Source organism: Comamonas kerstersii, from assembly GCF_008801935.1.
GTDB lineage: Bacteria > Pseudomonadota > Gammaproteobacteria > Burkholderiales > Burkholderiaceae_C > Comamonas > Comamonas kerstersii.
In genome coordinates this window covers 1-54,716 of sequence record NZ_VZOT01000006.1, presented here as the reverse complement: position 1 = coordinate 54,716, position 54,716 = coordinate 1, and the positions used below count along the sequence as shown (strand labels likewise).

General features: G+C 61.5%; 57 protein-coding genes (1 of these 57 running past the window's edge). 32 read left to right on the top strand and 25 right to left on the bottom strand.

Annotation, left to right across the window (positions count from 1 at the left end; translation table 11 throughout):
- The 4 genes in view from F7P80_RS10545 to F7P80_RS10530 are tightly spaced (at most 11 nt apart) and all read left to right on the top strand, a layout consistent with a single transcriptional unit that may run on beyond the window.
- Nucleotides 1–331, top strand: partial view of an ABC transporter substrate-binding protein gene (locus F7P80_RS10545; RefSeq protein WP_151044629.1) — the end only. The gene continues 1,268 nt to the left of window position 1, outside the view; 331 of the gene's 1,599 nt are visible here — the last part of the coding sequence; its start codon lies off the left edge, out of view; the stop codon is at nt 329–331.
- Nucleotides 332–335: 4 nt separating this feature from the next.
- Nucleotides 336–1,301, top strand: a complete 966-nt coding sequence (locus F7P80_RS10540; protein ID WP_054065201.1) for an ABC transporter permease — start codon at nt 336–338, stop codon at nt 1,299–1,301.
- 11 nt (nt 1,302–1,312) lie between these two features.
- Nucleotides 1,313–2,239 (top strand): ABC transporter permease, encoded by a 927-nt coding sequence (locus F7P80_RS10535; RefSeq protein ID WP_151044628.1) that lies wholly within the window; start codon nt 1,313–1,315, stop codon nt 2,237–2,239.
- Nucleotides 2,240–2,241: 2 nt separating this feature from the next.
- On the top strand, nt 2,242–3,987 hold the full coding sequence (locus tag F7P80_RS10530; protein WP_151044626.1) for an ABC transporter ATP-binding protein: 1,746 nt from the start codon (nt 2,242–2,244) through the stop codon (nt 3,985–3,987).
- A gap of 846 nt (nt 3,988–4,833) precedes the next feature.
- Here the strand turns inward: F7P80_RS10530 and F7P80_RS10525 are convergent.
- Entirely contained in the window at nt 4,834–5,538 is a 705-nt protein-coding gene (locus tag F7P80_RS10525) for a hypothetical protein (RefSeq protein WP_151044624.1), read from the bottom strand.
- 261 nt (nt 5,539–5,799) lie between these two features.
- Between F7P80_RS10525 and F7P80_RS10520 the strand changes: the two genes are divergently transcribed.
- From F7P80_RS10520 to bla, 5 genes are all read left to right on the top strand, one after another.
- Nucleotides 5,800–6,303, top strand: coding sequence for a methyltransferase family protein (locus tag F7P80_RS10520; RefSeq protein ID WP_151044622.1), 504 nt, complete (start codon nt 5,800–5,802; stop codon nt 6,301–6,303).
- A gap of 137 nt (nt 6,304–6,440) precedes the next feature.
- Nucleotides 6,441–7,193, top strand: coding sequence for a sulfite exporter TauE/SafE family protein (locus tag F7P80_RS10515; RefSeq protein WP_058879464.1), 753 nt, complete (start codon nt 6,441–6,443; stop codon nt 7,191–7,193).
- A gap of 227 nt (nt 7,194–7,420) precedes the next feature.
- Entirely contained in the window at nt 7,421–8,608 is a 1,188-nt protein-coding gene (locus F7P80_RS10510) for an amidohydrolase family protein (protein WP_151044620.1), read from the top strand.
- Nucleotides 8,609–8,645: 37 nt separating this feature from the next.
- A complete protein-coding gene (locus F7P80_RS10505) occupies nt 8,646–9,323 on the top strand; it encodes an ankyrin repeat domain-containing protein (protein ID WP_151044619.1) in 678 nt (225 codons plus the stop codon).
- A 95-nt stretch (nt 9,324–9,418) separates the two neighbouring features.
- A complete protein-coding gene (bla, locus tag F7P80_RS10500; RefSeq protein WP_151044617.1) occupies nt 9,419–10,291 on the top strand; it encodes a class A beta-lactamase in 873 nt (290 codons plus the stop codon).
- Between the two features lie 122 nt (nt 10,292–10,413).
- On the opposite strand, the gene F7P80_RS10495 is transcribed toward bla, so the two are convergent.
- The 4 genes from F7P80_RS10495 to F7P80_RS10480 are packed head-to-tail and all read right to left on the bottom strand — an operon-like array spanning nt 10,414 to nt 14,418.
- Nucleotides 10,414–11,766, bottom strand: a complete 1,353-nt coding sequence (locus F7P80_RS10495) for an LLM class flavin-dependent oxidoreductase (protein WP_151044615.1) — start codon at nt 11,764–11,766, stop codon at nt 10,414–10,416.
- 13 nt (nt 11,767–11,779) lie between these two features.
- Nucleotides 11,780–12,520, bottom strand: a complete 741-nt coding sequence (locus F7P80_RS10490) for an ABC transporter ATP-binding protein (protein WP_151044614.1) — start codon at nt 12,518–12,520, stop codon at nt 11,780–11,782.
- The gene (locus F7P80_RS10485) at nt 12,517–13,401 is read right to left on the bottom strand and encodes an ABC transporter permease (protein WP_151044612.1); all 885 of its coding nucleotides are present in this window, start codon (nt 13,399–13,401) and stop codon (nt 12,517–12,519) included. The genes F7P80_RS10490 and F7P80_RS10485 overlap by 4 nt, the downstream gene beginning before the upstream one ends.
- A 12-nt stretch (nt 13,402–13,413) precedes the next feature.
- Nucleotides 13,414–14,418 (bottom strand): ABC transporter substrate-binding protein, encoded by a 1,005-nt coding sequence (locus F7P80_RS10480; protein ID WP_151044610.1) that lies wholly within the window; start codon nt 14,416–14,418, stop codon nt 13,414–13,416.
- A gap of 338 nt (nt 14,419–14,756) precedes the next feature.
- On the opposite strand from F7P80_RS10480, the gene msuE reads away from it, so the two are divergent.
- Nucleotides 14,757–15,329: an FMN reductase gene (gene msuE, locus F7P80_RS10475; protein WP_151044609.1), complete on the top strand. Its 573-nt coding sequence runs from the start codon at nt 14,757–14,759 to the stop codon at nt 15,327–15,329.
- A gap of 79 nt (nt 15,330–15,408) precedes the next feature.
- Here msuE and F7P80_RS10470 read toward each other — a convergent pair whose 3' ends face one another.
- On the bottom strand, nt 15,409–15,912 hold the full coding sequence (locus F7P80_RS10470) for an EamA family transporter (protein WP_346265188.1): 504 nt from the start codon (nt 15,910–15,912) through the stop codon (nt 15,409–15,411).
- 257 nt (nt 15,913–16,169) lie between these two features.
- Here F7P80_RS10470 and F7P80_RS10465 point away from each other — a divergent pair, with 257 nt between their 5' ends.
- Complete coding sequence (locus tag F7P80_RS10465) at nt 16,170–16,364, top strand: heavy-metal-associated domain-containing protein (protein ID WP_042420287.1); 195 nt, start codon at nt 16,170–16,172, stop codon at nt 16,362–16,364.
- A 112-nt stretch (nt 16,365–16,476) separates the two neighbouring features.
- On the opposite strand, the gene cueR is transcribed toward F7P80_RS10465, so the two are convergent.
- The 8 genes from cueR to F7P80_RS10425 form a co-directional block, all read right to left on the bottom strand.
- Nucleotides 16,477–16,935, bottom strand: coding sequence for a Cu(I)-responsive transcriptional regulator (gene cueR, locus F7P80_RS10460; RefSeq protein WP_151044607.1), 459 nt, complete (start codon nt 16,933–16,935; stop codon nt 16,477–16,479).
- Nucleotides 16,936–17,219: 284 nt separating this feature from the next.
- Nucleotides 17,220–19,724 carry a heavy metal translocating P-type ATPase gene (locus F7P80_RS10455; RefSeq protein ID WP_151044605.1) on the bottom strand — a complete coding sequence of 835 codons (2,505 nt, stop codon included), beginning with the start codon at nt 19,722–19,724 and terminating at the stop codon, nt 17,220–17,222.
- Nucleotides 19,725–19,900: 176 nt separating this feature from the next.
- The gene (locus F7P80_RS10450) at nt 19,901–20,398 is read right to left on the bottom strand and encodes a YjjA family protein (protein WP_151044603.1); all 498 of its coding nucleotides are present in this window, start codon (nt 20,396–20,398) and stop codon (nt 19,901–19,903) included.
- Between the two features lie 126 nt (nt 20,399–20,524).
- Nucleotides 20,525–21,196 (bottom strand): DUF4136 domain-containing protein, encoded by a 672-nt coding sequence (locus F7P80_RS10445; protein WP_054067793.1) that lies wholly within the window; start codon nt 21,194–21,196, stop codon nt 20,525–20,527.
- A gap of 100 nt (nt 21,197–21,296) precedes the next feature.
- Complete coding sequence (locus F7P80_RS10440) at nt 21,297–22,004, bottom strand: DUF4136 domain-containing protein (protein WP_077345305.1); 708 nt, start codon at nt 22,002–22,004, stop codon at nt 21,297–21,299.
- A 97-nt stretch (nt 22,005–22,101) separates the two neighbouring features.
- Nucleotides 22,102–23,088, bottom strand: coding sequence for a tRNA 2-thiocytidine(32) synthetase TtcA (gene ttcA / locus F7P80_RS10435; protein ID WP_077345304.1), 987 nt, complete (start codon nt 23,086–23,088; stop codon nt 22,102–22,104).
- Nucleotides 23,082–23,453, bottom strand: a complete 372-nt coding sequence (locus tag F7P80_RS10430) for a dihydroneopterin aldolase (protein ID WP_151044602.1) — start codon at nt 23,451–23,453, stop codon at nt 23,082–23,084. Before F7P80_RS10430 ends, ttcA begins: the two co-directional genes overlap by 7 nt.
- A 27-nt stretch (nt 23,454–23,480) precedes the next feature.
- The gene (locus tag F7P80_RS10425; protein ID WP_077345303.1) at nt 23,481–24,269 is read right to left on the bottom strand and encodes an SDR family oxidoreductase; all 789 of its coding nucleotides are present in this window, start codon (nt 24,267–24,269) and stop codon (nt 23,481–23,483) included.
- Nucleotides 24,270–24,385: 116 nt separating this feature from the next.
- On the opposite strand from F7P80_RS10425, the gene F7P80_RS10420 reads away from it, so the two are divergent.
- From F7P80_RS10420 to trxC, 3 genes are all read left to right on the top strand, one after another.
- Nucleotides 24,386–25,396, top strand: coding sequence for a class I SAM-dependent methyltransferase (locus F7P80_RS10420; protein WP_151044704.1), 1,011 nt, complete (start codon nt 24,386–24,388; stop codon nt 25,394–25,396).
- A gap of 9 nt (nt 25,397–25,405) precedes the next feature.
- Entirely contained in the window at nt 25,406–25,612 is a 207-nt protein-coding gene (locus F7P80_RS10415) for a DUF2905 family protein (protein ID WP_151044600.1), read from the top strand.
- 188 nt (nt 25,613–25,800) lie between these two features.
- Complete coding sequence (trxC, locus tag F7P80_RS10410) at nt 25,801–26,244, top strand: thioredoxin TrxC (RefSeq protein WP_058879450.1); 444 nt, start codon at nt 25,801–25,803, stop codon at nt 26,242–26,244.
- Here the strand turns inward: trxC and F7P80_RS10405 are convergent.
- The 5 genes from F7P80_RS10405 to F7P80_RS10385 all read right to left on the bottom strand — a co-directional run bounded on the left by F7P80_RS10405 (nt 26,197) and on the right by F7P80_RS10385 (nt 31,509).
- Nucleotides 26,197–26,622: a DUF779 domain-containing protein gene (locus tag F7P80_RS10405; protein WP_080025158.1), complete on the bottom strand. Its 426-nt coding sequence runs from the start codon at nt 26,620–26,622 to the stop codon at nt 26,197–26,199. The two genes, trxC and F7P80_RS10405, sit on opposite strands and share 48 nt — an antisense overlap.
- 175 nt (nt 26,623–26,797) lie before the next feature.
- Nucleotides 26,798–28,318 carry an acetaldehyde dehydrogenase ExaC gene (gene exaC, locus F7P80_RS10400; protein WP_151044598.1) on the bottom strand — a complete coding sequence of 507 codons (1,521 nt, stop codon included), beginning with the start codon at nt 28,316–28,318 and terminating at the stop codon, nt 26,798–26,800.
- A 158-nt stretch (nt 28,319–28,476) separates the two neighbouring features.
- Nucleotides 28,477–29,196 carry a hypothetical protein gene (locus tag F7P80_RS10395; protein WP_151044596.1) on the bottom strand — a complete coding sequence of 240 codons (720 nt, stop codon included), beginning with the start codon at nt 29,194–29,196 and terminating at the stop codon, nt 28,477–28,479.
- Entirely contained in the window at nt 29,169–30,251 is a 1,083-nt protein-coding gene (locus F7P80_RS10390; protein WP_151044593.1) for an SWIM zinc finger family protein, read from the bottom strand. The genes F7P80_RS10395 and F7P80_RS10390 overlap by 28 nt, the downstream gene beginning before the upstream one ends.
- Before the next feature lie 13 nt (nt 30,252–30,264).
- On the bottom strand, nt 30,265–31,509 hold the full coding sequence (locus F7P80_RS10385; protein WP_151044591.1) for a multifunctional CCA addition/repair protein: 1,245 nt from the start codon (nt 31,507–31,509) through the stop codon (nt 30,265–30,267).
- Nucleotides 31,510–31,617: 108 nt separating this feature from the next.
- Between F7P80_RS10385 and F7P80_RS10380 the strand changes: the two genes are divergently transcribed.
- Nucleotides 31,618–32,073: a hypothetical protein gene (locus F7P80_RS10380; protein ID WP_151044589.1), complete on the top strand. Its 456-nt coding sequence runs from the start codon at nt 31,618–31,620 to the stop codon at nt 32,071–32,073.
- Nucleotides 32,074–32,138: 65 nt separating this feature from the next.
- Nucleotides 32,139–32,843 carry a 7-cyano-7-deazaguanine synthase QueC gene (gene queC / locus F7P80_RS10375; protein WP_151044587.1) on the top strand — a complete coding sequence of 235 codons (705 nt, stop codon included), beginning with the start codon at nt 32,139–32,141 and terminating at the stop codon, nt 32,841–32,843.
- Between the two features lie 80 nt (nt 32,844–32,923).
- Here the strand turns inward: queC and F7P80_RS10370 are convergent, their stop codons facing one another.
- Together F7P80_RS10370 and F7P80_RS10365 are read right to left on the bottom strand one after the other, a co-directional pair.
- Nucleotides 32,924–33,199 (bottom strand): hypothetical protein, encoded by a 276-nt coding sequence (locus F7P80_RS10370; protein WP_054067782.1) that lies wholly within the window; start codon nt 33,197–33,199, stop codon nt 32,924–32,926.
- Nucleotides 33,200–33,224: 25 nt separating this feature from the next.
- Nucleotides 33,225–33,797 (bottom strand): 5-formyltetrahydrofolate cyclo-ligase, encoded by a 573-nt coding sequence (locus tag F7P80_RS10365; protein WP_151044585.1) that lies wholly within the window; start codon nt 33,795–33,797, stop codon nt 33,225–33,227.
- Between the two features lie 15 nt (nt 33,798–33,812).
- On the opposite strand from F7P80_RS10365, the gene F7P80_RS10360 reads away from it, so the two are divergent.
- The gene (locus tag F7P80_RS10360; RefSeq protein WP_151044584.1) at nt 33,813–35,798 is read left to right on the top strand and encodes a lytic transglycosylase domain-containing protein; all 1,986 of its coding nucleotides are present in this window, start codon (nt 33,813–33,815) and stop codon (nt 35,796–35,798) included.
- Between the two features lie 396 nt (nt 35,799–36,194).
- Here F7P80_RS10360 and F7P80_RS10355 read toward each other — a convergent pair whose 3' ends face one another.
- Complete coding sequence (locus tag F7P80_RS10355) at nt 36,195–37,127, bottom strand: MBL fold metallo-hydrolase (protein ID WP_249041439.1); 933 nt, start codon at nt 37,125–37,127, stop codon at nt 36,195–36,197.
- Nucleotides 37,128–37,141: 14 nt separating this feature from the next.
- Nucleotides 37,142–38,848 (bottom strand): AMP-binding protein, encoded by a 1,707-nt coding sequence (locus tag F7P80_RS10350; protein WP_054067778.1) that lies wholly within the window; start codon nt 38,846–38,848, stop codon nt 37,142–37,144.
- A gap of 185 nt (nt 38,849–39,033) precedes the next feature.
- Between F7P80_RS10350 and F7P80_RS10345 the strand changes: the two genes are divergently transcribed.
- From F7P80_RS10345 to F7P80_RS10300, 10 genes are all read left to right on the top strand, one after another.
- Entirely contained in the window at nt 39,034–39,516 is a 483-nt protein-coding gene (locus F7P80_RS10345; RefSeq protein ID WP_151044582.1) for an Lrp/AsnC family transcriptional regulator, read from the top strand.
- Between the two features lie 331 nt (nt 39,517–39,847).
- On the top strand, nt 39,848–40,558 hold the full coding sequence (locus tag F7P80_RS10340; protein WP_151044580.1) for a GNAT family N-acetyltransferase: 711 nt from the start codon (nt 39,848–39,850) through the stop codon (nt 40,556–40,558).
- A gap of 117 nt (nt 40,559–40,675) precedes the next feature.
- Nucleotides 40,676–41,554 (top strand): CorC family transporter, encoded by an 879-nt coding sequence (locus tag F7P80_RS10335; RefSeq protein ID WP_151044578.1) that lies wholly within the window; start codon nt 40,676–40,678, stop codon nt 41,552–41,554.
- 23 nt (nt 41,555–41,577) lie between these two features.
- A complete protein-coding gene (gene lnt / locus F7P80_RS10330) occupies nt 41,578–43,116 on the top strand; it encodes an apolipoprotein N-acyltransferase (protein ID WP_242603910.1) in 1,539 nt (512 codons plus the stop codon).
- A 170-nt stretch (nt 43,117–43,286) separates the two neighbouring features.
- Nucleotides 43,287–43,811, top strand: a complete 525-nt coding sequence (fabA, locus tag F7P80_RS10325) for a bifunctional 3-hydroxydecanoyl-ACP dehydratase/trans-2-decenoyl-ACP isomerase (RefSeq protein WP_054067773.1) — start codon at nt 43,287–43,289, stop codon at nt 43,809–43,811.
- Nucleotides 43,808–45,028: a beta-ketoacyl-ACP synthase I gene (gene fabB, locus F7P80_RS10320; RefSeq protein WP_151044576.1), complete on the top strand. Its 1,221-nt coding sequence runs from the start codon at nt 43,808–43,810 to the stop codon at nt 45,026–45,028. The genes fabA and fabB overlap by 4 nt, the downstream gene beginning before the upstream one ends.
- Before the next feature lie 100 nt (nt 45,029–45,128).
- The gene (locus F7P80_RS10315) at nt 45,129–45,686 is read left to right on the top strand and encodes a D-glycero-alpha-D-manno-heptose-1,7-bisphosphate 7-phosphatase (protein ID WP_151044574.1); all 558 of its coding nucleotides are present in this window, start codon (nt 45,129–45,131) and stop codon (nt 45,684–45,686) included.
- Nucleotides 45,687–45,725: 39 nt separating this feature from the next.
- Nucleotides 45,726–46,487: a lysophospholipid acyltransferase family protein gene (locus tag F7P80_RS10310; RefSeq protein ID WP_151044572.1), complete on the top strand. Its 762-nt coding sequence runs from the start codon at nt 45,726–45,728 to the stop codon at nt 46,485–46,487.
- A 38-nt stretch (nt 46,488–46,525) separates the two neighbouring features.
- Nucleotides 46,526–47,233: a M48 family metallopeptidase gene (locus F7P80_RS10305; RefSeq protein ID WP_151044569.1), complete on the top strand. Its 708-nt coding sequence runs from the start codon at nt 46,526–46,528 to the stop codon at nt 47,231–47,233.
- Between the two features lie 140 nt (nt 47,234–47,373).
- Nucleotides 47,374–47,799 carry a rhodanese-like domain-containing protein gene (locus tag F7P80_RS10300; protein WP_058879445.1) on the top strand — a complete coding sequence of 142 codons (426 nt, stop codon included), beginning with the start codon at nt 47,374–47,376 and terminating at the stop codon, nt 47,797–47,799.
- A gap of 243 nt (nt 47,800–48,042) precedes the next feature.
- On the opposite strand, the gene galE is transcribed toward F7P80_RS10300, so the two are convergent.
- Together galE and lysM are read right to left on the bottom strand one after the other, a co-directional pair.
- Complete coding sequence (gene galE / locus F7P80_RS10295) at nt 48,043–49,062, bottom strand: UDP-glucose 4-epimerase GalE (RefSeq protein WP_151044567.1); 1,020 nt, start codon at nt 49,060–49,062, stop codon at nt 48,043–48,045.
- A gap of 71 nt (nt 49,063–49,133) precedes the next feature.
- Nucleotides 49,134–49,613: a peptidoglycan-binding protein LysM gene (lysM, locus tag F7P80_RS10290; RefSeq protein WP_151044565.1), complete on the bottom strand. Its 480-nt coding sequence runs from the start codon at nt 49,611–49,613 to the stop codon at nt 49,134–49,136.
- Between the two features lie 218 nt (nt 49,614–49,831).
- Between lysM and F7P80_RS10285 the strand changes: the two genes are divergently transcribed.
- The 5 genes from F7P80_RS10285 to rfbC all read left to right on the top strand — a co-directional run bounded on the left by F7P80_RS10285 (nt 49,832) and on the right by rfbC (nt 54,118).
- Nucleotides 49,832–50,605 (top strand): type III pantothenate kinase, encoded by a 774-nt coding sequence (locus F7P80_RS10285; RefSeq protein WP_058879462.1) that lies wholly within the window; start codon nt 49,832–49,834, stop codon nt 50,603–50,605.
- 74 nt (nt 50,606–50,679) lie between these two features.
- Nucleotides 50,680–51,738, top strand: a complete 1,059-nt coding sequence (gene rfbB / locus F7P80_RS10280; RefSeq protein WP_151044563.1) for a dTDP-glucose 4,6-dehydratase — start codon at nt 50,680–50,682, stop codon at nt 51,736–51,738.
- Entirely contained in the window at nt 51,735–52,625 is an 891-nt protein-coding gene (gene rfbD, locus F7P80_RS10275; RefSeq protein WP_151044561.1) for a dTDP-4-dehydrorhamnose reductase, read from the top strand. Before rfbB ends, rfbD begins: the two co-directional genes overlap by 4 nt.
- Before the next feature lie 60 nt (nt 52,626–52,685).
- Entirely contained in the window at nt 52,686–53,573 is an 888-nt protein-coding gene (gene rfbA, locus F7P80_RS10270) for a glucose-1-phosphate thymidylyltransferase RfbA (RefSeq protein WP_054067763.1), read from the top strand.
- On the top strand, nt 53,570–54,118 hold the full coding sequence (gene rfbC / locus F7P80_RS10265; RefSeq protein ID WP_151044559.1) for a dTDP-4-dehydrorhamnose 3,5-epimerase: 549 nt from the start codon (nt 53,570–53,572) through the stop codon (nt 54,116–54,118). Before rfbA ends, rfbC begins: the two co-directional genes overlap by 4 nt.
- The last annotated feature ends 598 nt before the right edge of the window (nt 54,119–54,716 follow it).

Genomic DNA, 54,716 nt, shown 5'->3' with positions numbered 1-54,716 from the left:
CGGCTGGGGCGTGCCCACCTATGACTCGGCCTATATCTTTGACTTCCTGGTGGCCACCCGTGGCAAGGAAGGCCGTGGGGCGCTGAACGCTACTGGCTACAGCAATCCTGAGGTGGATGCCAAGATCATCTCGCTGTCTTCCGAGAGCGATGTGGCCAAGCGCAATGACACCATCAAGCAGATCTGGGATGTGGTGCAGAAAGAGCGCTTCTACATTCCGCTGCATGACCAGGTCATCCACTTCGCTTCGGTCAAGTCCATCGACGTTCCCGTGCACCCTGACAACACGCTGCACTTCAAGGACGTAAAGATCAACAAGAACGCCAAGTAAGCCCATGCTGGTCCATCTGCTGCGCAGACTGGGCCAGTCAGTATTGGTACTGCTGGCCGTCTCGTTCATTTCCTTCATGGTGTTTCGCCACATTGGCGATCCCACCATCAGTTTGCTGGGCGAAGATGCCACGCTGCAAGAGCGTGAAGCCCTGGTCGAAGAGCTGGGGTTTAACAAGCCCGTTCCGCTGCAATACCTGTCCTATGTGGGCAAGGTGTTGCATGGGGATCTGGGCATTTCCTACCGCCTCAAGCGCCCTGTGGCCGAGGTGATTGCCGAGCGCCTGCCCGCCACGCTGGAGCTGGCGCTGACGGCTTCGGTGCTGGCACTGCTGGTGGGCATTGTGCTGGGCGTGTACACCGCCATCCGCAAGGATGGCTGGCTCTCGCGCACCATCATGACCGTCTCGCTCGTGGGTGTGTCGCTGCCCACGTTTCTGATTGGCATTGGCCTGATCTATGTGTTTGCCGTAGAGTTGCGCTGGCTGCCGTCCTTCGGGCGGGGGCAGACCGTCAATATTGGCGGCTGGGAAACCGGCTTTCTCACGGCGTCGGGCTGGGCGGCGTTGATCCTGCCTGCCATCACGCTGGGCTTTTACAACATGACGCTGATCATGCGGCTGGTGCGTGCCGAGATGCTGGAAGTGCTGCGCTCGGACTACATCCGCTTTGGCCGTGCGCGCGGCCTGCATGACAAAAGCCTGTACTTTGGCCATGCGCTGCGCAATACGCTGATTCCCGTCATCACCATTGCAGGCTTGCAGATTGGCTCGCTGATTGCCTTTGCCATCGTTACGGAAACCGTGTTCCAGTGGCCGGGCGTGGGCTTGCTGTTCATCTCGTCCGTACAGGGCGTGGATGTGCCTTTGATTGCGGCCTATCTGATGTTCATCGCCCTGCTGTACGTGGTGATCAACCTGTTCGTGGATTTTCTGTATGTGCTGGTGGACCCCCGCCTGCGTAAGAAATAAGGGGCCCGCAAATGACTGATACCGTAAAACCTACGGGCTGGAAAGCCAGTGACTCGCCCGTCAAGCGCGCCTTTGCACGATCGCGTCTGGTGCAGGTAGCCGCTGGCGTGATGGCTCTGCTGGTGCTGGCCACTGTATTTGCACCGCTGCTGGCGCTGCACAACCCGTTTGAACCTGCCAATCTGGACTTGATGGATGCCTTCACGCCCCCCTGGAGCCAGGGCATGGGTGAGATGTTCTACCCGCTGGGTGCCGATGACCAGGGGCGTGACGTGTACTCCGCCATCCTCTACGGCCTGCGCATGTCGGTGATTGTGGGTGTGGCCGCTGTGGCGCTGTCGCTCATCATTGGCGTGCCACTGGGCCTGATTGCGGGCTATGCCGGTGGCTGGTTTGACACCATGCTCATGCGCATTGCCGATGTGCAGCTCACCTTCCCCGTGATTCTGGTGGCGCTGCTGATCTTCGGTATTGCACGCGGCATGCTGCCCGAGGGCTACCGCGACGACATGGCCGTGTACGTCATCATCATTGCCATCGGCCTGTCTGACTGGGTGCAGTACGCGCGCACCGTGCGTGGCGCGGTCATGGTGGAAAAGCAGAAAGACTATGTGCTGGCTGCCCAGCTCATCGGGCGCAGCCGCACGGCCATTCTGGCCAGGCACATCCTGCCCAATCTGCTGGCCCCCATTCTGGTCATTGCCACTATCAGCTTTGCGCAGGCCATCGTGGCGGAGTCCACGCTGTCCTATCTGGGCGTGGGCCTGCCCCCCACGGCCCCCTCGCTGGGTACGCTAATCCGCATTGGTCAGGGCTTTCTGTTCTCGGGCGAGTGGTGGATTCTGATGTTCCCCGGGCTGGTGCTGCTGGCGCTGGCCCTGTCGGTCAACCTGGTGGGTGATTGGCTGCGTGACGCTCTCAACCCCAAGCTGCAATGAAGATGCACACAGACACTCCATCCCCCGTGCCTGCTGATGGTGCAGCAGGCGGCACGCCCGTGCTACGGGTGCGCAATCTGAGCGTGACGTTTGACACCCACAAAGGCCCGGTGCATGTGCTGCACGATGTGTCGTTTGACATCTGGCCAGGAGAAATCCTGGGCGTGGTGGGCGAGTCCGGCGCGGGCAAGTCCATGACGGGCTCTGCCATCACCGGCCTGATCGAGCACCCGGGCCGCATTTCCGGCGGTACGGTCGAACTGCAAGGCCAGCGCATTGACCAGCTGCGTGGTGAAGATCTGCGCCGCATTCGTGGCAAGCGCATCGGCACCATCTTCCAGGACCCGCTCACCAGCCTGAACCCGGTCTATACCGTGGGCGGGCACTTGGTGGAAACCATTCGCACCCACCTGCCCGTGAGCGAAAAAGAAGCCGAGGCACGTGCGCTGGCGCTGCTGGAAGAAGTGGAAATTCCGCATGCCAAGGAACGCATGGGGCAGTACCCGCACCAGTTCTCCGGCGGCATGCGCCAGCGCGTGGCAATTGCGCTGGCCCTGTGCGCAGAGCCGGAACTCATCATTGCGGACGAGCCCACCACGGCGCTGGATGTCTCCGTGCAGGCGCAGATCATCCAGCTGCTGCGCAAGGTCTGCAAGGAGCGCGGCGCTGCCGCCATGCTGATCACCCACGACATGGGCGTGATTGCCGAGACAGCCGACCGCGTCATGGTCATGTACCACGGCCGCGTGCTGGAGACCGGCCATGTACGCCAGGTGCTGGACGCCCCGCGTGACCCGTACACCCAGGTGCTCATGGCCGCCATTCCCAGCGTGCACCAGCGCGTGGAACGCCTGCCTGTGCCTGAAGTGGGCGGTGGGCCCGTGGTCAAAGCGGTGCCGTGGACGCCCAAGCCCGCAGACCCTGCGGCTGCCGCTGCACGCCCGCTGGTCGAGGTCAAAGACCTGTGCAAGGAATACGACCTCTCTGGCGGCTGGCTGGCCCGTGTGCTCGCACGCCAGGACAAAAAAATCCTCAAGGCCGCAGACCATGTGAGCTTCAACATCCGCAAAGGCACGACCTTTGGGCTGGTGGGCGAATCTGGCTCCGGCAAATCCACCGTGGCACGCATGATTGCGGGGCTGACCCGCCCCACCAGCGGCACTATCCTGTTTGACGGTGTAGACAAGTGGAGCGCCGCCGCACAGACCGTGGCCATGCGCCGCCGCTTTCAGATGATTTTTCAGGACCCGTACGCCAGCCTCAACCCGCGCTGGACGGTGGAGCAGCTGATTGCCGAGCCCTTGGTAGTGCTGGGCATTACGCAGTCCAAGGAAGAAACCGCCGAACGTGTGCAGCAAGCCCTGCACCGCGTGCGCATGAAGCCGGACGACGCCAAAAAGTACCCGCACCAGTTCTCCGGCGGCCAACGCCAGCGCATCGCCGTGGCGCGCGCACTGGCCAGCAGGCCGGAGTTCATCATCTGTGACGAGCCCACCTCGGCGCTGGACGTATCCGTGCAGGCCCAGGTGCTTAACCTGATGCGTGATCTGCAGGAAGAGTTTGGCCTGACTTATCTGCTCATCAGCCACAACCTGGCCGTGATTCGCCATATGTGCGACGACATCGGCGTCATGCAGCGCGGCCAGCTGGTGGAAGTGGGTGATGCGCAGGCCGTGCTGGATGATCCGCAGCACCAGTACACCAAGGACTTGATGGCAGCGATCCCTGATATCGCGCACGTGCATTGAAGCACGGTAGCAGCTTGCCCCAAGCTGCTGACAATGCGCTGCATAGCTCCCTCTCCCGCTTGCGGGAGAGGGTTGGGGAGAGGGCCGCATTCACTCCTTCCCCCGCTGGGGGAAGGCGGGGATGGGGGCCGTTGCTGCTTCTTGTTTGGGCGGTGTGCTTGGTTTGAGGCAGGAGGTCGGGTCTCGGCCCGACAGCCGACCCCATTTCTTTTGCGTCGCCAAAAGAAATGGGGGAAAGAAAAGGCGAGCCTTGCAGGCGGCTTGTCCGGCTGAACTCCCGTCGCTCCTGCGTCGCTCTGGTCAAACAGGCAGCCGGAAATCAGATTTTTTATGTCCAAGCACGCCAGTCTTACCGCTGGCGTGCGGGGTGGCACAAGCGCTATGCCTAGCCCTCCCTCGCCTGCTTGCGGGAGAGGGCAGGGGTGAGGGCTGTATTTCACTCCTTCCCCGCTGGGGGAAGGCGGGGATGGGGGCAGTTGCTGCTTCTTGTTTGGGCGGTGTGCTTGGTTTGAGGTGGGGAGTCGGGTCTCGGCCCGACAGCCGACCCCATTTCTTTTGCGTCGCCAAAAGAAATGGGGGAAAGAAAAGGCGAGCCTTGCAGGCGGCTTGTCCGGCTGAACTCCCGTCGCTCCTGCGTCGCTCTGGTCAAACAGGCAGCCGGAAATCAGATTTTTTATGTCCAAGCACGCCTGTCTTACAGCTGGCGTGCGGGGTGGCACAAGCGCTGTGCCTAGCACTCCCTCGCCTGCTTGCGGGAGAGGGTGCGGTACAGGGAAAGATGAACCATTGCAGCCGTTCAGAGTCAACTATCCATAGCCTCCAGACGGTCTGATTCGCGATGAAAGTTCATGTACAAAGACGAGTCTCGCAATACGTCACGGTTTCACGCAACAAACTGATTGCATCACCAATCGGATCGCTTTTCACGAGCATGAGTGCGCGTTCAATCTGTGATTTATGGGCAGTAAAGATCTGGCGAGCGAAGGCAGGCACCATCACCGAATCCAAAGATTTCTCTATATCTTCAATGCCCGTTCTAGGAACTTCTATGGGTCCGAGTGAGCGAAGACGTAGCAAGAGAAAATTGCTGAAATCTTTTGCGAACTCAAGACAAAATTGGGCTACGTCAACAGTCGGTGCAGGAATCTCAATCAGCTTGCCAGAAGAATCAAACCTATGAATGTCTTTGGGCACAAAGTATCGCCCGTCAGCCCACCCGCTTATCACTGGATTGCCATCATGAGTAGCTGCATTTCTGCTGAGCCATATAAACGTTCCATGTCGCAATCCTTCGATATCGCTCCAAACAATCTTTGGTTTGAGGAATGTCGATCCTGAGTCTTTAAGAGATTGAACCGTATTGCTAAAGGCTGAGAACGTATAGACGATTCTGCTTTCCGTTTGTTCGTTGCCTTGCTGCCCTTTGTGGAACCTATCCATTGATTGATCGCAGCACTCCACGACGGAGCGCAAGAAAAAATCAAATTCTTTGACCTTGGATTTGAAGAAGCTGGACACCCAGAGGCGATGCTGATCTTGCGTAAGTCTCATGTCCATGCATTCTTTTTAAGGAATCTCAATTGTAGGAGTCGAAATCCAGACTCTCTGGAGGCTTAGCTATCGAAGCGCCAATTCGAGGCGCCTCTGAAGGTCGGCTGTTGGCCGAAAGCAGCCACCCCCCAAAAAAATCCCGAAGTCCTGCTTTAAAAACTGCTCACCCCAACCAAAGCACCCTGCCTCACAAAAGTCCCCTTGACCTTCCACCCACTTCCATCTTTACCCTCCAGCCATCACATCACAAGGAGGGGAAACATGAACCATTCGGACCAGAAAGCGGCATGGGATCAGCGCTGGCTGGCACTCAAGCTGCCGCCGCTGTTGCTCGTGGCATTGGTGGCTGCGGGTATCTGGAGCACATCGGCGTTGCTGCCCATGCAGTGGGTGACGCCGTTGCGTTGGGCTGTGGCTGCGGTATTTGGTGCTGCCGGGCTGACGGTGTGCGTGGCCGGGGTCTGGGCCTTCCGGCAGGCGCGGACGACGGTAAGCCCGGTGGCGCCGGAAAACGCTTCGGCGCTGGTGGTGCGTGGCATTTACCGCTGGACGCGCAATCCCATGTATCTGGGTTTTGTGCTGGGTTTGCTGGGATGGTCGCTGGCGCTGGGTACGTGGAGCGGGGTGCTGTGGTGCGCCGCCTTGGTGTGCTATCTGCAGCGCTACCAGATTCGCCCGGAGGAAGCGGTACTGCGCCAGAAGTTTGGGGCGGACTATGTGGCTTACTGCGCGCAGGTGGGGCGCTGGTGGGGGTGCGGAATTTAAGCATTTTTGGCCTCTAACGAAGTCCCATCGAGCGCTGGCAGCTATCACTTTTATAAGTTCCATCACTTTGTCATTGTCTGAATCACCATGGCTCACTGACAATCAACACGCTTATAAAAATCAGAGCAGGAGTGGTGGTGGAGACAACGCTGATCGTGGTGGTCGCCGGGGCCATGTGCGCCGGTTTTGTGCAGGGCGTTTCAGGCTTTGCGTTTGGCATGGTGGCCATGTCGTTCTGGGCCTGGGTGCTGGAGCCGCAGGTGGCTGCCGCGCTGGCCGTGTGCTGTTCGCTGGCGGGGCAAATCCTCGCGGCCTTTAGCGTGCGCCGGGGTGCGCACTGGCCGCAGCTGCTGCCGTTTGTGCTCGGTGGGCTGGCAGGCATTCCCGTGGGCTTGTGGCTGCTGCCGCAGCTGAACATGCTCTGGTTCAAGGCCGGGCTGGGCGCGCTGCTGCTGATCTGGTGCCCCACCATGCTGCTGATGCAGCGCCTGCCCCCCATTACGCATGGCGGGCGCGTGGCCGATGCAGTGGCGGGCTGGGCGGGTGGTGTGCTGGGTGGTCTGGGTGGCTTTACGGGCACGATTCCCACGCTGTGGTGCAGCCTGCGCCGCTTTCCCAAAGACACACAGCGTGCGGTGATTCAGAACTTCAACCTGTCCATGCTGTGCGTGGTGGCTCTGCTGTATGTGGAGCGCGGCCTGATTACCGGCCCGGTGCTGCACTGGCTGGCATGGCTGCTTCCCGCCATGCTGGTGCCAGCCTGGCTGGGCATGCATACCTACAAGGGCATGAGTGAGGCCGCCTTTCGCCAGCTGATTCTGGTGATGCTCACGCTCTCGGGTCTGGCCATGCTGGGCAGTTCTGTGCCCCAGCTGTGGGACAGCATCTGAAAGAAATTTGCATCAAATTGGGTTCTAGCGCTTATGTAGTAAGCGCTGGTAGCTCTGTTTTTTGATTGCTTGGTATTTGCGCCAGTATGTGCTTGCTGGCTCGCTCACCTACCTGTGAACGCGTCAACCCCGCATGGGCAGCACAATGCGGTTTCGCGTATGGTCAATGCATAAGGCGCAAGCAGCGCGTGCTGCGCGGTGTGCCGCTACTGTTGGGGAGTGAGTGCATGAACGATCGCATTTTTATCAACGCCGTAGATATGGATGGCGCACCTGTGCATGTGGCGGTGCAGCAGGGGCGTATTACCAGCATGGCCAGCGAGTGCCCAGTGCTGCCGCATGCAGAGGTGGTGGATGTGGCAGGCCATGTGCTGCTGCCGGGGTTTGTGGATGGCCATATCCATCTGGACAAAAGCTTTGTGGGCGACCGCTGGCATTCCCACCAGCCCGTGAGCAGCCTGCGTGAGCGTCTGGCGGTGGAAAAACAGGCGCTGGCCTCCGCCCGGCCCATGGTGGCGCGTGCTGAGGCCTTGATGGCGCAGGCCGCAGGGTTTGGCACCATGGCCATGCGCTGCCATGTGGATGTGGACGCGACCACACAGCTCACGCATCTGGAAGCCGTGCTGCAGGCACATGCCAAGTGGGAACAGTGGCTGGAGATAGAGCTGGTGGCCTTTCCGCAGGCTGGCGTGGTGAGCTGCCCGGGCACGGCGCAGGTGCTGGATCAGGCCATGCGTGCCGGGGCGCAGGTGGTGGGCGGCATTGACCCCACTACTTTCGATGGTGACCCCGATGGGCAGCTGGACGTGGTGTTTGATCTGGCCGAGCGGCATGCCGCCAAGGTAGACATCCACCTGCACGAGCCCGGTGAGATTTGCATGGCCGATCTGCAGCGCATTGCTGCGCGCACCGAGGCACTGGGCATGCAGGGGCGTGTGGCCGTCAGCCATGCCTATGGCCTGGGGGATCTGGACGATGCCGCATTGCAGCGCATTGCGGAGGTGCTGGCCCGGGCGGGCATTGCCATCATGACGAATGCACCGGGCAACCATGGCTTTCCGCCAGTGCTCAAGCTGCGCGAGGCCGGGGTACGGGTGTTCAGCGGCAATGACAATATTCAGGATGCCTGGTGGCCCTTTGGCAATGGCGACATGTTGCAGCGCGCCATGCTGGTGGCCTATCGCTCAGGCTTTTACACCGATGCCGATCTGCGCGTGGCGCTGGACATGGCAACGCATGCCAGCGCAGCGGTGATGGGCAAGGCCGGCTACGGCCTGCAGCCCGGCCATGCGGCAGATTTTGTGCTGGTGCAGGCGCCCAATGCAGCCGCTGCCGTAGCGACTGCGCCGTATGCACGCAAGGTGGTGCGCAAGGGTGAGATCTGGCAGCTGCCAGAAGCGGTGGCTGCCCGCTGAGCAGCATGCGGTTCAAAGTTTGACGAGGAGCGTGGCAATGTTCTGGAAACGCAGGGGAATGGCCTTGGGGGTGCTGCTGGCCATGTGGATGTCTGCCACCGCCAGTGCCAGCGGCGGTGCGCCGCAGCAGCCACTGCACGAGGCAGCGCAGCGTGGCGATGTGGTGCAGCTGCGCACAGCACTGGAGCAAGGTGCGCCGGTGGATGCACGCAACCGCCGTGGCGAAACACCGCTGCTGGTTGCCACCCACCACAACCAGGTGGAAGCTGCGCGGCTGCTCATGGCCGCCGGGGCTGATGTGAACGCCAAGGACCAGATGCAGGACAGCCCCTACCTCTATGCGGGGGCACGCGGGCACAACGAAATTCTCAAGATGACGCTGCAGCACGGTGCAGACCTGCAAAGCCTGAACCGCTATGGCGGCACGGCCCTGATTCCTGCCGCGGAGCGTGGCCATGTGGAAACGGTGCGCCTGCTGATTGCCGCAGGGGTAGATGTGAACCACATCAACCGCTTGCACTGGACGGCGCTGATGGAAGCCATTGTGCTGGGCCAGGGCGGCCCGCAGCATGTGCAGATCGTGCAGGATCTGCTGGCGGCCGGGGCAGACCCGCATATTGCAGATGCCGAAGGTATCACCCCCTTGCAGCATGCCCGCCAGCGTGGCTATGGGCAGATCGAGGCTTTGCTGCTGCAGGCGGGGGCGAAGCGTTAAAGCGCCAGCGTGTAGGGCCAACACAGGGCAGGGCATAGCGCGAATCGCCAACAATAGCGCTGCTTTTTGCTGCGTTTTTTGGTTGGAAAAACTTCATGCTCTCTCGCCGCCTGTTTACGACTTCTGCTTGTTTGACCCTGCTGGCTGGCTGTGCCAGCGCAAAAACCGATCACCGTTCAGCCTCTTTGCAGGCGCACTGTCAGGCCCTGGAGGCGAAGGCACAGGGGCGACTGGGCGTGAGCATTGTGGACACTGCCACCGGGCAGCAATGGGGCTGGCGCGAAGATGAGCGCTTCATGATGCTCAGCTCTTTCAAGCTGCTGGCCAGTGCCCTGGTGCTGCACCGTGTCGACCAGGGGCAGGAGTCGTTGCAGCGGCGTATGGCCTACCCGCGCAGTGCGCTGATTCCCTGGTCACCCATCACCGAAAAACATGCCGATGGCCCGGGGCTGACGCTGGGCGAGCTGTGCGCGGCCACCATCACCACCAGCGACAACACAGCAGGCAATCTGATTCTGGAAAGCTACGGTGGCCCTGCAGCGCTGACCGCCTATGCGCGCCAGCTGGGGGACGCGGTTACACGGCTGGACCGCAATGAGCCAACGCTCAACCGCCTCTCCAGCGATGGGTTGCTGGACACGACCAGCCCCCGTGCCATGGCACAGACCATGCACAAGCTCTTGGTGGGCGAGGCGCTCTCAACGGCATCGCGCCAGCAGTTGCGGCAATGGTTGCTGGCCAACACCACAGGTGGCAAACGTCTGAAAGCGGGTGTGCCTGCATCGTGGCAGGTGGGCGATAAAACCGGCACCAATGCCACGGATGCGAACGACATTGGCTTCTTGATCCCACCCCAGGGTGCGCCATGGATCGTGACGGCGTATCTGGCTGGCAGCAGTGCCGAGGGAGCGGTCAAAGATGCCTGTCTGGCGGATGTGGCTGCATGGGTGGCAGCGCAGGGCGCATGAACATCATTCTTGTACCGCTGTGATGTAGCAGTTTTTTGCCTGCCAGCGCTTATCGAGTAAGCGCTGGCAGCTATTTTTTTGAAAGTCATGGCCAAGCACAATGGCTGTGCCGTGAGAAAGGCTTATGCCGCCTTGATGCTTGCCTGGGCCGCGGCTGTGTGGTGCACGGCAGGCAGCTCCTGCAGACCGAAGTGGCCGCGCAGCGTGTGGCTGCTGTAGTCGCTGCGGAACAGGCCACGCTTGCGCAGAATGGGCACGACCTCGCTGGCAAACAGTTCCAGCTGCTGGTTGATGATGGGCGGCATGACGTTAAAACCATCGGCAGCGCCGGTGGTGAACCAGTCTTCAATGGTGTCAGCCACTTGCTCGGGCGTGCCCGCAATCGCCAGGTGGCCGCGTGCACCCGCCAGACGCTTGAGCAGCTGGCGCAGTGTGAGTCCATCGCGCAGCGTGGTTTCCACATAGCCAATGGCACGGCTCTTGGAGGCTTCGACCAGATGGGGATCGGGGAAGTCATCACGGCTGAGCTTGCGATCCAGTGGCAGGTGCGAGAAGTCGTGTCCACCGAAGCGTGCGGACAGGCGGGTCAGGCCTACTTCTACGCTGGTCAGGCTGTCCAGCTCTTCCCAGACCTGCCGTGCCTCGTATTCGGTGGAGCCAATGGCAGCGCTGATGCCGGGCAGGATGACGATGTCTTCCGGGCGGCGGCCTGTTGCCTGAGCGCGGCCTTTGATGTCCTGGTAGAAGTCTTGCGCCGATGCCTTGCTGCCATGGGCGGTAAAGATGGCCTCAGCCCACTGGGCAGCAAAAGCGCGCCCGTCTTCGGACTGGCCCGCCTGCACCAGCACCGGGCGGCCCTGCGGGCTGCTGGGCACGTTCAGCGGGCCACGGGTGCGGATGTGCTGGCCAGCGTAGTTGACGGGGCGAATCTGCCCAATATCCACAAACTGGCCGCTGGCTGCATCATCCACGATGGCGCTGGCAGGGTAGCTGCGCCACAGCGCATCCACGGCTTCGACAAACTCTTTGGCAATGCGGTAGCGGTCACCATGCTCAATGTCGGTGCTCAGGCCGTAGTTTTCACCAGCGCGTGGCGCCCAGGACGTGACGATGTTCCAGCCTGCACGGCCCTTGGAGATGTGGTCCAGCGAGGCGAACTGGCGTGCCAGCGTGTAAGGGTGGCTGTAGGAGGTGGAGGCAGTGCCGATCAGGCCAATGCGTTCCGTTCTGGTGGCAAGCGCAGTCAGCAGTGTCAGCGGCTCCAGCGTGCCGGAGGTGAGCTGACCGCTTTCAGGGCCGACCAGACTGTCGGCCAGAAACACTGCATCAAACTTGGCGGCTTCGGCAATCCGGGCAGCGTCAACGTACAGCGCCAGGTCAGTCAGTGACTTGGGATTGGCCGCAGGATGGCGCCAGGCACCTTCGTGATGGCCGCGGGTCATGAGGAAAAGGTTCAGGTGCAGTTGTCGGGACATGTTGCAAACTCCTTCAGGCAAGGGCGGGGGCTATGGTTTCCACGCCCAGGCTGCGCAGCAGTTCGGTACGCAGCTGCATGAAGCGGGGGTGGTCGGGGCGACGGGGCTGGGGCAGGCCTACGTCGTGGTCCTGGGCGATCTTTCCGTGCTGTATGACCAGAATGCGGTCGGCCAGCAGCAGGGCTTCGTCCACGTCATGGGTGACCAGAATCACCGTGGGATGGGTGCGCTCTACCAGCTGCAGCAGCAGGCTTTGCATGCGCATGCGGGTCAGCGCATCCAGCGCGCCAAAGGGCTCGTCGGCCAGCAGTACATGGGGCTCGCGCAGCAGTGACCGCGCCAGTGCGGCGCGCTGTTTCTGACCGCCAGACAGCGTGCTGGGCCAGACGCTGGCCTTGTCGCCCAGGCCGACTTCCTGAAGCAGATGCTGGGCACGTGCGTGGACATGGGGCTGTTGCTCGATTCCCAGCGTGAGGTTGTCCATGACGGATAGCCAGGGCAGCAGGCGCGAGTCCTGAAAGAGCACGGAGACATTGCCGCTGGCTTGCGCCAGACCTGTGCTGTGTGCATCGCTGTCCAGCCCCGCCACGGCACGCAGCAGCGTGGTCTTGCCGGAACCGGATTCACCAAGCAGGGCCACAAACTGGCCTGCAGGAATGTGCAGGTCGATGGCGTCCAGAATGCGCTTGTGCTGAAAGCTGCGGCTGAACTGGCGCAGTTCGACCTGGCCGAGGGGAAGGGTGTCTGTGGTCATGAGCCCAGCGACCTCCGGTAGGACAGCACACGGGCTTCCAGGCGGCGCACAGCAGCATCAGAGAGCAGGCCCAGCAGTGCGTAGATGAGGATGCCGACCACGATCACATCGGTCTGGCCCCAGTCACGGGCACGGTTCATCAGGTAGCCAATGCCAGTCTGGGTGTTGATCAGCTCCAGCACGACCAGTGCCGTCCAGCACAGGGCTACAGCCATGCGCAGGCCCACAAAGAAGCCGGGCAGGGCACCGGGCAGGGCCACTTTGCGGATGAAGGTGGCACGCGACAGGCCCAGTGTCTGTGCCAGTTCGACATGGCCAATATCAATGCTGCGCAAGGCGGCGTGGGTGTTGATATACACGGGCACGAGCACGGCGGTGAAGATGAGGAACACCTTCATGGCCTCACCAATGCCCAGCCAGATGATGGCCAGTGGAATCAGCGCCAGGGTGGGCACGGCACGCTTGATTTGCACAATGCCATCAATCAGGGCTTCGCCCGTACGGGTCAGGCCGGCAGCCAATGCCAGCACCACGCCGGTGAGCACGCCCAGCAGCAAGCCCGTGTAGGCGCGTGTGGCAGAGGCCAGCAGATGGGGCATGAGCGAGCCGTCGCTCAGCATTTCATAGCCAACGGCCAATGCCTGCGAAGGGGCGGTGAGTGTTTCGGGCGAGAGCCAGCCTGCGCGGGATGCGATTTCCCAGATCAGAAACAGCAGCACAGGGCCGAGCATGAGCAGGGATGCAGGCGCACGGGCAGGCACCAGTGCGGGCGTAGCGCGTACTGCGGCGGCAGGCACAGCCGCTGGTGCCGTGTGCAAACCTGATGCATCGGTGGAGCGTTCAGACCAGCGGGCAGAGGCAGAGAGAGGGATGGAGGGCATGGCAATGTCCAGTCAGTTTTTGGCGGGAGCTTGTCGGCGTGTGGTGGTCACGACGGAGTCAAACGTGGTGACGAAAGAGTCGTTGGCATCCAGGCGCTGTGGCAGTGAGCCCGCTGCGTACAGGGTGTCAATCAGGCGCTGGTGCAGGGGCTGGGCTTCGGCGGCAGTCTCGAAGATCAACGGAGACAGCGAGGCCTGAATGGCAGCCGTGGTCTGTGCATCCAGTCGCTGGAACTTGCGGTAGTAGTGCTCACCCCATGCGGCCTCGTTGGCATTGCTCCAGTTGCCTGCACGCACAAAGGCAGCCAGAAACTGTGCAATGGCCTGTGTTTTCTGTGGGTCTGCCAGCACTTCAGGGCGTGCATAGAGGTAGGAGGTGGAAGGCAGAAGCTGGCGCTCCTGTGGGTCAGGCACCAGACGTGCACCGATTTGCTTGCTCAGGCGCGAGACGTGGGGCTCGGTAATGACGGCAACATCCACGGCCTTGGCGCGCAGTGCATCGTTGAGCTCAGAGACGCGCAGATGCACAGGCTGTACGTCTTTGAGGGTGAGGCCTGCGCGGTTGAGTGCTTCGATCAGAAACACCTGGCGGCCAGAACCTTCCACATAGCTCACGCGCTTGCCGCGCAGATCGCTCAGGCGCTCTACACCTGCATTGGCCTGCTGGAGCAGGCGGTATTGCGCCAGTTCACGGCTAAAGGTGGCAATGATGGGCAGGTGTACGCCTGCAGCCCGGGCCTGGATGGGCGGTGTATCGCCCACATAGGCAATGTCCAGCGCACCTGCACGCATGGCTTCAAAAATGGCAGGACCGCCTGCAAAGTTGGGCAGCTCCAGCTGGAAGGGCAGTGTCTTGCGCTCTCCGCTGGCATCGAGCAGATGGCGAATCAGCTCACTCTGGTCGGCCACGACCAGCTTGGTTTTGTGGTCTACGGCGGCTGACGTTGCTTGCGCACTGCCAGCCATGTACCAGGCCAGCAAGGCGGCACTGCCTGTTAAGAATTGACGCTTGTGCATACGGCGGCTCCCTTGTGTTTGGAATGGGGCGGATGCTAGGCAAGCGCTGCAGCGCAGGGAACGAAGGATTCTTTATTTGAAAACAACCAAAACATCCATCTGCGCACGGGGTGCGTGGTGCTGGCAGTCGATCAACGACAGAAAGTTCTGTGGCAACAGTGACTTAAAGAGCGAATGGCCGGAAGCGCGGCGTGCAGCCTGTGCGCAGGTATCTCTGTTTGCGCAATATGCTCATGCAATCAATTTCGTTGGTGCATGCGTGTGCAGCACTTGTAATCGACGGTATTCATTCACTGGCGGTCACCGCCACGCCGCATTTTTTTGGATTGCTCACACCCATGTCTACGCAACGCTCTATCCGTACGGTCATCTTGAATGGCAGTCTGGCTCGCCCTTCCAAAACACGATCGCTGCTGGATGCGCTGCATGCCCAGCTGCATACCCAGTTGCCGCTGGAGACCTTGCACATCGACCTGGTAGATCTGTTTGAAGACATCGGCACCTGCCTGTGGCGTGAGCAACTGCCAGAGCGTGCCATGCGCGCATTGCAGGCCATAGAAACGGCTGACTTTCTGATCGTAGGAGCACCTGTCTTTCGAGGCAGTGTGCCGGGCCTGTTCAAGCACCTGTTTGACTTGCTGGATACGCCTGCGATGGCTGATAAACCTGTGCTGCTGGCAGCGACGGGTGGCAGCCAGCGGCATGCCCTGGTGATTGAGCACCAGCTGCGCCCCTTGCTGTCTTTTTTCCAGACCCTGACATTGCCGGTGGGGGTGTATGCCTCGGCAGAAGACTTTCAGGACGGCAGACTGCACAGTGCAGCGGTGGATGCGCGCATTGCGCTGGCAGTGCAGACCACTGTGCCCGTGCTGCAGGCGCTGGCTTCTGCAAAGGAACTGCTGCCAGTCTGATACCGTCCACCCTGGCAGCAGGGTTTGGAGGTTTTTATGGATCCAGCGCTTATGGCATAAGCGCTGGCAGCTATGTTTTTTAAGCCTGCTGCAGCGGGGTGTCGGGCTGCTTGGTTTTGACAGTCTGTGACTGTGCAGTGAGTGCGCAACCCATGGATGCTAGCAAGATCAGACCAATGGCCAGGCACTGGCTCCAGCTGAGCACCTCACCAAGTAGCAGCAGCGCCAGCAAGGCCGCCACGGCAGGCTCCATGCTGGTCATGGTGCCAAAAACGTTTTTGGGCAGATGCTTCAGTGCAAACAGCTCCAGCGAAATGGGAATGGCACTGGAGATCAGGGCTACGCCCAGACTGGTGAGCAGTACGTCTGGCGCCAGCAATGCAGTGCCTGCATGCACCACCCCCACAGGGACAACCACCAAGGCAGCCATGGCAGCGCCCAGCGGTGCGGTAATGCTCACCGGAAGGTGTCCCACACGCTTGCCAAAGATGATGTAGCAGGCCCAGCCCGTTCCACCCAGTGCGGCCCATGCCATGCCTGTGGGGTCAAGGGTGTTGATGTCATGCCCCAGCGGCAGCAGCAAGCTCGGTCTCTGTGGCCTGTCGTGGAGCCGGCATGTGGGCCTGGGCGCAAGTGCGGCGGGGTCACCAGGGCAATCCCAAGATCTGGGTGGCGCGATTTATCGGGTGTTTTCACTGTATAGCACACACAGGATCGGCGCAGCCTGCTCTGATTTTTAGGGCGTGCACGCCGGCTCACCCTGCGTGGCGCAAGGGCTTGACCTTCCCATCATGGCAAGCCTTAGTCTGGCGCCATTGCATTTTGACCAGGAGTTTTGCCATGCAATTTCACATCGACAGCATGACCTGCGGCGGCTGCGCCCGCAGCGTGACCAAGGCGATCCAATCCGTAGATGCCGCCGCGCAGGTGACGGTGGACATCCCCACCCACACAGTGCAGGTGCAGACCACTGCCCCGCAGGCCGCGGTGGTGGCGGCGCTGGAAGAGGCGGGCTACCCCGCGCAGGTGCAGTAAGCGCAACGCACCACCCCGTGGGGGGCGGCTGCGGCTGACCCACGCCACGCGCGCCCCAAAGGCCATGGCACATGCCATGGCCTTTTTTGTGGGGCGTTGCGGTGATGGGCGGCTAGCGGGCGGGCGGGCAGCAGGTGGCCTGGGTCGGGGCCGCACCGTCCTCCGCGGCGGGTGCGGGGAGGTCGGCCGTCTCCAGCCCTTGCAGGATGGGGCAGTCGGGCCGTTCATCGCCCGCGCAGCAGGCGGTCAGCGCCTGCAGGGTGTCGGACATCTGCTGCAGCTCCTGGATGCGCCGCTGCAGGTCCTGGATGTGCTGCATCGCCACGCGCTTCACGTCTGCGCTTTTGCGGCTGCGGTCCAGCCACAGGTCCAGCAGGTCGTGAATCTCCGCCACCGCAAACCCCAGATCGCGTGCGCGGCGGATGAAGCGCAGCATGTGCACATCCGACCCGCTGTACGCGCGGTAGCCGGACTCGGTGCGGTGGATAGGCGGAATCAGCCCCACCGACTCGTAATAGCGAATCATCTTGGCCGACACGCCCGAGGCCTTGGCTGCTTCTCCGATGTTCATAGGCTCTCTCCGAAAATTTTCACAGTGCACCGATGGTTGGGAACATGTGGCACAGCGCAGGCACTACGGCAGACCTGCCGCAGCGCTGCTGCGCGACAGGTCTGCATCCATCTCCTGACGCGCCGCGGATGTTTGAGCGGCGCGCTGGTACAGCGGACAGCAAGTTTCGCGGCGGGCAGGCCCAAGCGCATCTTTGGTGACCTTCTGGGCGCACCCAGAAAATCACTTGGCCGCCGGGACGAACTCCCGGCCTCTGCCGTCAAACACGGGATGGTCGCCATCGATCAGGCCGCAGCCTCTGCCATCGGCGCCTTAAAGCTGCGCAAGCGCAAGGCATTGCCCAGCACAAACACACTCGACAGTGCCATGGCACCGGCCGCAAAAATCGGCGACAGCAGGACACCATACGCGGGGTAGAGCGCGCCGGCAGCCACGGGGATCAGCGCCGTGTTGTAGGCAAAGGCCCAGAACAGGTTCTGCCGGATGTTGCCCATGGTGGCCTTGGACAGCGCAATCGCGTTCGGCACGCCCTGCAGGCTGCCGGACATCAGCACCACGTCGGCGGCTTCCACGGCCACGTCGGTGCCGGTGCCGATCGCGATGCCGACATCGGCCGCGGCCAGCGCTGGCGCGTCGTTGATGCCGTCGCCGACAAAGGCGACATGGCCGTGTGTGGCCTGCAGCTGCTGCAGCGTGGTCACCTTGCCTTCGGGCAGCACCTCGGCCACCACTTCGTCAATGCCCAGGCGCGCGGCAATCGCCTGCGCGGTGCGGGCGTTGTCGCCGGTGATCATGATGACTTTCAACCCCAGGGCATGCAGGGCGGCAATGGCGCCGGGCGTGCTGGGCTTGATGGGGTCGGCCACGGCGATGATGGCGGCCAGCTGCCCGTCCACCGCCACGTACAGTGGCGACTTGCCTTCGCTGCCCAGGCGGGCCGCCGTGGCGGCGAAGCGCGCCACGTCCAGCCCCAGGGCGTGCATGAAGCGGTCGGCACCGACCTCCACGCGCTGGCCCAGGGCCGTGGCGCGCACGCCCATGCCGGTGATGGAGGCAAAGTCGCTGAGGGCGGGCACGGTCAGTTGCTCGTGCTCGGCGGCTTGCACGATGGCGCGGGCAATCGGGTGCTCGGAGCGCGATTCGGCGGCCGCGGTCAGCGCCAGCACCTGGGCGCGGTCAAAGCCCTCGGCCACTTCCAGGTCGGTCAGCGCGGGGTGGCCTTCGGTCAGGGTGCCGGTCTTGTCCACGGCCACGGCCTGGGTGTTTTTCAGCAGCTGCAGCGCTTCGCCCTGGCGGAACAGCACGCCCAGCTCGGCGCCCCGCCCGGTACCCACCATGATGGAGGTGGGGGTGGCCAGGCCCATGGCGCAGGGGCAGGCGATGATGAGCACGGCCACGGCATTGACCAGCGCAAAGCTCAGCGCCGGCGTGGGGCCGAACACCAGCCACACCAGGAAGGTGAGCACGGCGGCGGCCATCACGGCGGGCACGAACCACAGTGTGACCTTGTCCACCACGGCCTGGATGGGCAGCTTGCCGCTCTGGGCCTGCTCCACCAGCCGGATGATCTGCGCCAGCACGCTGGCGCTGCCCACGGCCGTAGCGCGCAGAGTGAAGGCCCCGGTCTGGTTGACCGTGCCGCCCACCACGCGGTCATCAATGGTCTTTGCCACGGGCACGGGCTCGCCGGTGATCATGGATTCGTCCACATAGCTCTGGCCATCCAGCACCGTGCCGTCCACGGGCACGCGCTCGCCGGGGCGCACCTGGATGAGGTCTCCGGTCTGCACGTCGGCCGCCGGCAGCTCCACCCACTGCCCGTCGCGCTGCACGCGCGCCGTCTGCGGCTGCAGGCCGATGAGCCGCTGGATGGCCTGCGAGGTGCGGCCCTTGGCGCGGGCCTCCAGCATGCGGCCCAGCAGGATCAGCGCGACGATGACGGCGGCGGCCTCGAAGTACACATTCACCGTGCCGGCCGGCAGCAGGCCGGGCAGGAAGGTGGCGACCACGGAATAGCTGAACGCCGCCAGCGTGCCCACGGCGACCAGGGAATTCATGTCTGGCCCACCGCGCAGCAGGGCGGGCAGGCCCTTGGTGTAAAAGCGCCGTCCGGGAATCAATAGCACCAGCGCGGTCAGCACACACTGCAGGTACCAGCTGTTTTGCAGGCCGATGGTGCCCGCCACCCAGTGGTGCATGCCGGGGAGCAGGTGCGAACCCATCTCCAGCACAAACACCGGCAGTGCCAGCACCGTAGCAAGGGTGAAGTCGCGCTGCAGCGCGGCGTATTCGGCTTCCTTGTGTGCGGCCTGGGCCTCGGCTTGCGCCCGCGCGGCCTGGGTGTCGATGGGTTGGCCGGGGTAGCCGGCCTTGTCCAGCGCGGCCAGCAGGGCCTCCAGCGTGGCGCTGCCTTGGACCGTGGCGCGCTCGGTGGCCAGGTTCACCTGGGCCGCGGTCACGCCGGGCACTTTTTGCAGGGCACGTTCCACCCGGCCCACGCAGCTGGCGCAGGTCATGCCTTCCACGGCCAGCTCGACGGTCTGGCTGGGCACCTCGTAGCCGGCCTTTTCAATCGCTTGCACCACGGCGGCCGTGTCCAGCGGGCCAGCAGGCTGGATGTGGATGCGCTCGGTGGCCAGGTTGACACTGACCTCGGCCACGCCAGGCACCTGGCGCACGGCCTTTTCGACCCGGCCCACGCAGCTGGCACAGCTCATGCCGTGCACGGGCAGGCTGAGGACAGCGGCGGTGGCGGGGTGGGCGTGGGGCGTGGATGGTGGGGTGGACATACGCAGAACCTGTGGTGCTAAAGGGAATAGGGTGCAGCGTAATCCTTGACATCATGGGAAGGTCAAGCGCAGGGGTATGGTGTCGTCTCCGGAAAGCAAAAAGGCTTGCACACTGTGCAAGCCTTTTGACCTTCCAGCGCTTGTAGCGTAAGCGCAGGAAGCTATGGTTTTGGTGGTTAGAGCAAGGACTTGGCGTTGTCCAGCACCAGGTCGCAGGCCTTTTCCTTGAGGTCGCCCTGGAGCTTGTCCATGCTGAAGCTCTGGCCGTTGCTGCCGGTAATCATGCCTGCCAGTCCGCTCAGATAGCCCTGGTCTTTGGGCTCTTCCTTTTTCTGGGGGCTCAGGCCCAACTTGCCCAGCAACTCGGCCTTGACCTGTTTAGCCTTGTTGGCGTTCAGGTAGTTGTTCTTGATGCAGTAGGTGATCAGGCCTGCGGCGTTGCTGGCCGAATCAGCTGCGGGCATGCCCAGCGAAGACAGCAAGCCTGCAGACGCACCGCTATTGCCCAGCAGGCCGCCAAGGGCTGAACTGTTGGTGGATGGCTCGCTGCTGCTGCCACCCAGACCAAACTGGCTGGCCTGCTGGCGCAGGCTGTCCAGGCCGGAGGCATGTGCGCCAAGGCTGGCGCTGCACAGGGCTGCAGCCAGGGCGGCGGTGGAAATCCAAGAATGCATGGTGAAGTTCCTGCTGGGGAAATGGCTTAAACGTAGCACGCCTCGGTGTGTGGTCAGTGTCAGCCATGTAGTGTTTTGCAACTGCACCAGGCCGCCGTAGCAGCCCGGTGCAGGCCATGTGCCGTGTTACTTGCTGGATGCAGGAGCAGTGGGTGTGGCTGGTGCAATCGTGGTCTGCACCTGGCGTACGCCCTGTGGTGGGTTGGGGAAGTCGTTCAGGGCAGAGCTGAACAAGATGCCCCAGATCTGCGGATCATTGCCCTGCATGTCGTTGTACTGGGCCGAGGTCTCGTAGACGATGCGCTGGGTCTTGGCATCGCGCATCACCAGATTCACAGAGCGGTGGTAGACGGTGGAGGGAAAGTCCGTGGCCCATGCCATGGCAGGGCCGGGGCCGAAGGGACCAGGGCCCCAGGGGCCGGGTGTCCATGGGCGGCCGTAGCCCCAGCCATAGACGCCGGGCGGTGCGTAAAACGCGGAGTCGTTATACGGCGTGGTGGTGTTGGCCACGCTGATGGCATCAATCTGCACCACCAGATGGGCCTGTGTGGGGTCTGCAGCGGGGCGTAGGCCCACCTGGTCCAGCGCCTGCTGGGCGGAGGCTTCAATCACGCCAAAGCTTTGCTGGTTCTGCACCTGTGAGGGCAGCAGTTCAATGCGATAGGTGGTGGGCAGCTGCACGCCAGCCATGCCGGAGTAGCTCTGCACGCTGGTGGTGTAAGTGGTGGGGCCGCTGGCACAGCCAGCAAGAAGGGCTGCGGCAGCAAGGCTCAGCAGCAAGGAGGAAGTGGTGCGCATAAGCGAGACTCTGATCTGAAATAGACAGGTACAAGGTATAGCACTGCGGCATCGCAGCAGCGTGTCCGCCGATGCCGCAGTTTGCTGTCACCCGTGGGGTTCAGGGCGTCTTGGTGTCACTGCCTGCAGCCGGTGTGCTGCCACTGGCAGGGGCCGCATCCGTTGCGGGCTTTGCAGCAGGCAGCGGGGTGATGGTGGTGCGCACCTGGCGAGCACCTTGGGGCGGATGGGGAAAGTCACTCAGCGCCGCGTCAAACAGCACACGCCAGATCTGCTGGTCATCGACGCGGATTTCGTCGTACTTGGCAGAGGTTTCATAGACGATCTGCTGCGTCTTGGTGTCACGAATCACGAGCTGTACACCACGGTAGTACACCATGGGGGGCGCATCCATCCAGCTCATGCCCATGCCCCAGCGAGGGCCGCCAAAGCCCATGCCCAGCCCCCAGCCAAAGCGTGGCCCGTAGAACCAGTTGTCATATCCAGGGTGGTAGGCATAGCCCTGGTCGGCGCTGGCACCAATCTGCACCACCAGGCGTGCCAGATCGGGGCGAGGATCGCGTGTCAGACCCACACGCTGCAGGGCATCCTGTGCAGCGGCTTCAATGCGGGCAAAGCTTTGCTGGTGCGTCTGTGAGGGCAGCAGCTCCATGCGATAGGTGGCGGGCAGGTGGATGCCACCCATGTTGGCGTAGGACTGAACGCTGGAGGTGATTTCACGTGGCCCGGTGGCGCAGCCTGCCAGTGCGGCAGCCACCACCAGGGCAGCGCCCATGCAGCAGCGACGGAGGAATCTTGTGGCGGTCATAGGTGTGCTCCTTGAGATCAGCAAGCATGCCAAGTGTGGCATGCAGAGGCGTAGCAAGGTGTAAAAAAGCCCCGCATTGCGGGGCCGGTCAAACGCTTTAGTTGATCTGTACCACCTGCACGCCGCCAGGCAGTGCAGAAGGCTTGGGCAGCTCTTCGTGGTCGAACGCGGTGTCGCCATTGGGGTCGGCAATGCCGGTGGCCTTGGCGTTCTTGAAGTCGTGCAGCTGGGGGTCCATCATGTGGGTGGTCACGATGTTGCCCATGGCGCGGAACATGCTCTCGATACGGCCAGGGAACTTCTTGTCCCACTCTCGCAGCATGTCGCCTACGGCCACGCGCTGCAGGCCGTCCTGGCTGCCGCACAGGTTGCAGGGGATGATGGGGAAGTTCTGGTACTTGGCCCAGCGTGCAGTGTCTTTCTCGGGCACATAGCACAGGGGGCGAATCACCACGTGCTTGCCGTCATCCGACACTAGCTTCGGTGGCATGCCCTTCATGCGGCCGCCGTAGAACATGTTGAGCATCAGCGTTTGCACGATGTCATCACGGTGGTGGCCCAGGGCTACCTTGGTGCAGCCCAGCTCATCGGCCACCTTGTACAGGATGGCGCGGCGCAGGCGCGAGCACAGACCGCAGGTGGTCTTGCCTTCGGGCACGACGCGTTTGACCACGGAGTAGGTGTCCTGGTTTTCGATGTGGTAGTCCACGCCGATGGACTGGAAGTACTCAGGCAGCACATGCTCAGGAAAACCGGGCTGCTTCTGGTCCAGGTTCACGGCCACGATGTCGAACTTCACGGGCGCGCGCTTTTGCAGCTTGCGCAGGATGTCCAGCAGGGTGTAGCTGTCCTTGCCGCCGGACATGCAGACCATGACCTTGTCACCGTCTTCAATCATGTTGAAGTCCATGATGGCGCGGCCCACTTCGCGGCACAGGCGCTTTTCGAGCTTGATCTGCTCACGCTCGATCTTGATCTTGCCAGGCTTGGCTTCAGCGGCGTCGTTGCCTGCTGCGGCTGCTTCAGCCGATTCGTCTTCGCTAATCCAGGGGTTTTCAGTCACAGCATTCATGGGGGTCACCATTGTCCGGTTTCGACGCGAATTGCTACTTCGCAGTCATCAAAAATTTCAAGTTTGGCGATCTTCACGCGCACGCCCACCACGCCGGGCAGCTGCATCAGGCGTTGCGCGACTTTGCCGATCAGGCTCTCGAGCAGGTTCACATGCTCGGACGTGCATTCTTCAATGATGATCTGGCGCACCTTGCGGTAGTCCAGCACGTTGGAGATGTCCTCATCCGCGTGGCGCAGGGGCTGTTCCCCCTGGTTGAGCTCGGCGTCCACCTGGATGGGCTGGGGCGTGGTTTTTTCGTGATCGAGGATGCCCAGACTGGCGTTAAAGCGCAGTCCAGTCAGGGTCAGAATTTGCTTGCTGCTTGCAGTGTGCATGGCGCAGGGGATCAGCCCTTGTGGGGCTTACATCAAGGAAAAGTCGCGTTCAAAACGCTGTAGGTGCTGGCCGCCGTCGACCAGCAAGGTGGTTCCTGTGATGGAGCGGTTTTCCAGCGCAAAACGCACGGTAGCCGCCACATCGCCAGGGGAGGAGCTGCGCCCCAGTGGGCTGAGCTGGTGCAGCTGTGCAAAGCGTTCGTCGCTGAGCATGTGGCTGGTCAGGGTCAGGCCCGGAGCCACACCGACCACACGCACCAGCGGCGCCAGGGCCAGCGCCAGCATGGTGCCAGCGGCTTCCAGCGCAGCCTTGGAGAGGGTGTAGCTCATGAAGTCCGGGTTCTGGTTCCAGAGCTTCTGGTCCAGCAGGTTGACCACAACGCCTTCGGCAACGGCCTCACCGCTGTCGCGGCGCTGGCGGATGTGCTGGTGCAGCGCACGCGCCAGCGCAATCGGGGCGGCGGTGTTGCTGCGCCAGTGCTTTTCCATCAGCGCGTAGCTGAAGCTTTCGGCACTGTCATGTTCAAACAGGGAAGCGCTGTTGACCACGGCATCGACCGGGCCTAGCGCTTGCGTGATGGTGGGCAGCAGGGCATTGGCGGCAGCTTCGTCGGCCAGATCGGCCGCAAAGGCAGCGCTGCGCACGCCCAGCGCCTGGCACTCTGCCACGGTGGCGTGGGCACCTTCTACCGAGCGGTTGAAGTGCACGGCCACATCCCACCCCGCCTTGGCCAGGGCGAGCGCAGTCTCGCGGCCCAGGCGACGGCCTGCACCAGTAACCAGCGCACAACGAGTGCTTCGTTCAGAAACAGCCATGGAACAAGAGACAATGGGGGGTGATGACAGAACCCGCAATTTTAACGAGTGCCTTGCACTCGCACATTGACAAGGCCATTGCCCAGGCTGGCGGATGGATTGGCTTTGACCGTTTCATGGCGCTGGCGCTGTATACGCCGGGGCTGGGCTACTACGCGAACGACACTGCCAAATTCGGTGCGCTGCCCGATTCCGGCAGCGACTTTGTGACGGCGCCGGAGATCTCTCCCGTATTCGGCCAGCTGGTGGCCACGCAGATGGCCGAAGCCATGGAGCGCACCGGCACGCGTGAGATCTGGGAGTTTGGTGCAGGCACGGGCGCGCTGGCGCTGCAGATACTGGACGAGCTGCAGCGCCTGGGCGTGGAGGTGGAGCGCTACACCATCGTCGATCTGTCCGGCACGCTGCGCGCGCGCCAGCAGGAGCGCCTGGCACCCCATGCCCCCAAGGTGGTCTGGGCCAGTGCGCTGCCCGAGCACATGCAGGGCGTGATCGTTGGCAACGAGGTGCTGGATGCCATGCCCGTGCAGATCATTGCGCGCGTCAACGGCCAGTGGTTCGAGCGCGGTATTGCCGTGGAAAACGGCCAGCTGGTCTGGGCCAACCGCCCCACGGACTTGCGCCCGCCGCTGGAGGTGGATGGCGAGCACGATTACGAAACCGAGATTCACGCCCAGGGCGAAGCCTTTATCCGTACGCTGGGTGAGCGCCTCACGCGTGGCGCGGCCTTCTTCATCGACTACGGCTTTGGCGAGTCGGAGTACTACCACCCGCAGCGCCACATGGGCACCATGGTCTGCCACTACCAGCACCAGGTGGACAGCGACCCGCTGGACAAGGTGGGCCTCAAGGACATCACGGCCCACGTCAACTTCACCGGCACCGCCGTGGCGGCGCAGGATGCCGGCTTTGAGGTGCTGGGCTACACCACGCAGGCGCATTTCCTCATCAACTGTGGCCTGCAGGCCAAGCTGGACGCCCTGAGCCAGACTGAGCGCGTGCCCGCCATGAAGCTGATGATGGAGCATGAAATGGGCGAGCTGTTCAAGGTCATCGGTCTGGCCAAGGGCGTGGAGCCCTGGGACGCGCTGGGCTTTGTGCGCGGTGACCGCACCCACCGCCTGTAGGACGCGCCCATGATTCGCTGGATGCTCCTGATCTTTATTCTGCTGGTGCTCGTCAACAGTGCCACAGGCATCATCCAGAAGATCGGGCTGGGCCGTCTGCCGGGCGACTTCAACTTCCGCTTGCTGGGGCGGCAGTTCTTTGTACCCTTTGCCAGCGCGGTGCTGGTGACGGTGCTGCTGTTCAGCCTGATCAAGCTGGTGGCCTGGTTGCTCTAGAAATAAAAGCTGTCAGCGCTTGTATTGACTAGGTTTCAGATGGTTTTGATGCTGAGATCAAGCAAACACAAGCGCTGGCAGCTTCATTTTCAGGAGTTTTCAGGCATGGATGCTGCGGCACTTGCAAACACGGCAGGCAGCACCACCTGTGAAGCAGCTTGTCTTCCAGTTTTTTCAAGGACTGCACCATGACTGTTCTCGCACCCCTGCACGTTGTCTGCCCCCACTGCCACAAAACCAACCGCGTGGCCGAGGCAGATTTGTCCGCCGCTCCCAACTGCGGCAGCTGCCACCAGCCCCTGTTCACCGGCCAGCCCGTGCAGCTGGATGCGGAGAGCTTTGCCAAGCACGTGGGCCGCAGCCATCTTCCGGTCGTCGTGGACTTCTGGGCCCCCTGGTGCGGACCATGTCGCATGATGGCTCCCGCCTTTGCGCAGGCAGCCCAGCAGCTGGAGCCAAACGTGCGCTTTGCCAAGCTCGATACCGAGGCCTATCCCCACGTGGCCGCACCCTACGGTATCCGCAGCATTCCCACCATGATCATTTTTGAAGACGGCAATGAAGTCGCCCGCATCTCTGGCGCATTACCTGCGGGTGACATCGTGCGCTGGGTGCGGGCGCAGGTGGGGTGATGAGTCGCAGGCATTGACTGGCGGCAGCTGCGCCAGTTCTTCATCCGTAAACACGCGCGAGCGGGTCAGAAAGGCCTTGCCTTCCGGCCCTTCCAGCGAGAGTGTGCCGCCGCCATGGCCCTCGATCACGTCGATGATGAGCTGGGTGTGCTTCCAGTATTCGAACTGCGAGGTGCTCATATAAAACGGCAACCGGCCAATCTCGCCAAGCTTCACATCCCCGGGGCCAATGGTGAGCTCGCCCTCGATATAGCAGTTGGCGGCGCTGTTGTCGCAGCAGCCACCCGACTGGTGAAAGAACAGGCGCGGGCCGTGCTTGGCCTTGAGCACTTCGATCAGCTCCAGCGCGGCAGGCGTGGCTATCACGCGATCAACCATGGTGTGCTCCTTCTCAAAAGATAGCTGCTCAGGCTTGCTGCATGGGCGCTAGATGCCAATTTCATCCATAAGAAGGGTGGCGTAGCGCCCCGCAGGCGAGGCGCGCTCGCGAAGGCAGTAGCAGCGCTACGGCGAGCGGGCGCAACGACGCATCCGGGGTGCTACGACAGCCGTCTCAGAAGAAGCCCAGCTTGGTTTCGGCGTAACTCACCAACAGATTCTTGGTCTGCTGGTAGTGGTTGAGCATCATCTTGTGGTTTTCACGGCCAATGCCGGACTCCTTGTAGCCACCAAAGGCCGCGTGGGCCGGGTAGTGGTGGTAGCAGTTGGTCCACACACGCCCGGCCTTGATGCCGCGGCCCATGCGATAGGCCACATTACCGTTGCGGCTCCAGACGCCCGCCCCCAAGCCGTAGAGCGTGTCATTGGCAATTTCCAACGCTTCCTCCTCGGTCTTGAAGGTGGTCACGGCCAACACGGGGCCGAAGATTTCCTCCTGGAAGATTCGCATCTTGTTGTGGCCCTTGAAGATGGTGGGCTGCACATAGTAGCCACCGTCCAAGTCTGCACCTAGCTGGGCCTGCGCACCGCCGATCAGCACCTCGGCACCTTCCTGTTTGCCCAGATCAAGGTAGGACAGGATTTTGGTGAGCTGCTCCTTGCTGGCTTGCGCACCCATCATGGAGTTGGGGTCCAGTGGGTTGCCATGCTTGATGGCTTGCACACGCGCCAGCGCGCGTTCCATGAACTTGTCGTAAATCGACGCATGGATCAGTGCGCGGCTGGGGCAGGTGCAGACCTCACCCTGATTAAAGGCAAACAGCACCAGACCTTCGATGGCCTTGTCGAGGAAGCTGTCGTCCTTGTCCATCACATCGGCAAAGAAGATGTTGGGCGACTTGCCGCCCAGTTCCAGCGTGGCGGGAATCAGGCTGTTCGAGGCCGCCTGGGCAATCACGCGGCCTGTGCTGGTGGAGCCGGTGAAGGCAATCTTGGCAATGCGCTTGCTTTGCGCCAGCGGCATGCCGGCCTCACGGCCAAAGCCGTTGACGATGTTGAGCACGCCCGGCGGCAGCAGGTCGCCAATCAGGTTTGCCAGCACCAGGATGCTGATGGGCGTCTGCTCCGCAGGCTTGAGCACCACACAGTTGCCAGCGGCCAGCGCAGGCGCAAGCTTCCACGCAGCCATCAGGATGGGGAAGTTCCACGGAATGATTTGGCCGACCACACCGAGTGGTTCATGGAAGTGGTAGGCCACGGTGTCGTTGTCGATCTGGCTGATGCCGCCTTCCTGCGTGCGGATAGCACTGGCAAAGTAGCGGAAGTGGTCGGCAGACAGTGGAATATCAGCGTTCAGGGTTTCGCGGATCGCCTTCCCATTGTCGATGGTTTCCACATAGGCCAGCAGTTCGCGGTTGGCGTCGATGCGGTCGGCAATTTGCAGCAGAATGTTGGCGCGTTCGGTGGCGCTGGTTTTGCCCCAAGCATCGGCCGCGGCGTGGGCAGCATCCAGTGCTTTTTCAATATCCGCAGCCGTGCCGCGCGCCGCCTTGGTGTAGATCTTGCCGGTGATGGGCGTGACCACGTCAAAGTACTGGCCTCCTGCCGGTGGAACCCACTGGCCGCCAATGTAGTGGTCGTAGTGGGCTTGATACTGGTGCAGTGCACCAGGTTGTCCGGGGAGTTGATAAACCATGACAGCACTCCTTTCAGATGACGGAATAAGGCTTGGAAAGCCCATATTCCGTCGTCTGTCGGTTCCGTGGGAGCGGGAATTCCCTTGTCCTACAGACGTTGCAGCGCAGCTATCAGGGTTCAGGTCGTTAACCAGCGCGATGTTGGCGCTGGCAGCCCTCAGTCAGCAGGCAGGGCGATGGCTTGCAGGCCTTCCATGAACTTGCGCTTGGCCTTGTAAGTCAGGCGCAGTGACTGCAGCCATGTCTGTGCATCGGCCTGCGGCATGCGTTGCACCACCAGTTGCACCAGCCGAAGGGCCTGGGCATACGGGCTGGACGCTTTTTGCATTTCGCGATCAAAAAGTGGCTGCAAGATGCCGACGGCCTGTGCAGCATGGGTGGCTGGCAGGCGCACGGCGAGCTGGCACAGAGTTTCTGTCTCGCAGCTGGCGCTGGGGCGCTGCATGATGGTCAGCGCATATTTCCAGTCGTTGTCCCGCAGCAGCCAGCGGATGGCATCGCCCATATTCTTGTACGGACTTGGTGATGCCTGCTCCCACATTTTTTCGATCAGCGCATTACGGGCGGAAAGGCGGGTATGACCGCAGGCCACGGCGCACTGCAGATACAGCGCCAGTTGAGGGCCCTCGTGCGAACGCTCCAGCGCCAGCTGTTCGGACAGGGCCAGCGCCTCCTGGTCCCAGCCATCACGCATGTAGCAGGCTAGGAGTGCCTGGCGCAATGCAAAGCTGGAGGGGTGGTGCTGCACGCCGAGCTGGGCCATGGTCATGGCTTCGCGGTGGCGCTGGTGGCGTTCACAAAAGCGATAGGCATCCAGCCATTCATCATCGGTCTGGGCTGTCTGCTGCATCAGTGCGATGAGGGCGCTGACGTCCATGCTCTGCTCCATGGCCCACAGATAGCGCTTGCGCAGCAGATAGCGTTTGCGGGAACGCTCCCATGCATCTGGGTTGAAGACCTTGTGTCGTGAGTGGGCAGGTGCCGGGGAGAGGCTTTGCACCATGCCTCCCACTGCGCCACGGCATGTCGGCAGTAAGCCTGCTGCAGTGGCGTGCCCGCGTGGCGCAGAAAGGCTTCCTCGTCCCAGTTGCCGAGCGGGTCTTCTTCCAGCAGCTTCAGCCAGTCCTTGAGCCAGTTGGCTGGTGGCGGCGCGGCCTGTACGCTGCGCATCAGCATGTCCTGTAGCCAGACATGCAGATCGTAGAGCTGGCCATAGGAGTCATCGGCTGTCTCCCACAGTTTGTACAGACGGCGCAGTGCCATGGTGCAGGCGGTGCGGATGCTGTCGGCCTGCGTGGGTAGCAGGTCTTCCCAAGTTTGCAGTGCCTGCATGGCATGTTCGGCCCAGCGGCTCAGTTCTCGGCCATACAGACCTTGTCTCTGGGGCATGGCCTTGGTGAGAAAGCTGCGCCATTGCGCGGGTGTCATGGGCGTGTGCTTGGCCTGCTCGGTCTGTCGCCACAGACGTAGTTGCAGGGCAAATTCCGGACTGCGGTCGCACTGTTCGGCAATCCAGGTGTGCAGGGCCTGCAGTGACTGCGCTTGCAGAAAGTCCATGTCCGCCTGCATTGCTTGCAGGCGTGGCGACAGCTTGCGTGCCGGTGTGCCGGTGGAGGCATTGGTGTCGGCCGGTGTCTGTGTGGATTTCCAGGTCAGATAGGCGGCTACCATGTGTTTGCAGACGTACACGGTCTCTGCATGCGGACAGGTGCAGGTGGACTCCTCTGGATGCTCCACATCCAACTCTACCCTGTAGGGTGTGCTGCCTTCCACCGTGAAGCACAGGCCTTCATGGCCGTTTTCGGGCTCCAGAGCGGTGACGGTATCGTCCAGAAAATAGTTAATGCCGCGTTCGCGAATGGCAGCACTGGTGAGTTTGCGCCACGCTGCGGGTAGCTCGGGCATGGCGGGAGACTGGCTGCGAAATGCCATGAGAGGTTCGTACTCAGGTGCTGGAGTTCAGGAATTGCTGCAATGCTGTGGTGCGTGCAGCGCTGACGGCCTCCCCAATCGCCTTGCCTTTAAGGCCTTGCTCCGCAGCGGTTCTGGCAATCGTGGCTGTATCCACCTGCAGCGCTGCCTGCAGGGCGTTCCATAGCCGTTCGCGCTGGGGGTAGGGGCGGTTTTCAAAGCCGGTGCGCCCACGTGCATCGCATTCACAGGCCAGCAGGGCCTGGGCAAAGCGCTCGGGTTTGCGGATGGCGTCGCAGCGCTCCAGCAGGCGCATCAGCGCGGCCGCGCCAAACTCCTGGCTGCGGTGGATGTTGCCGTGCTCGCGTGCCACCAGATCGGCCAGTTCCTTGCAGTCATTGGGCACGCGCCAGCGTTCGCACACGGGCTTGAGCAGCTGGGCGCTGCGCTGCTCGTGGCCGATGTGGCGCGGCAGCATATCGGCAGGTGTGGTGCCCTTGCCAAAGTCATGGCACAGGCAGGCAAAGCGCACGGGCAAGGGGGCTTCGAGCTGCGCGGCCATGTTCAGCACCAGCATGGCGTGGATGCCGCTGTCCACCTCAGGGTGGTATTCGGTGCGCTGCGGCACGCCCCATAGGCGGTTGAGCTCCGGCAGCAGCACTTGCAGGGCACCGCAGGTGCGCAACACTTCGAACATGCGAGAAGGGGCCGCTTCCATCAGCCCACGGCTGATTTCCTGCCACACGCGCTCGGGCACCAGGTGGTCGGCTTCACCAGCCTCCACCATTTCACGCATGAGCTGCATGGTGTCCGGGTGGACGCTGAAGTCGGCAAAGCGCGCCGCAAAGCGTGCCACGCGCAGGATGCGCACCGGGTCTTCGCGAAACGCTTCGGTCACATGACGCAGCACTTTGGCCTGCAAATCGGCCTGGCCGTTGTAAGGGTCAAAAACGTCACCAGTGCCCGTCCAGTCTGCGGGAGCAGCTATGGCATTGATAGTGAGGTCGCGCCGGGCCAGGTCTTCTTCCAGCGTGACATCGGGCGAGGTGTGCACCACAAAGCCACGGTAGCCCACACCGCTCTTGCGCTCGGTGCGGGCCAGCGCGTATTCCTCGTGGGTCTGGGGGTGCAGAAAGACGGGGAAGTCTTTGCCCACGGGCGTAAAGCCGCGCGCGGTCATGGCTTCGGGTGTCGCGCCAACGACCACCCAGTCGGTGTCATGAAAAGGACGTTGCAACAGGCGGTCGCGCACAGCACCGCCGACCTGGTAAATCTTCATGCTGTGAAGTGTAGGCGGGCGCAGCGCGTTGCGTTTCCCGGGTGCTGAGAAGACATGGGCTTTGTTGGTAGAGTCGCTGCCTTCTTCTTGCTATTGTTGGAGAGCGTTATGTCCATATTGTCAGATCTCACCATTGCCCAACTCAATCCCGATGGCAGCGTGCCGCTGCCTGAAGACCCCGCTGCACAGGCCGAAAAAGCCGCTGCCGCGCTGGAGCGTGAAGCGCAGTTCGAAGCCATGCAGGCCCAGATGCAAGAGCTGCAGGAGATTCTGGCCAGGCCGCTCAAGGACATTTTGGCCGAGCATGAAAAGCTCAAGCAGAACGCGGCGGCCTGGGATGCCTATGCCGCCATGTGGATGCTGGGTCAGCGCGCCATGCGCCGCGTGGCCATGGATCTGGCAGCCAAGCAGGACGTGAGCGAGGAAGAGGTGGTCCAGCGTGCGCTGGACTATGCCAACAGCGTGCTCAATGTTGAAGATGAAGACCTGGACGGCACGCTCAAGCCCGCGCAGCTGGAGCACATTGGCCGCCACAAGGCCTTTTTGCGCAAGCAGTTCAAGTAGCAGCAGCTACGCGCTGCGTAGTCTCCGCAGCAGCCGGGCCGGGGCATGTGCTGTAATTGCGCGCCATGCATACCTCGGCTCTTGTGATGTTTTCGGGTGGACAGGACTCCACCACTTGTCTGGCCCATGCGCTGTCCAAATACGAGCGCGTGGAAACGCTGGGTTTTCACTACGGTCAGCGCCACAGCGTAGAAATGGATGTGCGCCTGGACGTGCGTGAAAAGCTGCGTGCAGGTTTTCCGCAGTGGGCCCGCCGCCTGGGCGAAGACCATGTGCTGTCGCTGGACGTGCTGCAGGAAATTGGCGGCTCTTCGCTCACCGATGATGTGGCCTTTGCCCTGCAGGCTGATGGCCTGCCCAACACCTTTGTGCCCGGGCGCAATCTGCTGTTCCTGACGGTGGCGGGGGCGCTGGCCTACCGCCGTGGCATTCAGGTCATCGTCACCGGCGTGTGTGAAACAGACTTTTCAGGCTATCCCGACTGTCGGGACGACACCATGAAGGCCATGCAGCTGGCACTCAATCTGGGGCTGGAGCGCCGCCTGCGCATTGAGACGCCGCTGATGTGGATCGACAAGGCGCAGACCTGGCAGATGGCCCAGGATCTGGGGGGCGACAAGCTCGTGGAGCTGATCGTCAAGGATACGCACACCTGCTACCAGGGCACGCGCGATGTGCTGCATGACTGGGGCTACGGCTGCGGCAGCTGCCCGGCCTGCGATCTGCGTGCCAAAGGCTGGCAGCGCTGGAAGGCCACGCAGGCGTCATAAAAAATAGCTGCTCGCGCTTGAACTACAAGGGTTTCAGATAGAAAACTATCTGAAACCCTTTATTTTTGAGCGCTACAAGCTCACTTTTTTGCAGATTTGCTGGGTTGCATGCCACGCTGGCCGGAGCGGATCTGCTCGGCCATGTCGCTGAGCCAGGCCTGGCTCTCGGGGGTGTCAAACAGAAAATCCCAGATGGCATTGTGCTGGCGCATGGTCAGACTGGCGGGGCCGTGCTTGCGCATATGGGCATGCAGGCGGTTGACCTCTTCGCGGGTCAGGGGCTCGCGCATGATGGTCAGCGGAGGGCGACGGCGAATCAGGCGCTGGGGAACAGATTTCTTTTTGCGAGCAGGCATGCCAATCTCAATCTAACAAACGGCCTTACACAGGCCAGACCACACCATTGTCGTTGAGGATGGTGTCCAGCGGCAGGTCGTGGGGCTGCGGCGTGAAGTCTTCGATAAAGCCCGGCGCAAAGCCCAGTCCCACGGTGTAGGGGCGGGGTGTCAGCGCGGCCAGTGTGCGGTCGTAGAAACCACCACCATAGCCCAGCCGGTAGCCCCCGGGGCCATAGCCTACGCAGGGCACAAAAAGCAGGGTGGGAGTGAGTACTTCCGTATCCTTGGGTTTAGGAATACCGTAGGCGTCTTCTTCCATCGGGCATCCGGGGTACCATGCATGAAAACGCATGGTTTTGGTGACTTTGTCGATCACGGGCAGGCCAATGCGGCGGCGCAGCGGTTTGTCCAGCAGTTCGCCGTCTTCCTTCCAGCGGTGCAGCACGGGCAGGGGGTCGAATTCGCCCTTGATGGGCCAGTAGGCACCGATGATGGTGTCGGGCCGGTCCACCAGCCAGATGCGCATCACGCGCTGCAAATCATCGGCACGCTGTAGGCGGTCAGCCATATTCAGGCGTTGTTGCACCAAGGTGCGTCGTAAGGCTGCTTTGTCCATCACATAATTCCCAGTATGCAATTGCACAAGATTCTGACATCGCTTTGCGCCGCCGCGATTTTTGGCGGCGTGGTTTCCTCGGCGAGTGCCCAGACGGCACCCGGAGATAAGGTGCTTTTGCAGATGCAGGAAGCTGCACGCAAGGGCGACAAATCCCGGCTGACCGCACTGCTGCCGCAGGCGGCAGGCCATCCGCTGGAACCCTGGGCTGCCTACTGGGAGCTGAAGGCACGCCTGCCCGAGGCCACACAGGCGGAGGTGGATGCCTTCCTGCAGCGCTGGCGCGGCACCTACCAGGAAGACCGCCTGCGCAATGACTGGCTGCTGCTGCTGGGCCAGCGCCGTGCATGGGCAGACTTTGACCAGCAGCTGGCGGAATTCCGCATGCGTGACGACAAGGAAGTGCGCTGCTATGAGCTGGCCGTGCAGACCATTGAAGGCCGCGCAGCGCCAGAGACGGCAGAGGAAGTGCTGCGCCTGTGGTACGGCCAGCGCGATGGCGACGATGGCTGCACCTATGCTGCCAGCGAGCTGTATGCCGCCCAGCAGCTCAAAGACCATGCGGTCTGGAAGCGTGCCCGCATTGCGGCAGAAGCCAACCGCCAGACGGCCGTGCGCCGTGCCGTGGCCATCGTGGCACCGGACTCCGTACAGCACGTGGCCGAGGTCTTTGCCTCCCCCATCAAATACCTGGCGGGCACCAGCAAAGTGCGTGGCAATACCCGCCGTGAACTGGCGGTGCTGGCCCTGCTGCGCGTGGCCAATCAAAACCCTGCACAAGCCGCAACGCTGATGGAAGATACATGGGCCAGCCAGCTGAGCGCCGAAGAGCGCGACTGGGTCTGGGGTGTGATTGGCAAGGTCAGTGCACGCCGCCTTTCGGACGATGCCGTGGGCTACTTCGCCAAGGTCAGCAAGCCCGGCCGCATGCCTGACGATGCCCAGGAGTGGATGGTGCGTGCCCAGCTGCGTGCAGGCAACTGGCATGCCGTGCGCAAGGCGATTGATGCCATGCCTGCAGCTTTGCAGGCGGACAGCACCTGGGTGTACTGGAAAGCACAGGCCCTGCTGCGCGATCGCCGCGCCAGCGAGGCAGACCAGGCACAGGCCCGCCAACTGCTGCAAAGCATTGCAGGCGTGAAGGGCTTCTACGAAAAGCTGGCGCTGGAAGATTTGGGCCAGGTGGTGCAGATGCCGCCAGCCCCCGCGCTGCTGACACCGGCTGAAAAAGCTGCGGCCGCCCAGAACCCGGGTCTGCAGCGTGCGCTGTATGCCATCAACATGGGCCTGCGCAGCGAAGGCGTGCGGGAGTGGAACTACACCATTGGCCTGCATACCCCCGGTGGTATGAAGGACCGTGAGCTGCTGGCCGCTGCTGACCTGGCCTGCCAGAAGCAGGTGTGGGACCGCTGCATCAACACCAGCGAGCGCACCCGCGAAGTGGTGGACTGGAACCAGCGCTTTCCCATGCCTTTCCACGATGCGGTGATTGCCCAGTCCCAGAGCATTGGTCTGGACCCGGCCTATGTGTATGGCCTGATTCGTCAGGAAAGCCGTTTCATCATGGATGCACGCTCGCATGTGGGCGCTTCGGGGCTGATGCAGGTCATGCCAGCCACGGCCAAATGGACAGCCAGGAAAATCGGCATGACGGATTTCAAGCCGCACATGATCAATGACCGCGATGTGAACATCACCATCGGCACCTCCTACCTGAAGCTGGCGCTGGATGACTTTGATGGCTCCATGCTGCTGGCCGCAGCGGGCTACAACGCAGGCCCCGGCCGCCCCCGTAACTGGCGCAACGGTCCGGTGCTCGACGGTGCCATCTGGGCAGAGAACGTGCCGTTTACGGAAACGCGGGACTATGTGAAGAAGGTGCTGTCTAACACCACCAACTACGCTGCTTTGATTACCGGCCAGCCCCAGTCGCTCAGGGCCCGTCTGGGCAAGGTTGGCCCCAAGGACACCGTCACGGCGTACAACCGCGATTTGCCTTAGGGGTTTTCCTCTCTGGGGGGCGGTAGCGATGGGGCCATCACTGCCTCCAACCAAAGCAGGCGGTGTGGCATGCGTCAGGCTGGCCCCCACCCTAACCCTCCCCCAGTGGGGGAGGGGATTCTTTTTTCCCCACTTCAGCATCCTTCATACCCTCACCCCAGCCCTCTCCCGTAAACGGGAGAGGGAGTCTTTTTCCTTTGCCCAGTGAGGGAAGGTATTCTTTTCCCCTCTCCCGTTTACGGGAGAGGGTTAGGGTGAGGGTGAATTTCTAGATGCAGGCAGGGTGGTGTGCGCCAGATTGGCCCCCACCCTAACCCTCCCCAGATGCGGGGAATGGCATTTTCTCCTTCCCCCTCTGGGGGAAGGCAGGGATGGGGGCCAGCACGCCCCTTCCAGTTAACGGTTCATCAATACAGGCGTGCCGTCGAGCAACTCCAGCGTGGCGGCCCTGCTGTCCACCAGTTCCTGCACCAGCGCATCCAGCCATGCCTGCAAGGGCTGGGTCGCGAAATAGCGTTCGTGCAGCATGCCCATATAGGGTGTCTGTGCGCACCAGGCCCACACCTGCGTCAGTGGCAGCTGCTGCCACTCCAGCAATTTGTATTTGAGCAGCACCTTGGCCGCGTAGCGTGCATGGCGTTCAGGCTGCTGCATGAAGTGCTGTAGCCGCCTGCGTGCTGTGGCCAGTGCGGTGCTTGCATCGCTGAACACGGGGCCATGCCCGGGCAGTACGAGCGCGGGTTGCAGGGCTTCAATCACGTCAAGCGTTGCAGCGACTTCTTCAAAGGCCTGCGTGCCTTCGATTTCCGGAAAGACCACGCCAAAGCCGTTTTCCCAGAGTGCATCGGCTGAGATCAGCAGACGCCGCTCAGGCTCGAACAAGATGATGGAATGCGGGTCATGGCCTGGCGCGGCATGGATGTGCCAGGGGCGGCCACCCAGTGCAATCTCCGTGCCCGGCTGCAGCACATGCTCGGCGTGAAATGGCGGGCAGGCCTGGCCGGTCGGGGTGTAGCTCAGCGCTTCAGGGTTCCAGTTGGCCACATGTTGCGCCTGACCTGGCGCAATCCAGGTCTGTACCTCGGGCCACGCGGCCTGCAGCGCCGCATTGCCGCCACAGTGGTCGCTGTGCAGATGGGTGTTCAGAATGCGCCCCAAAGGCCGTGTGCCGATACAGCTGCGCACCAGGGACAGTGTCTGCTCGGCATGGATGCAGTAACCGGTGTCCACGATGGTGGCGGCATCGGCATCCAGAAACACGATGTTGTTGGCCGAGAGCCAGCCACGCTCCAGAAAAAACATACTGGGCCACAGGCCCGGAGTGGTCATGGTGTGCGGCATCTTCAATGCGGCTGTGCAGGCGTTGCTGCCGGGTTGTCGCGCAATGCGCGGCGCAGGATCTTGCCCACATTGGTTTTGGGCAGTTCGTCGCGGAACTCGATGTACTTGGGGCGCTTGTAGCCTGTCAGGTGGTCGTGGCAGTAGCGCAGCAGGCGGTCTTCGGTCAGGCTGGGGTCGCTGCGCACCACAAACACCTTGATGGCTTCGCCCGAATGCTCATCTGGCACGCTCACGGCAGCGCACTCGAGCACGCCAGGGCACAGCGAAATCACGTTTTCCAGCTCGTTCGGGTAGACGTTGAAGCCGCTGACCAGAATCATGTCCTTCTTGCGGTCAATCAGCTTGGTGTAGCCGTTTTCATCCATCACGCCGATGTCGCCGGTGCGCAGGTAGCCATCTGCGGTAAATGCCTTGGCGGTTTCCTGGGGCTGGTTGTAGTAGCCCTGCATCACGTTCGGGCCGCGAATGCAGATTTCGCCTGCAGCGCCAATGGGCAGGTCGTTGCCGTCGTCATCCTTGATGGCGATTTCCACGCTGGGCAGCGGCAGGCCGATGGTGCCGCTGAAGGTGGTGGCGTTGACCGGGTTGTTGGTGCCAATGGCGCAGGTTTCACTCATGCCCCAGCCCTCCACCATGACCCTGCCCGTGACCTTCTGCCATTGCAGGGCTGTACCTTCGGAAGCAGCCATGCCCCCCGCCTGCGTGACGGCGAGTGAGGAAAAGTCGATCTGGCGGAACTGCTCGTTCTGCAGCAGGGCATTGAACAAGGTATTGACAGCGGGCAGGGTGTGGAAGGGGCGCTTGCGCAGCACGGCCACAAACTTGGGGATGTCGCGCGGGTTGGGAATCAGGCTCAGGCTGGATCCCTGGCGCAGGGTGAGCAGCAGCAGTGTCAGCGCGAAGATGTGGTACAGCGGCAGCGCAGCAATGCCGTGCAGCTTGCGCATGTCGGCGCGGCCTTCGTAGGCGGGAGCAAACCAGGCTTCGGCCTGCAGCGTGGCGGCAATGATGTTGCGGTGCGTCAGCACAGCGCCCTTGGCCAGACCGGTGGTGCCCCCCGTGTACTGCAGAAAGGCAATGCTGTCGTGGTCCAGCTGGGGGCGCTCCAGCGACCGCTGTGCGCCGCGAGACAGCGCTGTTCTGAACGGGGTAAGTGTGCAGCCGTTCAGCGGCAGCTCAAACGCAGGCACCATCTTGGCCAGGTGACGCACGGCAAAGGTGATCCAGCGGCCATACACCGGCCCCAGCAGGTCGCCCATGGCCGTCAGGCAGATGTGCCGGATGCCGCTGCGTGGCAGCACTTCGGCCAGGGTGTGGGCAAAGTTTTCCAGAATCACGATGGCGGTCGCGCCAGAGTCCTTGAGCTGGTGCTCCAGCTCGCGCGCTGTGTAGAGCGGATTGACATTGACACAGGTGTAGCCGGCGCGCAGCACGGCAGCCATGGTCACGGCAAACTGTGGAATATTGGGCAGCATGATGGCCACGCGTGCACCAGGCTCCAGCTGCAGGCTCTGCAGCCATGCACCCAGCTGGCGCGAGCGCTGCTCCAGCTCCCGGTAGCTCATCCACACGTCCATGCAGACGCTGAAAGGCTGGTCCGCATATTTCTGCATGGACTCTTCCAGAAGGTCTACAACGGAGCGATAGATGCTGGTGTCAATCTCATGGGGAACACCGGCGGGATAGTGCTTGAGCCACAGATGGTCCATATCAGCCTCTCTTGTGCGTGGTGAGATGGACCATTGTTGAGTTGGCTGCGGTAGCGCATGAATGGGGCTTTTCCCGGTGTCAAGGGTTTGCGCTGAGGCAGTATTTTGCGCCAGATAGCGTTTTGTTTGAAAAACGCAGTCTTAAGTCTTATATATGAGTTGCCGCATGCATAAAATCTCGGCTCATGAGCACAGAACATAACCTCGATAAGCTGGATCGTTCCATTTTGCGCCGCTTGCAAGAAAATGGACGAGAGACATACGACGTGATTGGCGAGCAGGTGGGGCTATCGCCCAGCGCGGTGCTGCGTCGCGTCAAGCGCCTGGAAGAGGCCGGCGTGATTGAGCGTTATGTCGCACTGGTGCCGCCCGAAAAAGTGGGGCTGGGCCTGACGGCCTACCTGAATGTGCGCCTGGAAAAAAGCACGGAAACCCACAAGCGCAGCCCCATGGATGCCTTCAAGCAAAGCGTGCAGGGCTGGCCTGAGGTGGTGGAGTGTGCATCGCTGACCGGTGAGATGGACTACCTGCTGCGCGTGGTAGTGGCTGACATGCAGCACTACAGCCGCTTCATCATGGAAACCCTGCTCAAGCACCCCAGCGTGTCGGACTGCAAGACCAGCTTTGTGCTGGACCGTGTAAAAGCTACCACAGCAGTGCCTGTTTAAAAACAATAGCTTGTAGCGCTTGTAAATAAAAGAATTCAGGTAGAAAAGTATCTGAAAACATTGCTAATCAAGCGCTAGCAGCTATTGATTTTGATGATTTGAGACTCTGTCATAGCAGCACCTGCGGGTGCTGTTGGTTTTTCTGTGGTGCAAAAGCCATGTTCTGTGCGTAATATGCCCTTCAGGGCGGCATGTAAACCTGCACGACAGGGTTTTGATGCTGCAATGCAGTAAATTATGGAAAACCCTAGTTCTGCCTGCCATCCTCTCCGGGGCATGCAGCTGTACCGACTCGCACCCCTGACTCCGCCGTTTGCAGAGGAATTCATCCATGACTGAGCTGATCCGCTGGATTACCACGCCCTGGAAAGCAGGCAGGGAGTTGCTGCGCCGGTCATCGGCCAAGCGCAATGTGCCTGTGCTGGTGCCGATTCGTGAACTGTCCGAGCGCCACCGCGCACGCATTCGCGCCCACCTGCTCAAGCTCGATGAAGGTGACCGCTACCTGCGCTTTGGCTATGCCGCCAATGACGAGCAGGTCGTGCGCTATGCCGACAGCCTGGACTTTGAGCGCGACAACATCTTTGGCATCTTCAACCGCCGCCTGGAGCTGATCGCCATGGCCCACCTGGCCTATACCGATCTGGCTGAGCACCGCAACTGCGCGGAGTTTGGGGTGTCAGTGCTCAAGACAGCGCGCGGTCTGGGGCTGGGCACACGGCTGTTTGCACGGGCCATGCTGCACGCCCGCAACAAGGGGGTGAACATGATGTTCATCCATGCCCTGAGCGAAAACACGGCCATGCTCAAGATTGCCCGCAACGCAGGTGCTCGTGTGCGCCGCGATGGCACGGAGTCCGAGGCCTACCTGCAGCTGCCAGAGCCCAGCCTGGACAGCCGTATTTCCGAGATCTGGGGCAACCACGTGGCCGAGGTGGACTACCAGTACAAGAAGCAGGCCAAGCAGTTCTGGACCATCCTGGCCGATGTGCAGGAAATCCGCCAGGGCGTGCGCGATGGGCGCAATCAGTCTTCCCCTTGAAGCAGAGGTCTTAAATATGCCTGTGCCGGGGTGATGTGGGGCCTGCCATTGCCCTCAGGGCAGAATCCGCTATCCTTGAGGCCCTGTTCATAACGGCATGTCCTGCACTGAAAGACTGTGTCAGACCCGCATCCTGCGCGCCACGCTGAGCGCGAAGATAAGCGTACTTTTCTCCAAAAAATCATCGAGTTCATCCATCCAGGGCTGGATTCCAAGGATGAACTGATCGAAACCCTGGCCGAGGCTGAAGACAACCAGGTCATCGGCACCGACGCCCGCGTCATGCTCGAAGGTGTGCTGCGCATGGCAGACCGCACGGCCGCCGACATCATGGTGCCCGCACCCAAGATGGATGTGCTGGATATCAATGCGCCGTACGACGAGCTGCTGGTACAGGTCATTCGCGACGCGCACTCGCGCTTTCCCGTCTATGAAGGCGACAGAGGCAACATCATTGGCATTCTGATGGCCAAGGACTTGCTCAAGCTGCAGCGCTCTCCCACCCTGCATGTGCGCGCCCTGCTGCGCCCGGCATCATTTGTGCCGGAAACCAAGGGACTGTACGACCTGCTGCGCGAATTTCGCAGCAATCGCCACCACATGAGCATCCTGATTGATGAGTTCGGCGAAGTGGCCGGGCTGGTCACCATGGAAGACGTGCTGGAAGAAATCGTTGGCGAGATTGAAGACGAGTTCGACATCCCGGAAGAAAACAGCGACATCTTTGCGCTGGCAGACGATACCTACCGCGTGGCCGGGCAGACCTCGCTGGAGCAAGTGGAAGAAGCCTTCGGGGTGCAATTTGCGCACGACGATGCCGACGACTTTGACACCATTGGCGGCTGGATCAGCCACGCCATGGGGCGTCTGCCCAAGCGCGGCGAAGTCTTCGAGGCGGAAAACCTGCGCTTTGTGGTGCTGCATGCCAAGGGTGGCGCTGTGCGCTGGTTCCAGGTCACACGCCTGGAACGCAATGGACACAGCGAGGCTGCATGACAGCTGCCCTTGACCGCAAGGGCATGACGCCGCACAAGGCACGCTGGCTGTGGCCACTGGCCCTGGTGCTGGCTGGAACGCTGCAGGCCGTGGCGCTGGCCGTACCCCAGACCGGGCAGCCGCAGTGGTGGCTGCAGGTGCTGGCACTGTCCGTACTGTGCGCTGCCTTGCAGCAGTCGCGCAGCAGCAGGCAGGCAGCATGGTGGGGCGGCCTCTTTGCCACAGCCTGGCTGTCGGCCACCTTCTGGTGGCTGTTTATTTCCATGCATACCTATGGCGGCCTGCCCGCGGTGCTGGCCGTGCTGGCCGTGCTCGCACTGGCGGCTTTTCTGGGCAGCTACTACGCGCTGCTGATGGCGCTGTGGCGCCGCTGGGCGCGGCCTGGCTGGCAGGCTGTGGGCCTGTTCGCCGCCTGCTGGACGCTGGGCGAGCTGGCGCGCGGCACGCTGTGGACAGGTTTTCCCTGGGGGGCGATTGGCTACGCCCATGTGGATGGGCCGCTGTCTGCGCTGCCCCGCTGGGTGGGCGTGTATGGCACCGGTGCGGTGGCAGCTGTGCTGGCCATGGCGCTGGTGCAGTTGCGCGTGCTGGTACAGCGCCCCAGGCTGGCGCTGGTGGCAGCTGGTGTCTTTGGCCTATTGCTTGGTGGTGCATGGTTCAGCCAGCAGCAGGCGCAGCAGCAGCCGGGGCGTGCAGCGGTGGATGTGGCCTTATTGCAAGGTAATATTCCACAGGATGAAAAGTTCATGCCGGGCTCTGGCGTGGTGCAGGCTTTGCAGTGGTATGGCGAGCAGCTGTTGCAGGCGCCAGCCTCTTTGGTTGTCGCGCCTGAAACGGCCTTGCCCATGCTGCCACAGCAGCTGCCTTATGGCTATCTGGAGGCGCTGGAGCAGACCTATCGCGCGCCAGAAAGTCGCTCGGCTGCGCTGATTGGCATTCCTTTGGGTGACAGCGTGCAGGGCTATAGTAATTCCGTCATCGGCTGGGTGCCCGGGGAAATGACAGAATATCGCTACGACAAGCAGCACCTTGTACCTTTTGGGGAGTTCATTCCTCCCCTGTTTCACTGGTTTGTGCGCATGATGGAAATTCCGTTGGGCGACTTCCGGCGAGGCAGTCTGGGGCAGGCTTCCATGGACTGGCATGGCGAGCGCTGGGCTCCCAATATCTGTTACGAAGACTTGTTCGGCGAAGAACTGGGCGTGCGTTTTGGCGATGAGGCCCATGCTCCCACGGTCTTTGTCAATGTCAGCAATATTGCGTGGTTTGGCGACAGTGTGGCCATCGACCAGCATCTGCAGATCAGCCGCATGCGTGCGCTGGAGTTTGAGCGCCCCATGCTGCGGGCTACCAACACCGGGGCGACCGCAGTGATTGATCACCGGGGCGTTGTGACTGCTGCTTTACCTGCTGTGACCCAGGGCGTGCTGCTGGCGCAGGTGCAGGGTCGTGATGGGGTGACACCTTTTGCTCGCTGGGTGTCGCGATGGGGCCTGTGGCCGCTGTGGCTGTGCTGTGTTGCAGTCATCGCTTTGTGTGTTTGGCAACACAAGAAAAATTGAGCATTGGAGTGTGATTGCGACCTTGTGGGAAGATCGCCAGATCTTTCTTCTCCAGATACCCTGTGGACATTCCATAATGTGCGGCTGTGCGCAGCACATTTACACTGTCGCGATTACACACACGAGAAACCAAAGCAGTGGGCTCACCCACTGTAAAGCAAGTTAGAAAAATGGCTGAATCTTTTTCCTACGAACAACTGATCGCTTCTGGTGAGGGTAAGTTGTTCAAGCCCGACAGCGGGCGTCTGCCCCTGCCTCCCATGCTGATGTTTGACCGCATCACCCACATCGACGCTGATGGTGGCGCGCATGGTCTGGGCAAGATCGTGGCTGAGCTGGATGTCAACCCTGACCTGTGGTTCTTCAAGTGCCACTTCCAGGGCGACCCCGTCATGCCCGGCTGCCTGGGGCTGGATGCCATGTGGCAATTGATCGGCTTTTATCTGACTTGGTTGCAGCTGCCTGGCCGTGGTCGCGCGCTGGGCGCTGGCGAAGTGAAGTTCACCGGCGAAGTCGGTCCTGACGTGAAGCTGGTGCGCTATGAAATCGATATCAAGCGCGTCATCAAGCGCAAGCTGAACATGGCCATTGGCGATGCTCGCTTGTTTGCAGATGGCAAGGAAATTTATGTAGCGAACGACCTGCGCGTAGGTCTGTTCCTGCGTGAAGGTGACGGTCAAGGGACTGCGGCATGAAAAAACGCGTAGTGATCACGGGTGCGGGCATTGTCTCGTGCATTGGTAATGATTTGGCGACGGTAGAGACTTCGCTGCGCGAAGGACGCTCCGGCATCAAGGCCATGCCCCAGTTCACCGAACTGGGCATGCGCAGCCAGGTTGCCGGCATCCCCGAGATCGACGTGGAAGCGCGCATTGACCGCAAGCAACTGCGCTTCATGGGCGATGCTGCAGCGTATGCACAGATCGCTCTGGAAGACGCCATTGCCCAGGCTGGTCTGACGCCTGAGATGGTGAGCCATCCTCGCACCGGCCTGATCATGGGCTCGGGCGGAGGCTCTCCTGCCAACCAGATCGAAGCCGCTGACACCCTGCGTGAAAAAGGCATTCGCCGTGTAGGCCCCTATCAGGTCACACGCTGCATGAGCTCGACGGTGTCGGCCTGCCTGGCGACCAACTTCAAGGTCAAGGGCATCAACTACTCCATCACCTCGGCCTGCTCGACCTCGGCGCACTGCATCGGCGCTGCGGCCCAGCAGATTGCCTGGGGCATGCAGGATGTGATGTTTGCGGGCGGCGGTGAAGAGCTGTCCTGGGGCATGTCGCTGCTGTTCGACGGCATGGGTGCCATGTCCAGCAAGTACAACGAGACCCCTGAGAAAGCTTCGCGTGCCTACGATGCCAACCGTGACGGCTTTGTGATCGCTGGCGGTGGCGGTGCTGTGGTGCTGGAAAGCCTGGAGCATGCCTTGGCCCGTGGTGCCAACATCCTGGCGGAAGTGGTCGGCTTTGGCGCAACGTCGGACGGTGAAGACATGGTGGCTCCATCGGGTGACGGTGCGGTGGCCTGCATGCAGCAAGCCATGGAAACCGTGGATGGCCCCATCGACTACATCAACACGCACGGCACATCGACCCCTGTGGGTGACATGCAGGAAGTGCGCGCCATGCAAAAGCTGTTTGGCGACAAGGTGCCTCCTTTCTCGTCCACCAAGTCGCTGACCGGCCACTCGCTGGGCGCGACCGGCGTGCAGGAAGCCATTTACTGCCTGATCATGCTCAACAAGGGCTTTATCGCAGGCTCGGCCAATGTGGAAACACCTGATCCAGCACTGGGCGATATGCCTCTGGTCGCACAGACCCGTGATGCGCAGCTGACCACCGTGCTGTCCAACAGCTTTGGCTTTGGCGGCACCAACGCAAGTCTGGCACTGCGTCGCTGGACTGGGGCCTGAAGTCCCTGCAATTTGAGAGCGGCTGTTAACGGTGGCATTGATCGCCAGCTAACGCCGCTCTTATCATGTGCACATTTGCTGCATTTTCTGCGCCTAACTTATGAAGCTCGCCATCCTTGACCGCATAGGCACTCTCAATGCCGAGGGTGAAAACTCCATAGTGGCGCTCAAGGACTGGATGCCGCAGCCAGGCGTGCTCGATGCGGTGGCGCAACTCAATCGTGCTGGCTGGCAGGTTACCTTGGCAACCAATCAACCCGGCATTGGGCGCGGCAGTTTTGATGTGAATGAGCTCAACGCCATTCATCTGCGCATGCAGCGAGAAATGGCTGCCGTGGGCGCACGCATTGAGGCTGTTTTCTTTTGTCCCCACACCCCTGACGACGCCTGTTCCTGCCGCCTGCCTGCGCCTGGCATGCTGCAGCAGATTGCCCATCGCTATGGGGCAGAGCCCCACGAGGTCTGGGTGATTGGTCAGGACCCCAGGCATCTGCAAGCGGGCCAGGCCATGGGTGCCCATGTCGTGGCATTGCGGGTCACTCCGACTGCGGAGGCCCCAGGCCTTGGGCAGAATGTTCCGCAGTATGACTGCTGGCAGGCGCTGGCCGATGCGCTGGCGCCCGATGCACAGCAAGCTGCATCGCCCGCCGCAGACTGAGGCCTGGCGCAGGCGCTGCCCCTTTTTTAGGACTGTTTCATGTCGTTTATTCGCTCTTTGATCCACCTGCTGTGGATGAGCATCACTGTCATTCCCTACACCCTGCTGATCTTGCTGGTACGCCTGTTCGGCGGCTCGTCGGCGGCGCGCTGGACGATTGCGCGTGCCTGGCTCAAGCTCAGCGTTGACAGCGCAGGCTGGTTCTGCGGCGTGAAGTACCGCGTGCAGGGCATGGAGAACCTGCCCACCGATGCACAGCAGGGCGTGGTGCTGCTGTGCAAGCACCAGTCCACCTACGAAACCTTCTTGATGCCAGCCATCATGCCCCGCGCACTGGCCTATGTGTTCAAGAAGGAGCTGCTGAGCATTCCTTTCTTTGGCTGGTCTATTGGCAGCCTGGACATGATCCACATTGACCGCAAGCACGGCTCGCGCGCCTTCCACAAAGTGGTGGAGCAGGGCAAGCGCCTGCTGGCGCAAGGCATCTGGGTCATCATGTTCCCTGAAGGCACACGCGTGGCGCGTGGTGAGGTCGGTGAATACAAGACGGGTGCCACCCGCCTGGCCATCATGACCGGCGTGCCTGTGGTGCCCATTGCCGTGACATCTGCCAAGTGCTGGCCCCGCAAGTCTTTTGTGAAAAAGCCCGGCGTGGTGGATGTCTCCATCGGCCCCATGATTGACAGCACCGGCCGCAAGCACGAAGAGCTGATGGCCGAAGTGCAGAACTGGATTGAGGCGGAAATGCGCCGCCTGGATCCTGAAGCCTATTCCAGCACCGGCCATAGCACTGCAGCGTGAGCCCGGCGCTTTTGCGGCATCCCCAAGCCACGCACACGGTGGAACTGAACCGTGTCAGCGTGGCTTATTTGCTGGTGCGCAGCAGCCGGCGCAGCATCGGCATGGAAGTGAGTGCGCAGGGGTTGACGGTGCGCGCCCCGCTGCGCGCATCGCATACGGTGATTGAGTCCGTACTGCGAGAAAAAACGCGCTGGATTCTGCAAAAACTCAGCGATCGAGCGGTGCGTGTCGACAGCACGCCACGTGTGCACTGGCAGGACGGCAGCAGCATGCCTTTTCTGGGTGGCGAGTTGCAGCTGCGTTTGCACCCGCAGGCCCCGCGCACGGGGGAGCTGCTGAACATTGGGCCGCAGCGCTGGGTATTGCATCTGCGCGCTGATGCCGAGGCCAGTGCCGAGCAGGTGCGTGCCGTGGTGGCTGCCTGGTGGCTGCGCCATGCACGCCAGCTGTTGACTGAGCGTCTGCAGCATTACGCACCCGCCATGGGGGTGCAATGGCGCAGTCTGCGCCTGTCCAATGCCAGAACGCGCTGGGGCAGTGCCAAGGCAGATGGCTCCATCATGCTCAACTGGCGGCTGCTGCACTATCGCCTGCCTGTGCTGGACTATGTGGTCATCCACGAGCTGGCACATTTGCGCCATATGGACCACAGCCCGCGTTTCTGGGCCGTGGTGGAAAGTGTGTGTCCAGACTATCTGCAGTTGCGCCAGGCACTCAAGCAGCCATGCCCTGACTGGGCTATATAAAAAAGAGCAGCTTGCGCTTGATCCACCTTGTTTTTGCATATAAACATATGTGAAAACTAACGCATACAAGCGCTACAAGCTACTGTTTTTAATAGCTTATTCATGCCACACTTGCACTTCATTGACTGGAGTTTGCAAGCATGACCACTTCTTCACATCACTTGGAAGTTATTCCTCAGAGCGCCTATGCGGGCGATATTCCTGCACCTCTGGCATGGCAATGGGTGCAGTCGGGTGAGGCGGTGCTCGTCGATGTGCGCACCGATGCGGAGCGTGCCTGGGTGGGTCAGGTGCCGGGAGCCATTCCCGTGGAGTGGAAGCAGTGGCCCGGCATGACAGACAACCCCAGTTTTGATGCGCAGTTGCGCGCTGCTGTGCCTGCGGGTGGCAAGGTCGTGCTGCTGTGCCGCAGTGGTGTGCGCTCTGTCGCCGCTGCCACGCGAGCGGCGCAGTTGGGTATTGAGGCTTACAACATCCTCGAAGGCTTTGAGGGCGATGCCGATGCCAACCGCCAGCGCGGCAAGCTGGGCGGCTGGCGCAAGCAGGGCCTGCCCTGGTTTCAGTAAGCGGTGTATTTGACGCACTTCCCTCACCCCAGCCCTCTCCCACAAGTGGGAGAGGGAGTCTTTCTCCTTGGAAGGGGGTGCTGCCTCAAATAAAAGCAGGCGGCGCGGCATGCGCCAGGCTGGCCCCCACCCTCACGCTCCCCCAGCGGGGGAGGCATTCTTTTCCCTCTCCCGTTTACGGGAGAGGGTTAGGGTGAGGGGGATTTGCTTCCTCCCAAAGAAGGGAGGGAAGCAAACCACAGCTTAGCTGCGATAGCCGTTCGGATTCCGGCTTTGCCAGCGCCAGGTGTCGGCGCACATGGTGGCCAGGTCGTGTTCGGCCTTCCAGCCCAGTGTTTCCAGGGCATGCTGGGGGTTGGCGTAGCAGCTGGCAATATCGCCAGGGCGGCGGTCGGTGATGGTGTAGGGCAGGGCTTTGCCGCAGGCCTGCTCAAAGGCGTGGATGACTTCCAGCACGCTATAGCCTTGGCCCGTGCCCAGGTTGATAGTCAACAGCTCAGGCTGCGCCAGCGACTGCAGCTTTTCCAGCGCTTTCACATGGCCGCGTGCCAGGTCTACGACGTGGATGTAGTCGCGCACGCCGGTGCCATCGGGTGTGGGGTAGTCGCCGCCAAACACCTGAATGCGTTCACGGCGGCCCACCGCCACCTGAGCCACATAGGGCAGCAGGTTGTTGGGAATGTCGGCAGGGTCTTCGCCAATCAGCCCGCTGGGGTGGGCGCCGATGGGGTTGAAGTAGCGCAGCACGGCCAGCGACCACTGCGGGTTGGAGTGGTACAGGTCAGCCAGAATTTCTTCCACAAACAGCTTGCTGCGGCCGTAGGGGTTGGTCACGCTGGTGCGGTGCTGCTCATCCAGTGGCAGATATTCAGGGGCACCATAGACGGTGGCGGAGGAGCTGAACACCAGCTTGAACACACCGCAGGCCTGCATGGCACGCAGCAGCACCAGGGTGCCATTGACGTTGTTGTCAAAGTAGTCCACCGGCTGGGCAACCGATTCCCCCACGGCTTTTTTGCCTGCAAAGTGCACCACGCTGTCAATCTGGTGCTCTTTCAGGGCGCGCTCCAGCGCAGTCTGGTCGCGCACATCGCCTTCGATCAAGGCAATGCTGCGGCCGGTGATCTGCTGCACACGGCGCACAGCCTCAGGATGGCTGTTGCTGAAGTTGTCAAAAATCACCACATCGTGACCGCTCTGGATCAGTTCGATGGCTGTGTGTGTACCGATATAGCCGGCACCGCCGGTGAGCAAGGTTTTCATAGTGCAGGTCTCTCAAAAGACAAAGCGCTCCTGCAGAGCGCTTCGTACTTGCCGCTTGGTGCGGGCTGGCTTTACAGCGCAGGAATGCGCAGCTTCTGACCGGGGTAGATCTTGTCGGGGTGGGTCAGCATGGGCTTGTTGGCCTCAAAGATCACGGGGTACTTGTTGGCATCGCCATAGTACTTCTTGGCAATGGCAGACAGGGTATCGCCACGCACCACGTCGTGGTACTGGGCTTCTGGCTCGGGGTTGAGCACGGTCATCTGGTTGTCTACCGAGGTGACGCTCGAGACATTACCGCAGCACAGGGTGACTTTTTCCTTGATGGCCTGTGTGGGCGCTTCACCCGTCACGGTCACTTTGCCCAGAGTAGCGTCATAGCTGACCTTGAGGTTGCTCACGCCCAGGTTTTGGACGTTGATGTAGTTCTCAATGGCACTGGCGGCCTTGGCGTTGAGCGCTTCCTGGTCGTTGGCGACGGTTGCCGCTTGCGCTTCCTTGCCGCCAAACAGTTTTTCACCAGCTTCTTTGATGAAACTAAACAGGCTCATACGTGGACTCCCGAAAAGGTGATGAGGCTTGCAATGTAGCATCTGGACAGGGGCGGTCCAAGCACAGGGCGGTATCAGTCCACGATTTCTGACAAAGCAGCTGCGCCGCATTTTCGAGCTGCATAGCGCGACTCCTTGGTCCAAAAATAGGGCGCGCATCAGGGGGAAGTCGTGCAAAGCGCATGGAGTACACAGAAAAAATCTTGATAATGCCGCCCATGACTTTTTTGGCCATTGACATCGGAAACACCCGCCTGAAGTGGGCAATGTACGAGGCTCCACACCCAGGCGCAGCCTTGCTGGCACATGGTGCGGAGTTTCTGGAGCACATTGAGCGCCTGGCCGAAGGACCGTGGAGCAAGCTGCCCACGCCCACCCATATGCTGGGCTGCGTGGTGGCTGGAGAAACAGCACGCCGCCGTGTGCATGACCAGATCGAGCTCATGCTGGGCTGGGATTTTGAGCCGCACTGGGTCGTGCCATCTGCGCAGGAAGCAGGGGTCACCAATGGCTACGACCACCCCATGCGTTTGGGGGCAGACCGCTGGGTGGCGATGATTGGTGCGCGTCACCATGTTCTGCAGCGTGGCCCTGAGCGCCCTCTGGTGGTGGTCATGGTGGGCACGGCCGTGACCGTGGATGCGCTGGATACCCAGGGCAACTTCCTGGGCGGCCTGATTCTGCCCGGCCACGGCATCATGCTGCGCGCACTGGAAAGTGGCACGGCAGGCCTGCATGTGCCGACTGGCTCCGTCACGCCTTTCCCCAAGAACACCAGCGACGCATTGACCAGTGGCGGTACCTACGCCATTGCCGGCGCGGTCGAGCGCATGTACCAGCACCTGTATCTGCATTGCAGCATGGAGCCCGCCTGCATCATGGCCGGTGGTGCAGGCTGGAAGATGGTGCCCAGCATGACCCGGCCGTTTGAGCTGGTCGACAACCTGATTTTTGAAGGCCTGCTGGTGATAGCGCAGCAGCGCTGGAAATAGCGCATCACCGGCTTGGCTCATGGGGTGCGCACGATAATGCACCCTTGTCTGTAACGTACTGAGAGCTTCTTCCCATGATTCTTGTAACTGGCGGTGCGGGTTTTATTGGCGCCAATTTTGTCCTGGACTGGCTGGCACACCATGACGAGCCTGTGATCAATGTGGATAAGCTCACCTATGCAGGCAACCTGGAAAACCTTGCTTCCCTGCAAGGAGATGTGCGCCACATCTTTGTGCAGGCAGACATTGGCGACAGTGCTGTCATAGGCCAGCTGCTGGCGCAGCACCAGCCTCGCGCCGTGGTGAACTTTGCGGCCGAGTCGCATGTGGACCGCTCCATCCACGGCCCGGAAGACTTTATTCAGACCAATGTGGTGGGTACCTTCCGTTTGCTCGAAGCAGTGCGTGCCTACTGGAATGGGCTCGAGGGCGAGGCAAAGACCAGCTTCCGCTTTCTGCATGTGTCGACCGATGAGGTCTATGGCACGCTGTCGCTCACAGACCCAGCCTTCACCGAAGAGAACAACTACGAGCCCAACAGCCCGTACTCGGCTTCCAAGGCTGCTTCAGACCATCTGGTACGTGCCTGGCACCACACCTATGGCCTGCCAGTGCTCACCACCAACTGCAGCAACAACTACGGCCCCTTCCATTTCCCGGAAAAACTCATCCCACTGATGATCGTCAACGCCTTGGCAGGCAAACCCTTGCCCATCTATGGCGATGGCCAGCAAATCCGTGACTGGCTGTATGTGCGCGACCATTGCAGCGCCATTCGCCGCGTACTGGAAGCTGGCAAGGTGGGTGAGACTTATAACGTTGGCGGCTGGAACGAAAAAGCCAATATCGACATCGTCAAGACCGTGTGTGCGTTGCTCGATGAACTGCGCCCGCGTGCGGATGGCAAGTCCTATGCCGAGCAGATCACCTTTGTGACCGACCGCCCCGGCCATGACCGCCGCTACGCTATTGATGCGCGCAAGCTGGAACGCGAACTGGGCTGGAAGCCTGCTGAGACCTTTGAAACGGGTATTCGCAAAACCGTGCAGTGGTATCTGGACCACCCCGAATGGGTGGCGAATGTGCAGTCCGGCAGTTACCGCGATTGGGTGCAAAAGCAATACAGCGTATGAAAATCCTGCTCTTAGGCTGTCATGGCCAGGTCGGCTGGGAGCTGCAGCGCAGCCTGTCTGTGCTGGGTGATGTCGTGGCTTTGCATCGCGGCAGTGCCCCTCTGTGCGGTGACTTGAGCCAGCCAGACGCGCTGGCGCAGACGGTGCGCAGCGTGCGGCCGGATGTCATCGTGAACGCGGCTGCGCACACTGCAGTGGATAAAGCAGAAAGCGAGCCAGAACTGGCGCGCCTGCTCAATGCCACATCCCCCGATGTGTTGGCGCGTGAAGCTTCCGCTTTGGATGCGCTGCTGGTGCACTACAGCACCGACTACGTCTTTGACGGCAGCGGTGATGCACCGCGTGACGAAAACGCTGCCACAGCGCCGCTGTCGGTCTATGGCCAGACCAAGCTGGAAGGGGAGCAACTGATTCAAGCCAGTGGTTGCCGCCATCTGATTTTCCGTACCAGCTGGGTCTATGCCGCACGCGGTGGCAACTTTGCCAAAACCATGCTGCGCCTGGCGCAGGAGCGCGAGCAGCTAAGCGTGATCAACGACCAGTTTGGCGCGCCCACGGGTGCCGACCTGCTGGCCGATGTGACAGCCCATGCCATCCGCCATGTGCAGCAGCACCCTGAGCATCTGGGCTTGTACCACTGCGTAGCTGGGGGAGAGACTACTTGGCATGCTTATGCGCAGTATGTGCTGGAAGCAGCACGCCAGCTGCAGCCTGCATTGCCGCTGAAGGTGCAAAGCATTGCAGCAGTGCCGACCAGTGCCTTCCCCACGGCGGCCCAGCGCCCGCACAACTCGCGGCTGGATACGACCAAGCTGCAAACCCATATGGGGCTGCGCTTGCCGCACTGGCAGCAAGGCGTAGAGCGCATGCTGCAAGAAATTCTATGAACCAAATTGGCTGTTAAGGCTTGTGTGTCAAGCGCAAGCAGCTATCAAAAAAGAAAAACCATGACCCAAGCACGCAAAGGCATCATCCTCGCAGGCGGCTCTGGCACACGTCTGCACCCTGCTACCCTGGCCATCAGCAAGCAGCTGCTGCCGGTGTATGACAAGCCCATGATTTACTACCCGCTGAGCACGCTGATGCTGGCGGGCATTCGTGACATTCTCATCATCAGCACCCCGCAGGACACGCCCCGTTTTGAGCAGCTGCTGGGCGATGGCAGCCAGTGGGGTTTGAACCTGCAATACGCCGTGCAGCCCAGCCCTGATGGGCTGGCACAGGCTTTCTTGATTGGTGAGCAATTCCTCAACGGTGCGCCCAGTGCGCTGGTGCTGGGCGACAACATCTTCTATGGCCATGACTTCCAGAAGCTGCTGGCAGGGGCGAATGCACAAACGACAGGCTCCACAGTGTTTGCCTACCACGTGCAAGACCCTGAGCGCTACGGCGTGGCCGAGTTCGATGCCCAGGGCAAGGTACTGTCGCTGGAAGAAAAGCCTGCGCAGCCCAAATCCAACTACGCTGTGACAGGCCTGTATTTCTATGACAGCCAGGTGGTGGAACTGGCCAAGTCCCTCAAGCCTTCGCCACGTGGTGAGCTGGAAATTACCGACCTGAACAAGCTGTACCTGCAGCAAGGCCAGCTGAATGTGCAGCTTATGGGTCGTGGCTATGCCTGGCTGGATACGGGCACGCATGACAGCCTGCTGGAAGCTGGCCAGTTCATCGCGACGCTGGAGCAGCGCCAAGGCCTGAAAGTGGCATGCCCAGAAGAGATTGCCTTCCGTGCAGGCTGGATTGATGCCGCGCAGCTGGAAAAGCTGGCGCAGCCGCTGCTCAAGAACGGCTATGGCAAATACCTGATGCAATGCCTCAAAGGTGGTGCGCGATGAAAGCCACACCAACAGCCATTCCTGATGTGATGGTGATTGAGCCCAAGGTGTTTGGGGATTCGCGTGGCTTTTTTTATGAAAGCTTTAACCAGCAAGCATTCAATGCAGCCACGGGCACCAACTTGGAGTTTGTGCAGGACAACCACAGCCGCTCCAGCAAGGGCGTGCTGCGTGGGCTGCACTACCAGCTGCCACCGCATGCTCAGGGCAAGCTGGTGCGCGTGGTGCGCGGTGCGGTGTGGGATGTGGCAGTCGATATCCGCAAAGACTCACCCACGTTTGGTCAGTGGGTGGCAGAGACACTGACAGAAGACAACCACAAGCAGTTCTGGATTCCACCGGGCTTTGCCCATGGCTTTGTGGTGCTGAGCGACACGGCCGATTTTCTGTACAAGACCACGAACTACTACGCGCCTCAGTCTGATCGTGGAATTGCATGGAATGACCCAGACTTGGGTATCCAGTGGCCGGATCTGGGCATGGAGTTTGTGCTGTCGGACAAAGACCAGAAGCAGTCCGCGTTCAAGGATGCAGAGGTGTTTTGATCAGACATACCCCTCACCCGCGTCTTGTCCCTCCCCCACTGGGGGAGGGTTAGGGAGGGGGCCAGCCTGATGCCTGATTGAGCGACTGTGTTTGTTCCTGGCAGTGTTGGCCCCCATCCCCTCCTTCCCCCAGCGGGGGAAGGAGAACACCCCCTCACCCTGACCCTCTCCCGTAAACGGGAGAGGGTAAAAGAATTCCCTCCCCCGCTGGGGGAGGGCTAGGGTGGGGGCCAGCCTGACGCCTGATTGAGCGACTGTGTTTGTTCCAGGCAGTGTTGGCCCCCATCCCCACCTTCCCCCAGCGGGGGAAGGAGAACACCCCCTCACCCTAACCCTCTCCCGTAAACGGGAGAGGGGAAAAGAATTCCCTCCCCCACTGGGGGAGGGTTAGGGTGGGGGCCAGCTTGATGCCTGATTGAGCGACTGTGTTTGTTCCAGGCAGTGTTGGCCCCCATCCCCACCTTCCCCCAGAGGGGGAAGGAGAACACCCCCTCACCCTGACCCTCTCCCGTAAACGGGAGAGGGTAAAAGAATTCCCTCCCCCGCTGGGGGAGGGCTAGGGTGGGGGCCAGCCTGACGCCTGATTGAGCGACTGTGT

Excerpts from the sequence above, each read along its gene's own strand:
- F7P80_RS10455 (WP_151044605.1), bottom strand. The coding sequence starts at position 19,724 with ATGTCCACCCCACCATCCACGCCCCACGCCCACCCCGCCACCGCCGCT.
- rfbC (WP_151044559.1), top strand. The coding sequence starts at position 53,570 with ATGAAAGCCACACCAACAGCCATTCCTGATGTGATGGTGATTGAGCCC.
- F7P80_RS10450 (WP_151044603.1), bottom strand. The coding sequence starts at position 20,398 with ATGCATTCTTGGATTTCCACCGCCGCCCTGGCTGCAGCCCTGTGCAGC.
- F7P80_RS10345 (WP_151044582.1), top strand. The coding sequence starts at position 39,034 with ATGAGCACAGAACATAACCTCGATAAGCTGGATCGTTCCATTTTGCGC.
- F7P80_RS10525 (WP_151044624.1), bottom strand. The coding sequence starts at position 5,538 with ATGAGACTTACGCAAGATCAGCATCGCCTCTGGGTGTCCAGCTTCTTC.
- F7P80_RS10480 (WP_151044610.1), bottom strand. The coding sequence starts at position 14,418 with ATGCACAAGCGTCAATTCTTAACAGGCAGTGCCGCCTTGCTGGCCTGG.
- rfbA (WP_054067763.1), top strand. The coding sequence starts at position 52,686 with ATGACCCAAGCACGCAAAGGCATCATCCTCGCAGGCGGCTCTGGCACA.
- F7P80_RS10430 (WP_151044602.1), bottom strand. The coding sequence starts at position 23,453 with ATGCACACTGCAAGCAGCAAGCAAATTCTGACCCTGACTGGACTGCGC.
- F7P80_RS10370 (WP_054067782.1), bottom strand. The coding sequence starts at position 33,199 with ATGCCTGCTCGCAAAAAGAAATCTGTTCCCCAGCGCCTGATTCGCCGT.
- F7P80_RS10445 (WP_054067793.1), bottom strand. The coding sequence starts at position 21,196 with ATGCGCACCACTTCCTCCTTGCTGCTGAGCCTTGCTGCCGCAGCCCTT.
- F7P80_RS10510 (WP_151044620.1), top strand. The coding sequence starts at position 7,421 with ATGAACGATCGCATTTTTATCAACGCCGTAGATATGGATGGCGCACCT.
- F7P80_RS10520 (WP_151044622.1), top strand. The coding sequence starts at position 5,800 with ATGAACCATTCGGACCAGAAAGCGGCATGGGATCAGCGCTGGCTGGCA.
- F7P80_RS10315 (WP_151044574.1), top strand. The coding sequence starts at position 45,129 with ATGAAGCTCGCCATCCTTGACCGCATAGGCACTCTCAATGCCGAGGGT.
- F7P80_RS10425 (WP_077345303.1), bottom strand. The coding sequence starts at position 24,269 with ATGGCTGTTTCTGAACGAAGCACTCGTTGTGCGCTGGTTACTGGTGCA.
- rfbD (WP_151044561.1), top strand. The coding sequence starts at position 51,735 with ATGAAAATCCTGCTCTTAGGCTGTCATGGCCAGGTCGGCTGGGAGCTG.
- F7P80_RS10420 (WP_151044704.1), top strand. The coding sequence starts at position 24,386 with ATGGCGCTGGCGCTGTATACGCCGGGGCTGGGCTACTACGCGAACGAC.
- F7P80_RS10530 (WP_151044626.1), top strand. The coding sequence starts at position 2,242 with ATGCACACAGACACTCCATCCCCCGTGCCTGCTGATGGTGCAGCAGGC.
- F7P80_RS10300 (WP_058879445.1), top strand. The coding sequence starts at position 47,374 with ATGACCACTTCTTCACATCACTTGGAAGTTATTCCTCAGAGCGCCTAT.
- rfbB (WP_151044563.1), top strand. The coding sequence starts at position 50,680 with ATGATTCTTGTAACTGGCGGTGCGGGTTTTATTGGCGCCAATTTTGTC.
- F7P80_RS10440 (WP_077345305.1), bottom strand. The coding sequence starts at position 22,004 with ATGACCGCCACAAGATTCCTCCGTCGCTGCTGCATGGGCGCTGCCCTG.
- F7P80_RS10495 (WP_151044615.1), bottom strand. The coding sequence starts at position 11,766 with ATGTCCCGACAACTGCACCTGAACCTTTTCCTCATGACCCGCGGCCAT.
- F7P80_RS10360 (WP_151044584.1), top strand. The coding sequence starts at position 33,813 with ATGCAATTGCACAAGATTCTGACATCGCTTTGCGCCGCCGCGATTTTT.
- lysM (WP_151044565.1), bottom strand. The coding sequence starts at position 49,613 with ATGAGCCTGTTTAGTTTCATCAAAGAAGCTGGTGAAAAACTGTTTGGC.
- F7P80_RS10350 (WP_054067778.1), bottom strand. The coding sequence starts at position 38,848 with ATGGACCATCTGTGGCTCAAGCACTATCCCGCCGGTGTTCCCCATGAG.
- F7P80_RS10390 (WP_151044593.1), bottom strand. The coding sequence starts at position 30,251 with ATGGCATTTCGCAGCCAGTCTCCCGCCATGCCCGAGCTACCCGCAGCG.
- fabB (WP_151044576.1), top strand. The coding sequence starts at position 43,808 with ATGAAAAAACGCGTAGTGATCACGGGTGCGGGCATTGTCTCGTGCATT.
- F7P80_RS10355 (WP_249041439.1), bottom strand. The coding sequence starts at position 37,127 with ATGACCACTCCGGGCCTGTGGCCCAGTATGTTTTTTCTGGAGCGTGGC.
- msuE (WP_151044609.1), top strand. The coding sequence starts at position 14,757 with ATGTCTACGCAACGCTCTATCCGTACGGTCATCTTGAATGGCAGTCTG.
- F7P80_RS10540 (WP_054065201.1), top strand. The coding sequence starts at position 336 with ATGCTGGTCCATCTGCTGCGCAGACTGGGCCAGTCAGTATTGGTACTG.
- F7P80_RS10285 (WP_058879462.1), top strand. The coding sequence starts at position 49,832 with ATGACTTTTTTGGCCATTGACATCGGAAACACCCGCCTGAAGTGGGCA.
- F7P80_RS10340 (WP_151044580.1), top strand. The coding sequence starts at position 39,848 with ATGACTGAGCTGATCCGCTGGATTACCACGCCCTGGAAAGCAGGCAGG.
- lnt (WP_242603910.1), top strand. The coding sequence starts at position 41,578 with ATGACGCCGCACAAGGCACGCTGGCTGTGGCCACTGGCCCTGGTGCTG.
- F7P80_RS10465 (WP_042420287.1), top strand. The coding sequence starts at position 16,170 with ATGCAATTTCACATCGACAGCATGACCTGCGGCGGCTGCGCCCGCAGC.
- F7P80_RS10395 (WP_151044596.1), bottom strand. The coding sequence starts at position 29,196 with ATGGACGTCAGCGCCCTCATCGCACTGATGCAGCAGACAGCCCAGACC.
- F7P80_RS10310 (WP_151044572.1), top strand. The coding sequence starts at position 45,726 with ATGTCGTTTATTCGCTCTTTGATCCACCTGCTGTGGATGAGCATCACT.
- F7P80_RS10385 (WP_151044591.1), bottom strand. The coding sequence starts at position 31,509 with ATGAAGATTTACCAGGTCGGCGGTGCTGTGCGCGACCGCCTGTTGCAA.
- cueR (WP_151044607.1), bottom strand. The coding sequence starts at position 16,935 with ATGAACATCGGAGAAGCAGCCAAGGCCTCGGGCGTGTCGGCCAAGATG.
- F7P80_RS10365 (WP_151044585.1), bottom strand. The coding sequence starts at position 33,797 with ATGGACAAAGCAGCCTTACGACGCACCTTGGTGCAACAACGCCTGAAT.
- F7P80_RS10535 (WP_151044628.1), top strand. The coding sequence starts at position 1,313 with ATGACTGATACCGTAAAACCTACGGGCTGGAAAGCCAGTGACTCGCCC.
- bla (WP_151044617.1), top strand. The coding sequence starts at position 9,419 with ATGCTCTCTCGCCGCCTGTTTACGACTTCTGCTTGTTTGACCCTGCTG.
- F7P80_RS10505 (WP_151044619.1), top strand. The coding sequence starts at position 8,646 with ATGTTCTGGAAACGCAGGGGAATGGCCTTGGGGGTGCTGCTGGCCATG.
- F7P80_RS10415 (WP_151044600.1), top strand. The coding sequence starts at position 25,406 with ATGATTCGCTGGATGCTCCTGATCTTTATTCTGCTGGTGCTCGTCAAC.
- F7P80_RS10405 (WP_080025158.1), bottom strand. The coding sequence starts at position 26,622 with ATGGTTGATCGCGTGATAGCCACGCCTGCCGCGCTGGAGCTGATCGAA.
- F7P80_RS10485 (WP_151044612.1), bottom strand. The coding sequence starts at position 13,401 with ATGCCCTCCATCCCTCTCTCTGCCTCTGCCCGCTGGTCTGAACGCTCC.
- fabA (WP_054067773.1), top strand. The coding sequence starts at position 43,287 with ATGGCTGAATCTTTTTCCTACGAACAACTGATCGCTTCTGGTGAGGGT.
- F7P80_RS10490 (WP_151044614.1), bottom strand. The coding sequence starts at position 12,520 with ATGACCACAGACACCCTTCCCCTCGGCCAGGTCGAACTGCGCCAGTTC.
- exaC (WP_151044598.1), bottom strand. The coding sequence starts at position 28,318 with ATGGTTTATCAACTCCCCGGACAACCTGGTGCACTGCACCAGTATCAA.
- F7P80_RS10380 (WP_151044589.1), top strand. The coding sequence starts at position 31,618 with ATGTCCATATTGTCAGATCTCACCATTGCCCAACTCAATCCCGATGGC.
- trxC (WP_058879450.1), top strand. The coding sequence starts at position 25,801 with ATGACTGTTCTCGCACCCCTGCACGTTGTCTGCCCCCACTGCCACAAA.
- ttcA (WP_077345304.1), bottom strand. The coding sequence starts at position 23,088 with ATGGTGACCCCCATGAATGCTGTGACTGAAAACCCCTGGATTAGCGAA.
- queC (WP_151044587.1), top strand. The coding sequence starts at position 32,139 with ATGCATACCTCGGCTCTTGTGATGTTTTCGGGTGGACAGGACTCCACC.
- galE (WP_151044567.1), bottom strand. The coding sequence starts at position 49,062 with ATGAAAACCTTGCTCACCGGCGGTGCCGGCTATATCGGTACACACACA.